The following is a 57,671-nucleotide window of genomic DNA, read 5'->3' as shown; positions in this document are numbered from 1 at the left end:
CAAAGTTTAAATATTGAAAAACGTTTAAAATTAAACAACCTACTCCCAAAAGTAGATTTACAATATAATTTCTTGTCGCAAACACCAGAAGTATCAAGATCATTTAGCACCTCTGCTTATAAAAGCGGTTTAAACATAAGCTTCCCTCTATTCTTAAGAAAAGAACGAAGCGATTTAAAATTAGCGAAACTTAAAATGCTACATACTCAGTTTGAAATGCAAAATACCAGAGTAAGTTTGAAAAATAAAATAAATGCCATTAATCAAGAATTAGAATCTTTTACTTTACAAAACGACTATACAAAAACTATAGTTGAAGATTACAAAAAAATGTTAATCGCAGAAGAACGTAAGTTTTTTTTGGGAGAAAGCTCCTTATTTGTTGTTAACTCAAGAGAATCTAAACTCATCGATGCTAAACTAAAAGCGATAACTCTTGAAAATATTTTTTTTAAAAGTAAAGCCAATTTATTTAATGTTTTAGCGCTATCTGATGTTGACCTAAATTAAAATACAGTATCTGTAAATAATTTGCAATTCATTTATTATTGCCTTAACTTTCGAGTAAATAAAAACCCAAAGAAAATGAAAAAAATAAGCGTCCTTTTAATTGCTTTAACCATAAGCATAACTTCTTGTAAAAAAGAAAAAAAAGAGACAGAAACTGATTCAGTTCCTAAAATTGAAGTAACTGATAAATTTGTTGTTAAACCAGAAGCAACGTCTGTAAAATGGACTGCTTATAAAACCACTGAAAAGAAACCTGTAGGCGGAGAATTTTCGGTTTTAAATTTTGAAAATAAAGAAGGGGCAACAGCTCAAGAGGCTTTAAATAACTTAAATTTCTCAATTCCTATTAGTAGTTTATTTACTAAAGATGATGGTAGAGATGCTAAATTAAAGGCTTCTTTCTTTGGAGCTATGTTAGATACCGAATTTTTAAAAGGCACTATTAAACACAATAATAATGAGTATATAGCTTCTATTACTATGAATGGAGTTACTCATGATTTGCCTTTAAAGGTTACAATAACTGAAGAAAGACGTGTGAGTATGACAGGAACAATGCAACTAAAAGATTGGAATGCTTTAGGTGCCTTAGAATCATTAAACAAGGTTTGTTTTGATTTACATAAAGGTGCAGATGGTGTTAGTAAAACTTGGGAAGATGTTGCAATCGAAATAAATACCTATCTTCGTAAAAATTAATTAAACTAAACTAAATATTTTATAAGAACCACCTTATTATAGGTGGTTTTTATTTTTAAGAGATATTATATTTCTTAAAAAAATAAATATGTCTACTTATTTAAGGATTGTATATAATGCACTCCCCTCAAAACCTTTGTATTTTTATTACAGCTTTATATGTTAAAGAAAATACTTATGCTTTTTATGATTTGATAAGGTAAATGCTTATGAATTGCTTATCTAAAGTATTACTTTTACATCATAACTGTTTAGTTTTATAAAACTATGAACCCATCAGCATCTGGTTGGATAAAAAAATTACTAAAAGAAGCATCTCAAAATAATTTTTTTTTAAAATATGAAGAAGAAACATTTTATGATGCTTTAAGAACTTGTGGATTTATTTATGGCAGTAATCTAGGTGTTGTTGCTCAAATAATTGAAAAAAATGATTTAACCGAAGATGAACTTTGTAAAACAAATTTGTGTGTCTCTTTTTTTTACACACATGCTAAATCTAATTCAAAAATTCCTTTTATCGAAAGTATCATAAACTTCTATACAGAAATTAATGAGCCTAAATCTTCTTTTTTTAAAAATCTTATTGGTGGAAAAAAATCTAATGAGGAGTTAGAAAATATTATCCATAAACGCATTCAAATTGATGCAAATATTATCACAAAAAACTTCAACTATTTTATTATTAATGCGCTTTTATTTGTTGATGTTCTAGCATACAAAAAATATATCGAAAACCAGAGTATTTCAATAGACTATTTAAAAAAGATGGAAGCATCAATTGCTTCAATTTCTTTAGATGTTTTAAATTCTAAAGCTATAAAAAATCAATACGATGATAGTTTAATTAAATTGTTTGAGTCTTCTTTACGATACCATAAAAACTCAAATCTTGGTTATAAAAAGGCTATAAATAATATTAAAACCAAACAAGAAAAATATTATATTTTAGATTTAGCTTGTATGGCTACTTGGAGTGATAGAGTTATTGACCTAGAAGAACAACAATTTTTACAACAATTAGGTCTAGATTTAAAACTAAACACACTTAGAATAGAGCAATCAATAAAAACAGTAAATCAATTTTACATAGTAAATAAAAATAACATTGCTCTTTTAAGTTCTAAAAATATTGTTCAGAGTTTTTATAACAATTCAAGTAAAATGGTTCATAAGCTAATTACTAGAAACAGTAAACGCTTATACCAAGAATTAATAGACAGCAAAGAACTAATGATTTTACTTTCGCAATCTACAATTAGAGATTTAAATAAAGATGAACAGAAAAAAGTACAAGAGCAATTACTTGATATTTTTAAATCTATTCCAAGCCTTGCCATTTTCTTACTTCCCGGAGGCGCCTTATTATTACCTTTAGTAATAAAATTCATACCAAAATTATTACCATCTGCCTTTGATGAAAATCGAATTGAAGAATAATTTATAATGAAATATCAATTACATACTTATTTAAATAGATATGCTACTTTCTCAAAAGAATAAATAGATCTATTTTTCAAGTATTTAAAACAAAAAAAATATAACAAAAAAGAATTTCTTCTTGAACAAGATAGTATATGTAATTTTAAATGCTTTATTATAACTGGACTTGTACGCGCTTTTGTAATAGATGAAAAGGGCAAAGAAAACATTATTCATTTTGGCATTGAAAATTGGTGGGTTAGCAATATGGAAAGTTTCATTTTGGAAAAACCTTCTCATTTATTCATTCAAGCATTAGAGGACACAACTGTGCTTTTAATTACTAAAGAAAATTTAGAATTAGCTTATGTGAATATTCCAAAACTAGAACGCGTTTTTAGAATTATAACCGAAAACATGCTTATTGCTATTGAACGTAAAAATGAATATTATATAAAAATGGGAAGTAAAGAAAGGTACACTAGTTTTATAAGTGAACTCAAAACATTTTCTCAACGTGTTCCTCAATACATGATAGCATCTTATCTTCAAATTACACCCGAATATTTAAGTGAACTTAGAAAAAATAAATAAATGTTTTATACCTCTTTATTTTTAATTGATATACTATCAAAGCAAATACTAAAACATTTCAATAATTCTTTTATTTTATATACTTACCAGCAATATTTTATAATAAACTCATCTTGACTTTTTCTATTTCCTAAAAAATATCTGAAATTCGCTCATATTTCATTACTTTTTTACACGTAGCAATACTATGTCTTTCAAAAAGTGTTTAATCTGAACAAATTTCAACTCATTTTTGGTTAAAAACAAAAAGTCAAGATGAGTTCAATAAAATATTTTTTGCTGAATATAAATATCACTTACAAAAACTCTTTTTTCTATTTTTTTTCCATTAGTTTTACGAATATCAATTAACTTATAATTTAATAAAATTGAAAACATCATATAGTATACAGGAAATTAGCGATCTTTTAAAAGGCGAATTAATAGGTAATACCACACAACAAATTGAAGGTCCCGAACAACTAGAAAGTGCTAAAAACAATCATATTACATTTATTGGAAGCACAAAATATATTAAATTTTGGGCAGAGTCAAAAGCTTGTGCTGCAATAGTAAATGACAATTTAACAGTAGAACCTGGTGACAACAGAGCTTTAATTAAAGTAAAAAATGCCGATTTAGCTATGGCTAAAATATTAGAGCTTTTTAACCCGCCAGCACCAGAATTTGAAACTGAGATCCACCCTACTGCTGTTATTCATGAAACTGCAACAATAGGTAATGGTTGTAAAATTGGAGCTAATTGCTATGTTGGTAAAAACGTTTCTATAGGTAGTGATGTTATTTTATACCCAAATGTTTGCGTTTTTGATGAAACTACTATTGGTGATAATACTATAGCTTGGTCGGGAACCGTAATTAGAGAACGTTGCATTATTGGTAGTCATTGTATTTTCCATACCAATGTTAGTATTGGAGCCGATGGATTTGGATATAGACCAAGTGATGATGGTAGAGGTCTAATAAAAATACCGCAAATTGGTAATGTAATAATTGGACATTATGTCGAAATAGGCGCTAACTCTTGTGTAGATAGAGCTAAATTTAGTTCTACTATTGTTGGCGATGGTTGTAAAATAGACAACTTAGTACAGGTGGCTCATAATAGTATTATGGGACGTTCATGTATTATGGCTGGACATAGTGGACTTGCAGGTTCTGTAACTTTAGGAGATGGTGTTATTATTGGGGGAAGTGCTTCTATTAAAGATCATACAACTATTCATTCTGGTGCAACTGTAGGTGCTGGCTCTGGAGTTATGAGTGATGTTTCTGCTGGTCAAACCGTTTTAGGTTATCCTGCTCAAGAAGCTAAAGCAATGTTAAAGCAATGGGTTGCAATGCGTAGATTAGTTAAGAAATAAACACTCGTCTTTTGTAAATAAATATTTTGAATTAATATAAAAAGCACCATATCACCTTAAAAGCGATATGGTTGCTTTTATAACACTTTCTTATTTAGTATAAGTTAAAAATCCAGAAAAATAATTTCCATTAACTTTTACAGTACTTATTTGTATACTTCCTCTCCATGTCCAAGCATTACTGTACCCGCAATTTGTTGATTGCTTATGGCAAAAAAGGCTAGTCCATTTAGTACCTATACTATTCAAGTTTTCTGTTAACCGGTTTCTAAAAGTTGTAGATGAGCTTCCATAATTAGTTGCTGCTGCTAAACATAGGTCATTCCATAATTCTGGAGTCAATCCTGTTGCTGCGATAGATTTAATTAATTCATCAGCATTTGTGCTTTTAATTGCTACTGTATGAACTTCTTTTTCTGTACTAGCATTTGACAAAACTTTTTCTTTTACTTGTGTCATGATTATTTAGTTTTAATTTATTAGTAAATAATTATTTAGTTGAAATATTTTACTTCTCAACATAACAAAATTAACACAAACACCTCATTTACAACATAGTAGAAATACTCATTTTACTAAATCAAGTAGAAACACGTAATCATGACCGTTACATTTACATTTACATTTATAAATTTAAGAGTATGGAAATTAAATTCTCGTAAAATAGTATTAATAACTCATGACCTGATATAAGAAAAAGAAAACACCTTATAATATTTAAGAGATAATATATTGATTCTAAAAGTTTTCACTAAAAACAGTGGGTTTAAAATATTTTAGCACTATAAATAAGATAATAATCTGTATTAAATTATAGAAACAAAATTTAAGGTTAAAAAAATTAACAGTATTAAAAAAAGGAGCTTAAAAGTCCAGTCTCATTGAAATTTCAATTTATAATATTCTAACTAAATTACAGCTCTTAATTATGTTAAAATTCATTATCACTATTAACAAATATTCATCAACAACTTCAATAGTATTAAAACCTGCCAAACAACCTAAAAATCTAATTGATTTACTTCAAGTAATTAATAAAAACTTTCCTATTTTGAGTTCTCAAAACACATGGTTTTTGGCAGACTATTATACTATTTAATGATATACATGTTAGATATAAAGGACGCTTCTATTTCTTGTGAACTATAAAAAATGAAAATACAAAATTATATAAGACTAGAAATATTAATATGAATCCAAACTATGTACTAGACAATGAAACAAAATTAAACCAATGGTTAACCTCTAATAAGGAAAACCAAATTCGTTTAAATAAAATTTCACCTAAAAACATAAGTAGTTTAAAAAATTGGTATAAAATTAAGTCCAAAACTAACAAAAAAACATCTATTTAACTGTATTTGATATAGTCAACAACAACTCATTACCTTTCTGTCTTACAGACGGTACTAAATTGGAGTATCCTTCGAAACCATTAAATTGAACTATATCATCTAAGTTAGGAACAAACAACGAATCTGTTGCTTTTATTAAAACTATCGTTATCTTTTTAAATTTTTCTGGTGCAAAATACTTCTTCGCATTAATTTCTATTTTTCCTTCAAAAATAGTTGCATTCACTACATTTAGTACTGGAGCAGTACCCGTAAAATCAGGAATATCAATAGAAAGTGTGCCTTCTGTTTGAGTATAAGTCTCGACATTCCATTCTCCTTTCTCTCCTAAATCAAACTTTCCACTGGTATTAGTTACAGCTGTCGCATTTCCTCCTGCATTTAAGCCATCTCCATCACCTGCATTAGATGCATATACACCTCCATCTATTAAGCTTAACTCTCCTACAATATTTACTCCCAACACTTGACCAGGAAGTTGAATATCATTTTTAACTCCAATAGCTTGAACACCTCCGGTTGTTATTAATGTTGCTCTAGGACTTCCATTAGTGGAAATAGAACATAACTCGGACACCCTAACAGATCCAACAATAAAATTCGATCTAGGCGATAAAACCATAAGTCCTTCATTAGATAAAGTCACATCATTTACTTGACCACCAGAACAACCAGACCCTAAATCATTTCCAACACCTAAAAAAGCACCATCTGCCGATATTGGTTGCACATTATTTAACACACCACAAACATTTGCACTACCCTCTATAGTACCAACGGTGAATGTACATACGGAAGGAACTGTAAAATTACCTCCGTTAAGAAGATGTGGAAGCGCACCTCCGTCCATTCCAATCAACGTAGTCCCTTTTCCTTCTTTATCATTAACATAGACTGTTCCTGTACCATCAATTACTATTGAGACAAACACTTCGGCACCATTACTAATAGTAAGAGCAGAATAACCTTTATCCAGAATGATACGATTATTTGAACTCATCAATGTCATATTTTCTGTTACAGTAACTGTATTAGCTGTTAAGGTTATATCTTTCTGTACATTTATTATTGAATCCCCTTGACCTTTATTTAAATTTATAATTGCTGTATTTAACTCTAATTCTGTTGTAACCGATACACTAGTAATTGTTTTTTCATCATCTAAAATTTCTTTTGTTTTCATACTTTTATTAGGTTTTGTTAGTTTATTCATTTTTAGATTACCTCTTCTAAGGAAATCTATTAGCTACTGCATTACAAACTGCAGACTTTATATTATTCACAACTTTAATTGGGAAGCTTTGTTCTTTTCTAATTGTCTCTATGACATAACACCTGTCGGTTGAGAAGCACCGAAATTACATTATTCGACTTAGTAAAATTTGTTTCATTAATTTCATACGATTTATACTCTTTTTCACAATTAATAGTATTTATTAATAAATATTCGTTTGAGTTTTTCAATTCATCAAAAAACGGATTATAAATATATTCCTATATTTTTACAATGTCAATACGTACAAATACCTAGTTTTGGTCAAATTTTTCTTAAAATTACACCACATATGTGTTTTTAGCCTAAAAAAATGATTCGAAATAGTAAATGAAAAAAATAAAATTATTATTAATATCCTTAAAAGAATCTTTTCTTAATTAAGAATAAAAGTAGTTATAGTAAAATTTTTGCTTTGTTTTGTTAGCTCTAAATATTAACATCTAGATTGATTAATCAATTAAAAATATGCTTTATGTTTTGAAATCTATTAGCTCATGGTTTTTAATTTAGAAGAAGAAATTTATTAGAATTCTAAAAGAAAAAGAATTTAAAAAATTGATAATAGTTTCTGTAATATACTTGCTAATTGCAATAATACAGATTGTCTTCTTTTTAGAGTTTATAATCCCAAAAAATATATTTTGCTCTTAGAAGATATATCTATAATTTAAACTGAGGCTCAAAAGAGTTTTTTAATTAAGCTTGTATCGTAATATTGAAACTAACTAGAAATTAGACTTAAAAACATATGCTCTACTCTAACCATGTTTTAAAATCTTTAACACGTTCGCGAGCGACAACAACCTCATCTTCTTTATAAGTTTTTAATTTTATTTGTAGTCGCGAATTAGTATAACTCACCATGTCTTTTATCGCATTAATATTTACAAAATATTTTCTATTAATGCGGAAAAAAGTTTGTGGTTCTAATTCTTTTTCTAAATGTTCTAGTGATGTATCTAAGAGGTAGTTTCGTCCTTCTGTAGTGTATACATAAGTTCCTTTATTTTTGCTATAAAAGCATTCTATTTCGTCTATACTGATAAGTTTTAAATGCTGTCCTACTTTTACTGAAAAGCGTTTTTTATATTCACGACCTATAGGGTTTACAAGTAATTTTTTAATATCGCTAAAATCTAGAGTTACCGCTTGTTTTTGTATAGTACGCTCTTTATATTTTTTTACAGCTGTTAGCAAGTCGTCTTCATCTATAGGTTTTAACAAATAATCAATACTATTTAATTTAAAGGCTTGTAATGCATACTCATCATAAGCTGTAGTAAAAATGATTACTGATTTTATTTCTACTGTTTCAAAAATTTCAAATGACAAACCATCGCTTAACTGAATGTCTAAGAAAATTAAATCTGGATGTATATTTTCACGAAACCAGTTTATAGATTCTTCTACAGAATGCAGCATGACATCTGCTTCCAAATCTATTTTTTTTAACATGCGCTGTAACCGCCTTGCTGATGGTTTTTCGTCTTCTATAATTATTACACTCATTAAATACGTTTTGTTTTCTGTTTCCTTGGAGGAGGAAATCTCATTATTATTCTGTTTTCTTTAGCGTTAGTGATTGCAGTGAAAATCCTTTTTTGAGGTACGAAAAAAAGATTGCAACGTAAAGCACGACCGCAGGGAACGCTCAAACTATTTTATTCCCAATACTTCTTATCTTTATCCATATATTCTTGAATTTTGCGTTCTTCCCATTTTTTACTAAAAATTAAGTTTTTTCCAAAAACACCTATAGCATGACAGCCTAGACCTATTCCCCAAAAAATGGCTGTTGAAAATGTTCCAAAATGCCAAAACACCTTATTGTTAACGCCTATAATGATAATTAAAAATATATTTACAACAACATACCAGAAGGCATGCCAATAAAAACCTTTTAATTCTTTCAATCTTTTTTCTGCCCTTATATAGCTTTCCTCCTTTTGAAATGGCTTATTTTTATAAGATTCAATTTTATAGTTTTTCATGATTTAAAATTTTAATTCCATTGTTCTTCTTCTTGTTGCATAAACTCTTCCATTTTCCGTTTCTCCCAGTTTCTCCCAAATGCTCCATTATTTACAAATACTCTAAAGGCTTGAATTACGATACCAATACCCCAACCAAACATGGGAAACCAAAACCATTGAAAATTCCAAGAGGTTTTATAATTTATAAAGATTAAGAACGGCATAACAAAAATATACGAAACTAAACTATAATAAAATCCTTTTAATTCGTCTACATGATTGCGCGCACGCACATAACTCTCGTCTATTTGTAATTGTGATTGTGTTCTCATAACCGACACTTGTTTTGTAAGCATTGGTATTGCTACTGCAAAACGGTTTGCCTCTTTATTTATATTTATTTTTTTGTTGCTTAACAGGGCATAGCGCTGTTTTATATTACTTAAGCCTACACCACTACTCTTTTTTACGATTTGCTTGGGTTGTAAATTATTCTCGACAATTAAAGTTCCTTCGTTTTCATAAATTTTTATATGCAAAGGTTTTTTTGAGGTTACCATATTGTGCTTTACTGCATTTTCTAACAGTAATTGTAATGATAGAGGCACAACTTTAGATTCTGAATTAGTTGCTTTCTCTGGCAGACTAAAAACAATACAATCTTCAAATCGCATTTTCAGTAAAGACATATAGGTTTTTGCAAATTGCAACTCCTCGTCGACTGTTACTAATTCTTTATTTTTTTGTTCTAAAACATATCTATATACTTTAGATAATGATGTAGTGAATTTTTGTGCTTTATCTGGATTTTCTTCAATTAAACTGGTTAAAACATTTAAACTATTGAATAAAAAATGTGGATCTAATTGATTTTTTAAAGCATCAAACTTTGCACTTGCTGTTCCTGCTATAACTTTCTGCTCCTTTATTCTGTTTTGTTGATACCGGTTATAAAAATAAACGATATGAAAAACAGCTATTATAGCTAGAGTTATCCACAATCCAAATTGATAATATTGAAATTTTTCTTTTGAAAGAAATTCCATAAATGATTTATCACTTAAAACCATAGAAGTTAATGTTCTTAGAATAAATAAGCACATTAGAGTGATTATAGTAGAACCTAGAATGCCTAGAATAATTCGTTTTATAGTATTTTTATTTTTCCATTGGCGTTGTTCCATGAAATCAAAAAAATACATGTTCGAATACCCCAATACGAAAGTGTAAAGCAGGCAAAACATAAAATCTGTTAAAAAATCATATTCACTTTTAAAATTAAAACCGTTAGATAATAGATTTCCTGTTACGAAAACTATACAGCTAATAATAAAAGTAATTATGATTTTTTTAACTGATTTCATTATAATGTATTTTTAATTACTAATGCTATTTCTTACAAGTGTCAAATATTTTTATAGCACGATTTTCGCCCCAATTAGGATGAAATGGTGTTTCTCGTTTAAAGTTAGCAAAAAGTTCTATGGCGTACTCCAAATCTTTACAAAATGAAGAGGTATCCTGTCCAAAAAACTTAGCTGCTCCCATATCCCACTCTGCCTTGCAATAGACTACTCTTGGATTTTTTGGGGCTAATTTTAATGCTTTTGTATATAATTCTACAACCTTTCCCGATAAAGTCATTCCATACGTAGCGCCATCAAAAGCCACCCAAGCTGTATGTAATAATGCTTGTAACACTAATATTTCTGGATTATCTTTTGATATTGTTAATGCTATATTAATTAAATCTTGGCCTTTTTTAAGTTTAGCTATTAATACTTCTTTATCTTTTTCGCCAAAACTACCAACTATATTAATCTGGGCTGCATAATAAGGCGGTAGCCAATTATCTGGTTCTGCTTTCGCTATACGTTCATACATATTTGATGCTTCTATTGTATTATTACTTTTCCACAACTCAAAAGCTTTCTGCATTCCTTTTTCATAATTAGTTTGAGAGTTTATCAATCCTGAAACTAAAAGTGTTGCTATTATAATTAAATGTTTCATATGTTTGTTTTTAAAATTTTATATGTTGAGTAATTAATTTATTTTCTATAGTAAATTTTACGCCTTCCCATTTTGGTGGTTCCATAAAACATTTTGCGCTATTTGAGCAACCAAAATCTTATTCTGGTATTCCAAAAAGGTTAGTATCCATTTTATTATTATCATTTTCGTCATGATACATCGATATGACATAAACAAATATCAAGTAGAAGTTTACTTTTTTAAAAACAAACTCACTCAATTGTTATTTTTAATTGATGAGTTGTTCTTTTTAATAAAACTTAAATACAAAAGACCACTAATTTATTTCCTAGAATTCTCTAGATTGACTCATAACCGATGAAGATTATAAAAAGAATACCCAACTTCAAGGAAATCAAAAAAAGGTTACAAGCTACACAATAGAAAAACTTTAATAACTTTTTATTTTTATTAAAATAAAACCTGTTTGTAGTAGTATAGATTACGAAATACAAACATCTATTAAAATCAACCTAACACTTCCCCATAGCACTTATAAATAAATAGAATCAACTCCATAATTACAAATAACAACTCCTTCTTTTTTGATTTAAAAAATGCCTCTTAAACAATACATTTAGCAGATAATCTGTACATTATAAAATTAACTTTAACATAACACAATATTATTGTTTTTATTAATTTGTTGTATATTCCTCTTTTAATTACATATATGTAATTTTTTTAACACATAAATTACAAACTAAACAAATAAAAAACTAAATTTTAAAACTATGACTCTATTAACTAAGCCTAAAAGGATGATCTACCTTTTGGTCATCTTATTTTCTTTAATTTCTAACAAAAGTCTATCACAAACAAAATTACCCTTTTCAGACCCCGATAATCAAGGAGGTTGGATTATAAACAACACAATAAGTGATGAGTTTAATGGAAACTCATTAGACACTAATAAATGGAACATACAAGGACAAGGTGGGGTGTTTCAAAATAATTTTGTAGGAAGAGCGCCTTCTCAGTTTTCTCCTGCTAATGTACAAGTTGAAAACAATCAACTTATTATTTACTCTAAATGGCAACCTGACTATAATTTTTCGAATAAACTTCATTTAGGGCGTAATAAATATGAAAAAGTAACTACAGGTGCTATCATTTCTAAGCAAGAATTTTTAAATGGCTATATGGAAATTAAGTGTAAAGCAGCAGACGGCCCTGTTTCTAGTTCATTTTGGTGTATTGGAAGACAAGGGGAAATTGATGTTTTTGAACATTTTGGTCAGCACCCTAAAGCACCTAAGGTTGACAGAACATACCACACCTCATTTTATAATTGGCAAACTCCTGGAGCCCCTAATTACGGAAAAAGAGTTTGGGATAATAAACATTTACTGCCTTATAGAGTTGCAGATGAAACACATGTTTATGGCTTAGAATGGAATAGTGAATACATAAAACTATATGTTGACGGCAGGTTAATACACTGCATAACAAAAGCTGAAGTAAATAGAAATAGACCTAATACATGGGTTCCTAATGCTCCTTGTAAAGTTTGGGTAGACTCTGAAACCTTTCCATTTTTTGTAAGCTCCTCACAATTAAGCGCTAGTGATTTCCCTGGGAATGGTAGAAAATTTATTGTAGACTATGTTAGAGTATGGAGCAAGAATAACGCTAATGATGGATGCGAAACTAGAACCAATTTAACTAGAAACAATTTAATTACTAATTCTGGATTCGAAGACGGAACTACTTCTTGGGTAAAATCTGGGAATGCTAAAATTATAACCAATAATTCAACAAGTTATTCTGGAAGCAAATTTATTTCAGTTTCTGCAGGTAGTAATGGAACAATCGAACAACAAGTAACTGTTAAGCCTAATACTACTTATGTTTTATCTGCCTATGTTAAATCACCCGGCACAAATGACACAAATATTTATCATGACGCTTGGATTGGAGTAAGAAATTACGGCGGAAGTTTTGAGACTATGAATTTCTTTCATAATTACTGGCATAGAAAAAGTATACAATTTAAAACTGGCCCTACAAACACAACTGCAAATATATTTTTCACAAATCAATGGTCCAAGGAACCTGCTGTTGTAGATTATTTTGAACTACATGAAGCCAGTAGCACTGCTGAACCTATTATTACTCCACCACCATCTACTAAAGAGAAATTTTATATTGTTAATAGACTTTCTAAAAAAAAGATACGCCCTGTGAATGATCTGTCTGGAGCCAAAATTATTCAAACCCCTCAAAACACAGTAAACTCGAATGCGCAATGGGAAAAAATTGACCTATCAAATGGTTGGTTTTACTTAAAAAATGTGCAATCTGGAATGTATTTTAGACCTCAAACAAAAAAAAATGGAAGCGCCTTAGTACTGGTTCCTACAACTTCTGCAAGTACAGATGCACAATGGAAGCAGGTTAACTCTAATGATGGATATTTTTATTTAGAGAATAGAGAAACAGGTAAATTCATTAAGCCTAGAAATAAAAACAACAATGTTAATGTAATACAATTACCTTCAACTTCTAGAGGTGATTGGACACAATGGAAGTTTGTTCCCATAAGTAATACTAATAAAAAGACCAATGCAAATAAAACTACGACTAAGGATTACACCAAAAATGTTTTAATGTACCCAAACCCAGCAACTAATTTTGTTAATATAGAAATTGACAACATTAAAAAAGACATTAAAACAAGTGTGTCATTATATAGTTTAGATGGTAAATTAATATTAAATCAAATCTTTAGAGGAGATAAAACCACTATTAGAACTAGCTCTTTAAATAAAGGGGTTTATATTTTAAAAGTAGACAATACAAAAAAGGCTACTATTAAAAAACTAATAATTAATTAACACAGTGACTAATTTTATTAAAAGACCATGAGGAGTTTTTATTTCTCATGGTTTTTTATAATTGAACTTATCTTGACTTTTTATTTTTAATCAAAAATGAGTAGAAATTTGTTCAGATAAAGTTATTTTTAAAAGGCATAGCATCGCTACACAAGAGAAAACAACTGAAATATAGACGAATTTTGGACATTTTTAGGGAATAGAAAAAATCAAGATGAGTTCAATATTAAATTTGTTTTTACTTACAAATAACATAACGATAAGACTTTCTTTTAAAATATAATTCCAGAACATAAAATCATAGATTTTTTTGACAAAAAACCTCTATTTCTAATATCTATTAACATTTCATTTTTATACTCTTACAAATATTTTATATATATTAGCTGACTATTTTTTATATAAAAATTATGAAAACGCCTATTTTTACAATTACTTTATTAATCGTAACATCTTTATTTAGTTCAAGTTGCGATAGCGACGACTCTCCTACTGATCCTAAAAACAATAACCAAAATGTAGATTTTAAAGAAGCCCTTCTTTTAAGTTTCCCTCTTTCTGAAATTGATATTACATTAAAAGCAGATGGTATTTCTATTGAACAACCAACAATGATTAATGGAGTTCCTCAAAATAAAGGGAAAATAACAATAGAATTAGAGTATAATGAAATATCTAAATTTAGCCTTAAACAAGTTGATTTTGATGATTCTAAGTTTAATATTTCTCCAAATGTTGGTGAAAAAGACATCATTCCTGGAGAGACAATTACCTATAGAATAACGTCTACTAAAGACACTAATATTTCTTTAGAATATGATGTACTAATCATTACAAAAGACATTGCGCCTGCTTTACAAAAACTAAATATTACTGGGCTTCACTTTTTAAAATCTGACAACCTTAATCTTAATGAAGATATTACTAGTATTGAAGTAAGAGAACATACTAACCAAAGCTACAATGGCACTATTATGGTTACTGTACCTAATGGTACAAATTTTTCCGACTTAACACCTAAATTAGACTTTGAAGGAAGCTCTATACACTACACATCGAGTCATTATGGAACTCATCCCAATTTTGAAGTTTACACCCAAGGCTCTTCAATCGACTTCAAATTCCCTAATATAATTGCTTTTAGAGTGTACAATAGTGATGAAACTAATTATCGTGAATATCGTGTACTTGTAGATGTAAAAAAACTTATCACTTTTGATGAGGAATCCGTTACTTTAAATAATGGCAATATTATTTCTCATATTCACACATTCGATAATGCTCTTGGATTTACATATCATGGAAATTACCCAATAAACTCCAAACTAACTTCTTCAAAAATAGAAGTCACAAAAACACCTGAAACACCAAGTAAAAACTATTACTTTGAAAATAGTATTAGATTAATGGAAAATAACCCTACAGATAGTAATAATGAAATCCAGACTGGAGAAAGAGGGAAACTCTATATTGAACTTAATTTCCCTGGTAATTTTGTTAGTAACACTACAAGTGGCATTTCAAGTTATATCGTTGATGTTATGTTTAACCCTATGCTTGAATCCTACGCAACACCTAGTGTAACTAAAACTTTAAACAATAATACAGGAGCCTTAAAAGACCTTAACTTTCTGCTATTGTACGATCCTATAAAAATAGAACTTAAGGCTAATGTATATACCACAGCATTATAATAACTAAGTAAAAAGATAATTTACGAAAACTAAAAAAGACCTTTTACCTAGATAAAAGGTCTTTTTTTATACGTTAAAGACTAAGTTTTTTTCTTTATATTTTTCATATTCTATATAATCATAATAACTTCTTTAAAAGAGCAAATCATCTCTACAAATTATCCAATTGATTATTCTTTTTATCCACACTAATCGTCCAAAAGAAACCAACAAAAAAGAATTGATCTGTAGCTAGTCGTAAAGCACGTTTATTAAAATTACCATATATATCAGGTGTATTTGCATATTGATATCCGTTAATATTTTTAAAACCTAAAACATTGTTTACAGAAGCATAAAGTATTTTTTGAGGGCTAATTAAATAAGCCCAATTCACGCTTAAACTATTAAAAGACTTTGTTTTATCATTTAAAAACCCAGATATATTAGGGTTTGTGTAACGCCTACCGGAAGCATAAGCATAACTAAAACCTATTTGACTACGCCATTTTTCAATCCAATATTTACCAACTACAGATAAGTTGTTAGTATTTGCAAAATTTGGCTGCGCTTTATTTGGGTAATTTTTATAATTACGTTCTGTATCTAAAAAGGAATAGCTTAACCAATAATCAAAGTTTTTAATACTATTACTATCTCTCCAAAAGAAATCAATGCCTTTTGCAAAACCATCCCCATTATTATTATAATTACTATTAAAAGTTGTAAACTCCGAATCATATTTTACTAAGCTACTATATCCTTTATAATACGCTTCAGCTCTAAACAATCTCTTATCTCCGTTATACTGATAATTAAAAATGTAATGAGATGTATGTTCCGCTTTTAAATCTTGATTAAACTTTAAAATATTACTTGATGGGTTTTGATAAAAATCACCATAAGCTAATAACACTTGACTTTTCGAAGATGTTTTATAAGCCAACGACAATCTAGGAGAGATCGTAAAATCGTTAAACAATTAGCTATACTCACTACGCACTCTCGTTTTAAAGGCTAAATTTTTAGATATAAAAATATCAGCCTCTGCAAACGCTGCCGCTATATTATTATCATAAACATAGGTTGATCCTTGAGAAGATGCATCATTATACTTTTCTTTAAAATTTGTAGCAAAACATTCTGCTCCAAAATATAATTTAAAACGATTGTTTATTCTATTTTTAAACTTAAGCTTAGTATGTAATGAATTTTCGGTGTCCTTAATAGTGCGATCTATAATATCCATATTATTTTTTGCATGAGTATAACTAAATCCTCCGTGCATAGACCAAGTATCATTTAAAATACCCCGATATGAACCATTTAAATACACATTATTATTATCAAGTTTAAAACGCACACCTTCTACATCGTTAATATCTCCTTGTATTAACTCAAAATTGGTTGTATCAAACGCTCCATAAAGTTTAAATAAGCCCAAATCTGTTTTTCTTCTATAGACCGTTTCTCCAGAAACCGTTTCATAAGGTTTAATCCAATCATTTCTACTAGAGAATATGGCATTATATGGAGCTAGTTTATATAAGATGCATTAACACTTAATGAACTCTTATTCCATTTTTGAGTACTACCAAGAGTAGCTCCAACACTCATAACACCAATATCTGTTTTTTCTTGGTCTGGTTCATCGATCGTATTCAATAACAAAACACTTGATAAAGCCTGTCCGTATTCTGCCGAATAACCTCCAGTAGAAAACATTATACCATCAAATAAAAACGGAGAGTAACGTTCACGTGTTGGCACATTATTAGTAGTTGCGGTATAAGGCGTAAACACGCGTATACCATCAATAAATATTTGTGTTTCTTCGGCTGTTCCGCCACGAACAAATAACCTCCCATCTTCTGCCACCGTTGTGGTTCCTGGCAACGTTTGTAATGCGCCAACAAAATCACCTAAAGCACTTGCCGTAGTTACCACATCTAATGGTTTTAACACATTAACCTTACTATTGTCTCCTGCCTAAAATGTTCCTGCAGATAACACTACTGCATCTAAAGCATTTATATCTTCTCGTAATTTGATTGTGATATCTTTCATATAAGACACATCACCTATCATAGTATATGTTTCATAAGACAAATTATAACCAATAAATAACTTAGAGAAAATTCTTTGTATTAAAAAAAAGAAAATTCTAAAATAGAAACTATTAATTTGATTTATTAAATGGGCGTATAATAAGTCGTGCAGCTTTATCAAAATTAATATAATTATAACCCCAATTAAAGAAAACGATTACTCTGTTTCTAAAACCAACCAGCGCCATAAGATGCACAAACATCCACACAAACCAAGCAAAAAAACCTGCAAATCTAAAATTCTTTAAATCTACAACGGCTTTGTTTCTTCCTACTGTAGCCATAGAACCCTTGTCCTTATATTTGAATTTTTTCAAAGGCTTCCCTTCTATCAATCTAACTAGATTTTTTCCTAAAAGTTCACCTTGTTGAATAGCGGGTTGAGCTACCTGAGGGTGCCCCTTTGGATACTCATCCGTCTGCATTAAACTAATATCTCCTAAAGCAAAAATATTATTATAACCTTCTATTTGATTGTACTCATTAACTTTATATCTATTAGCACGATCGACAAGTACTTCCGCTTGAAGTCCACCTACAGGGTTCCCAGTAACACCTGCCGCCCAAATTAAAGTTTCAGACTGTAATTCTAAACTTAAATTAGTTTCAACTTTCTTACCATCATAATTCTTAACAAATGTATTACAATGTACTAAAACTCCCAATTTAGAAAGAAATCGTGCTGCCTTTTTAGAAGCATGCTTACTCATAGTTGGTAAAACACGTGCACCTCCTTCTAACAAATATATTTGCATATCACCAGGAATTAAATCCCGATAATCTCTAGGTAAAATATGATTTTTAAGTTCAGCTATAGCTCCTGCTAACTCAACACCTGTCGGTCCTCCTCCAACAATAACAAAATTCAATAAAGCCTTACGTGTTTCTTTATCGTTAGTTATAGCTGCTTGCTCAAAATTTTGCAATATTAAACTACGAATATTTAAAGCTTGAGGTACTTTTTTCATAGGCATACAATGTGTTTCAATTGCTTTATTGCCAAAATAATTGGTTTTAGTACCTGTTGCTATTACCAAATAATCATAATTAAGATTACCTATACTTGTTATTAACTCATTCTTTTCTGAATTAATTGATTCAACTTCAGCCAGACGAAAGAATGTATTTTTATGATTCTTCAATATCTTACGAAGCGGATATGCAATAGAATCCGGCTCTAATCCTGCTGAAGATACTTGATACAATAAAGGCTGAAAAGTATGATAATTTCGTTTATCAATTAAAACAACTTGCACGTTTTTATTTGCTATTTTTCTAGCAAAACTAATTCCTGCAAAACCACCGCCTATAATAACGACTCTAGGGAAATTAGATTGGGGAATATTCATAGTAAAATAAAATAGAGCATAAAAATACTATAATACAGACACATTTTTAACCTTATAAAAATTTATTTTCACACATTTGTAACATTTTAAAATTTTAACCTACTTATATATTATAACCAAGCCATCACATTGAATAAAGAATTAGAACATAGTTTTGTTGAATTGCTCGAAAAGCATCAAAATATTGTACATAAGGTATGCCGTTTATATACTAACAACTATGATGCTCACAACGATTTATTTCAAGAAATAACTATTCAACTATGGCGTGCCTACCCTAAGTTTAGAGGTGATGCGAAGTTTAGTACCTGGATGTATAGAGTAGGCTTAAATACCGCTATTACTTTATACAGAAAATCTAAGCGCACCATTAAAACTCAAGAATTTGAAGGTGTTGCGTTTAAAATGAAAGCTGAATATTATGATGATACTGAAGAAGAACAATTAAAAGTACTCTACAAAGCAGTACACCAATTAAATGACATTGAAAAAGCTCTTGTGTTTTTATATTTAGAAGATAAAGACTATAGAGAAATTAGTGAAACCTTGGGAATTAGTGAAGTGAATGCTCGTGTGAAAATGAACAGAATTAAAACGAAACTTAAAACCATACTTAATCCGTAAAATATGGATGAATTAGATTTATTAAAAAAAGATTGGAATAAACAGACGGAACATAAAACACTTTCTGTTAAGGACATCTACCCCATGCTACATAAAAAATCGTCTTCAATTGTTAAGATGCTATTCTATATTAGTATAGCAGAACTTATATTTTGGATTTTAATAAGCACCATTCCTTATTATACTTCAGATGAATTTAGAACAAAATTAGATAAGGTTTATACAAACGATTATATACTTAATGGACTTAATATATTTAGTTTTAGCATTATAGCTGTTTTTATATATTTACTCTACAAGTCTTACAAATCTATATCTGTTACAGATAGTGCTAAAAAGTTAATGGAGAGTATTTTAAAAACAAGAAAGATTATAAAATACTATGTGCTATATAATTTAATAATGGTAGGACTCTCTTTAATAATTGGACTTTATTATGGCTTAAGTAATGACCCTAAAATATCAAATATAGCAAATCTTAACACTGCAAAAATTTTTATCATTTCCATAGTTGTTATTGTTTTTATAGCTATTGTTATCCTGCTAATTTGGTTATTCTATAGACTTCTTTATGGTTTATTATTAAAACGATTAAATCGTAATTATAACGAACTAAAAAAACTAGAGGTTTAGAACTATTAGTCATTACGAAAGAGACACGACTAAAATAATCTTTAAAATAGAATCTTTACGCCTTAAAAAAGTCGCTTTCTATTAATGTTTAGAAATAATAACCAGATTACTTTGTACCTCCTCAAAAACGTAAATAATCAACTCTAATGGTCATTATGATAATGTATGGAATTCGTCAACCTCAACAACATCTCCAACTTGCATTGCATTTAATTGGATGCTTCCTACCCTAACTCTTACCAAACGTAGCGTAGGGTAACCAACTGCCGATGTCATTTTACGAACCTGCCTAAACTTACCCTCTTTTAAGGTTATAGAAACCCATGTGGTTGGTCCATGTCTTGCATCACGGATTTTCTTAGAACGTTCTGGTAAATCTGGTTCAGTATCTAGTTTAAATGCTTTACAAGGTTTTGTTTGATACTTTTTACCATCAAAACCAATTTCAACACCCGTTTTTAATTGTGTTATCGCTTCCGCAGAAATATTACCATCTACTAGTGCATAATACTCTTTTTCTACCTTTTGACTATTTACATAATCACTCATCTTTCCATCTGTGGTTAAAAGCAATAAACCTTCAGATTTTTCATCTAAACGCCCAATTGCCATAATACCTTCTGGAAAGTCTTGAAGTAAACCTAAAAACCTTTTATTTCTCTGTTTAACTGCATTGGTTGTAAACTGACTTAAGTAGCCATAAGGTTTATAAATTACAAAATGTCTGTGATCCTTTTTATATACTTCCATTCAAGATACTATGCACCAAATCCTTGGTTGGCTTTTGTCCATTCATTTTACCTCTAACTTCATCAAAAGTTACTTTAAAATCACATCCTGCTTTATAACCACTACAACCATAGGCCGTTTTACCTTTTATAACGATCCCTTTTTTACATTTAGGACATAATAATTCATCAGGTTTCGCTTTCGCGGAAGTTTTCTTAGGTTCTAACTTTAATTGGAAACTATCATCAAAACGCAACAAGCCTTCAACGGTTCCTGCATCTGTTTTGAAGCCTTTTAAATTAACAGTAGATCCTTTTTGTAATAATCTTATAAATTGTTTTTCTGATATTTTTTTACCATTAAAACTAAAAGGCAATACAAAATCGCACCCCGATTTAAATCCACTACATCCATAAGCTGTTTTTCCTTTTAAAAGCTTTCCGTTTTTACATTTAGGGCAAGACTCTGTTGTAATGCCTGCTGTCTTTTTTACTGCTGCTTTAGTTTCGCGTTTTTTAACAGTAGTGGCATGAGATATATTGGCACGCTTGGTTTCGCTACGCACTTCGTATACTAAAGCATCTACCATACGTTTCATATTTTTAATAAATGCGCCTGCACTATACTCGCCTTTTTCAATATCTTTTAATTGTTTTTCCCAAGAGCCTGTTAATTCTGCCGATTTTAATAAATCATTTTGAATAGTATCAATTAACTGAATACCTGTAACTGTTGGCAACACCTGCTTTTTGTTTCGTTTTATATATTTTCTTTTAAAAAGCGTTTCTATAATATTGGCTCGGGTTGACGGACGTCCAATACCATTTTCCTTCATTAAATCTCTTAGTTCCTCGTCGTCTACCTGTTTACCAGCCGTTTCCATTGCTCTCAATAATGTTGCTTCTGTGTATTGATTTGGTGGTTTGGTTTCTTTTTCTAAAAACAATGGTTCGTGTGGGCCTTTTTCTCCTTTTTCAAATGTTGGTAAAATACCCGACTCTCTTTCTTTTGCTTTAGGGTTTTCAAAAACAATACGCCATCCTTTATCTAAAATTTCTTTTCCTGTAGTTTTAAAAGACACCTTTGCTGCACTACCAATAACTGTTGTATTTGCAACAATACATTCTTCATAAAATACGGCTATAAAACGTTTTACAATAATATCGTATACTTGTTGCTGATTGTATTGTAAATTAATTTGAATACCTGTTGGTATAATAGCGTGGTGATCGGTTACTTTTTTATCATTAAAGACTTTAGTAGATTTTTTTATTTTCTTTCCTAAAAGTGGCTGTGTTAAATTAGAATAATTTGTTAATTTCTGCAGAATCCCTGCTACTTTAGGATAGACATCATTAGGTAAAAAAGTCGTATCAACTCTAGGATATGTCACTACTTTTTGTTCATACAATTTCTGAACAATTTTTAGTGTTTCATCTGCCGAAAACCCAAACTTGGTATTACAATACACTTGTAATCCTGTTAAATCAAAAAGCTTAGGTGCATATTCCTTACCCTTCTTTTTAGTTATAGATTCTATTTCAAAATCACTTTCTTTAACTTTATTTGCTAAAGTTTCTCCGTCTTCTTTTTTAAAAAAACGTCCTTCTTCATAACTAAAAAGTGTTTCTCTATATAATGTTTGTAATTCCCAATATGGTTGCGGTTTAAAATTTTCAATCTCTTTAAACCTATTAACAACCATTGCTAATGTTGGTGTTTGCACACGTCCAACAGATAATACTTGCTTATAACCACCATGTTTTACAGTATATAGCCTAGTAGCGTTCATCCCTAACAACCAATCGCCTATAGCTCTTGAGAAACCTGCATAATATAAGTTATCATAATCACTTGAAGCTTTTAAGTTATCAAAGCCTTCTTTTATAGCTTCGGTAGTTAATGATGATATCCATAAACGTTGTACCTCGCCTTTATAATTAGCTTCGTTCAACACCCAACGCTGAATCAACTCTCCTTCTTGACCAGCATCACCGCAATTTATAACTACATCTGCTTTATCAAATAAACCTTTTACTATTTTAAATTGTTTTTGTATACCCGAATTAGAAACAACTTTGGTTTCAAATTTCTCTGGCAACATAGGTAAGTTATTTAAATCCCAACTTTTCCAATATGGTTTATAATCGTTTGGCTCTTTTAATGTACATAAATGCCCAAAGGTATAAGTTACTGCATAGCCATTACCCTCATAATATCCATCACGTTTAGAATTAGCTCCTAAAACGGTAGCTATTTCTCTGGCAACACTTGGTTTTTCGGCTATACAAACTTTCACTTACGATTTTTTAAATATAAGCTGCAAATTAAGAATTTTGATGTAGTTTTTTTAGGAGAATTGTTAGGAGTTATTAACTATAATTAGCGTTTTAATGTGAAACTCTACTTTTTGCTTTCATTTAAAATTGACATTTACAAGAAATCACTTAACATTCTATGTATTAATTCTTAACTATTATCCTCTTAATACTTATTTGGGTAATCTTAGCGTTTTCTGGTATTTTGCTCTTATCTAACTTATAAGTATTACATTGGATAATCTAATTGCAACTTTAAATTTCCATGAGTAACATGAGTTTTATTTCTATTTTAGAACCGTGTACTTCTAAATTATTAAGTATAGAATCTATTTCTTGAAATGTTGTTCCTATATAAAAACCTTCTTTTGTTATTGCTTTAGGTGTAATTACCACAATACATACCTACAATTAAAGATTGATTAAAAGGGTTTGAATGAAAATAGCCTATTTTTTCATTATCATAAGATAATATATTATACACATCAAAATAACCTTCTCCATTTACAGTTGTAGCTTTTTTAATTTTATTGCTTGATAAAACTACTATTTCTGTACCTACTGTAATACCATAAAACGAATCCTCTAACATTAAATATATTAGACTTTTTTTGTAACAGATTTAATAGCTTCTTTTTTAACCTCATTCTCTATTTGAGCTTTAGTTTCTATTTTTTGTTCTGTATCTTTCTTCTTATTCTGACATCCAAATAAAGCTGTTACAAGAAAAATAAATGATTTAAGAAGTTAATACACTTATGATTCCAAATTTAAACCTTAACAACTAGGATTCCTACAACAAATCTATTAGGAATTAACTTTATTATTATTTTTTCGTTGGTTAAATTATGCTTCTTTATCAATAATACTAAGTGCTAAACGAATTTTAAAATAATCCATTTCCGTTTCAAAATAATCAAAGTAAGTTTTTAAAGCTTTAGGGGATTCTAATTCTTTTTTCGCTTTTTTAACTGCTTCGACTTCACTTTTAGACACAAAATCAAATATATTAATGTCTTTACCATCACTATAAAGTTTAGCTATATGTGAATATATAGTTGGAGATTTTAGTTTTCGCTGTAATGATATTTCATCTATAGATAAGCCCGATTTATAAAGTTTATAAGTTACTAAATGGGTATCTGTTTTTTTAGGTTTATTTATTTTAGACCCCATAAAATCAACAATTTCAGCTATAAACTCATCTCCATACACTTCTAGTTTTCGTTGACCAACGCCACTAATGTTTAAAAAGTCGGCTTCGCTCATTGGACGTTCTCTCTCTATTTCTTTTAACGTGGCATCATTAAACACTAAATAAGCAGGAATATTTTCTTCTTGAGCTATTTTGTATCGTAATTGACGTAAACGCTCATACAAGTTACTGTTTCTAATGCTTTTAGTTTTCTTTTTTGTTTCCGAAGTTTTTACTTGAACCACATCAACAGGTTTTGTTAAAGATACTTTCGCATTTTTAAACAATACTTTATTTGAAAATTCGGTAAGTTGCAGCACATTATTCTTGTGGAATGCTATTTCACAAAATCCTTGATTTATAAGCTGAATAATATATTGTTGCCAATCTTTCCATGCCAAATCTTTCCCTATGCCAAAGGTTTTTACATTGGTGTATCCTTTCTCTAAAACCGCTGCGTTATTTGCACCTCGTAATACATCGATAACCATTCCCGTTGCTTCTGCTTGATTTAGTCTATAAATAGTTGATAAGATTTTTTGAGCAATTACGGTTCCATCAAAAAATTTGGGTGGGTTTTTACATATGTCACAATTCCCACAGTTATCTGCCAATAACTCTCCAAAATAACTTAATAGAATTTTTCGTCTACACGTTGTTGCTTCACTAAATTGTTTCATACGATCTAACTTCGCAATCTGAAATTCTTCATTAGAAGCTCCACTAGCAAAATTTCGTAGTTGAATAACATCTGCATAGCTATGAAACAACAAGGCTTTTGCATTTAGGCCATCTCGCCCTGAACGTCCAATTTCTTGATAATAACCTTCTATATTCTTAGGCATATTATAATGAATAACCCAACGTACATTAGATTTATCGATACCCATTCCAAATGCGACTGTTGCACAAACAATTTGTGTTCTATCAAAAACAAAATCTTCTTGTACTTTGCTTCGCTCATTAAAATTTAAACCTGCATGATATGCTTTAGCTTTAATACCATTAGTTTTCAGCTTTGATGCTAATTGTTCGGTCGTTTTTCGACTTAAACAGTAAATGATCCCTGATTGATTAGGATTTTTATTTATAAAACTAACAACTTGATTTATTCTATTATTCGCAGGACGTACCTCTAATTCAATATTTTTTCTATCAAAAGAAGATAAAAATTCGGTAGCCTGTGTTATTCGTAATTGAGCTGCAATATCTTCTCGTGTTGCCTTATCTGCCGTTGCTGTTAAAGCTACAATAGGAATATTAGGCAAGGTTGCTTTTAAAAAGCCTAATTGTTGGTATGAAGGTCTAAAATCATGTCCCCAAGACGATATACAATGCGCTTCATCTATAGCGATGCAACTCACATAAGTTTCATTTAAAATATTTTGTATACCTGATAAACTTTCGGGAGCAACATAAAGCAATTTTAGCTCTGCTTTAATGACTTTATTAATAATATCCTCTTGCTCTATAGTGCTTTGGCTACTATTAAAAAAAGACGCAGCAATACCGTTAGCATTTAAGCCATCTACCTGATCTTTCATTAAGGCTATGAGTGGAGATATTACTATCGTTACACCTTTAAATAGAAGTGCTGGCAACTGAAAACAAATGGATTTCCCGCCTCCTGTTGGCATAATAACCAAACAATCTTTTTTATCGAGAATAGCTTCAACAATATCTTGTTGATGCTTTCTAAACGCATCATAACCAAAATATGTTTTTAATGTTGGATATAATCTTTTTTGGTAATCTACTTTTAACATAAAGAAGGCATTAGAATCTCTGATTAGGTAAAGAAGTGGTTTTTGTGTTAGGGATTATAGTGAAAATCCTTTTTAAAAAAGACAAACTATACACTATGTTTTTAAATTAAACTTTTACAGATTGCCATATCGCTCACTCTAAAAATGACGTTTTTTAAAAAGATTGAAACGCAAAGCCCGACCCGACAGGGTAACACCCAAATTCTATAAATTTACCACTCACGTTTTTTATTAAGTGCTTCTTGTGCTTCTAATTCTTTTCTAGAAATTACTTTTAAGAATGATGGATGTTGCTCAATAGCGTATTCTATTTTTTTAACAATATCATCTGTAGAATCATTATCATAATCAATATCTAGAGGTTCTTTTATTTCAAAACTCTGTAAGATATTTTTCTTTTTTATACGCAATCCTTTCTTATCAAAAGACCTTCTAAATCCATCTATAACAATAGGTACTACTATGGGTTTATATCTCTTAATAATATGAGCTGTTCCTTTTCTAATTGGCTTAAAAGGTGTAGTAGTTCCTTGCGGAAAAGTAATTACCCAACCATCGTCTAAAGCTTTTCCTATACTAGAAATGTCGCTCATTTTTACTTGTCGGTTTATATCCTTTCCTTCAGATCTCCATGTACGCTCTATACTTATAGAACCTATGTAAGCTAAAATTTTTGGCAACAAACCCGCTTTCATAGTTTCTTTAGCTGCTACATAATATATATTAAGCTTAGGATTCCATATGTAGCCTACGTTTTTTATAGAATCTACACGACCACTCAAACTTGCATTAAATACGTGAAACATAGATACTACATCTGCAAAATATGTCTGATGATTAGAAATAAATAATACATTAGTATCTGGTAAATCTTTTATTATGTTTGAGCCTTCAATTTGTAACTCATTGAATCCTCTAAATCGCCTATGAGAAAGTATCCCAAAGATTCTTATCAACCATTTTTTTACAAATAGTATATGTCCAAATGGATTCTTTTTTAACAACCCCATAAAATCAAACGTCAAATTAGTTAATTAGTATACTTAATATAATATAGATTTTTTGAATTTTATCCTCTATTTCTACTTTATTAAAACAAAAAGAGTTTATTAAATGCTTCAAAATATATTATCTCTATAAGTATGCAAATGTAATAAATCTAGTAGATTAGACTATTTGTTTTATCAAGTCTTTAATTTCACTTAGCATCATTGCTGTTGCTCCCCAAACAGCATGACCATTAAATTTAAAAGCAGGAACCTCAACTTCAACACTATACGATGTAGATACTTTTTTAGTTATTACCGATTTATCACCTAAAAAATCTTCTAAAGCAACCTCTATTACAGCTTCAACTTCATCTTCTTGTTTTATAAAACTTGGTGTAGTTTTGGTTATTGCTATAAAAGGATACACATAAAAATTACTTGGTGGTATATAGACTTGCGACAACTCTTTAACAACTTCTATAGCATTTATTGGTACACCTACTTCTTCAAAAGTTTCCCTTATAGCTGTTTCTTTAATTGACGTATCTTGATCTTCTAACTTACCTCCAGGGAAAGCCACTTGTGCAGAATGCACGCCTTTATAGGTATTTCTTAAAATTAAGACAAATCTAGTTCTATGATGAATATCTGGATAAAACAAGGCTAACACGCCTGCTTTTTTAGCTTTTTTAATAGCTTCTTTTTGTTTTTTTAGAAACTCTTGACGGAATGGTGGCACCATTTTAAAATGTGATACTTCTCCTGGAAGCTGTCTGTTTTTTATTTTTGATAGTGATTTTAAAAATTCATCAAAATTCATTTATTCATATGTTACTCATTAATATAACCTAAATAAACGGCTTTTTTTATTAACTCCGCTGCATTATTTACTTGTAATTTTAAATATATATTCTTCTTATGGGTCTCTATGATATATCTACTTAAAAATAATTGTCCTGTAATTTCAGTTGTTAATTCTTTTACTATTAAACAAACAATATCTTTTTCTATAAGAAAAAGGATAGTATTGTGAAAATCTAATACATTATTTTCTTTTTATAATCTTTATAAAAATATTTTTCATCACGAACTACTATTTTTTCTATGGCTAATAAAGTTTCTCTTAACTTGTATCTTTTAGTAAATATCCATTAATACTAACCCTTCCTAAAATATTTACACACAAAACCACAAGTACATGTACAAAACTAGATCACGAGAAAAATCACTGTAAATTAATTCACATAACTTATAATATACCAACAGAATACATAATTTTACATACGTAAATATAAGTTTCTTGAATTTTGATAATATTAAAAAAACAAAGTCCCATTTACAAAAAAAGTAAATGAAATTTATTTTTTTTGTAAGTAAAAAACTATAAATCGACTTATTAACATATATTTAATCAAATATAAATAACAAGATGACTTTATTTATTAAAAAAGCTAAAGAGAAAATGGTATATCAAAAAGATTTACAAATAAATAACCTAGGGGAAAAACCATTAAAAATGAAAAAAACTTTAAGAAGCTTCATATTATAATCCATCAAAGTCAAAAACAAGAACAATCCCAAATCACCTAATCAAAGACCATATTTTGAAGAGTTTACTTATCGAAATAAAAGGAAACATTTGGCAAAATATAATTATGAAAATAATACAGCAGCACCCCCATTATTCAAAAACAAATAATCAAACTACTAATACTGACTTAGAAGTATTACTTGAATTTGAAGAAGATTTACGCAACCTTATTTTAGCCAATGCATCAAAAAAATCATATTCTATAGGGGAAGTGATAGTATCCCAAGGCATCCTTAGTAACCACACAGGAATAATTCTTTCAGGTCTCTTAAAAGTTCATTTAGAGGGTAATAATTCGCTTCTTTTACATCACATATATCCTAATTTTAATACAGTTATTAATTTAATGAATATGATTAATAAGATACCTGCTCATTTTTCTATTACAACTTTAGAGAAAAGCACCTTACTATGGGTTCCTAATTCAAAAATATTGGAATTAGCAGATCGATTTACGTCATTAAAAAAAGCTATGATTAGATCTGGTGAGCGTAACATTGAAAACTTAATAATAATATTCAGAGATTTAATCTTAAATACAACAGAAGAACGATTATTAAACTACCTAAAAGTAAAAGCAATGATTTATAAAAACAAAAAAATAAGTATCTCAAGAAGTGAAATGGCATTAGATCTTAATTTATCCATATCAACTATAACAAGAACTATTAAACAATTAGATTTTAATAAAAAAATTATTAGAAAGTCAAATTCTATCATATTAACAGATTGAATTTATAATAATAACATAAATATCCAATATGCATCCGATTTTAAAAAAAAGACAGTCCACAAAAGAGTTTGAGGCTTTTTTTAAAAAACACAGCAAAACTATAACAATTACAAAAGAAGATACGTCTAACAGTTTTTCTTTCGATTTAGAAAACAATTCATACTACTTCTTATCTGGTTTAGTGAAAGTATATATTCAACATGCAGATAAAAAAATATTTCTTTTTCATTTACCAAATGAAAAGGCTTTTTTTTCAAGTTTACTTAATGAATATAACTTAAAATTTCAAATAGAAATTTTAAAAGACACTGTAATTTTAGTAAACTCAAATAAAAACATCTTGAAATGGAGTCAATCATCTAAAATTCTAAAAAACTACATAATAAACTGTTATCAAGATAGCTACTCCGCTATGTTAAGAAATATACAAGAACTTTTACATGCAACTCTTGAGGATCGTCTATTCAATTATTTAAAGTTAACATCAACTCTTCTTGAAGAATCAGAAATCGTTATATCTATTAAAGAACTAGCAACAGATCTCAATTATTCTAGAGAAGCAATATCCAGAGGTCTTCAGAAATTAGAACTCGATTATAAAATCGTACGTAAAAGTAGGTCTATCTTACTTTTAGGTAATTGACTCCTTGATACCCGAAGAGCAAAAAAACCATTATTTTTGATGGTGGTTTATTATAAATTAATAAATCCGTTTTTAGAACACTAACCAATTCTAGTAATAGAATTAATACAGTTATTCATTTTCAATATTTTCCTTAGAAGTCTTTAATAGTTCAGAAATTATTTTTCTGTTACCTACTAAAAAAAAAGTCAATTTACCTTGTCCTAATATATCGAATTTTTCCGCAATATTCTTTCTATGCGTTTCAATTGTTCGTGGGCTATTATTTAAAATTAAAGCAATTTCTTTACTCGTTTTCCCTTTTATTATCAGTTCTGTTACTTCAACTTCTTTTTTCGTAAGAATACTTAAACTCCTTTTTATAAATCCATTAACATTTTGATCTTTCTTTTTCTCTAACTCGGAACTTATATATACTTGTTTATTTTGTACTCTTTTAATACAATTCACAATATCAATTCCTTTTGAATTAATGTGTAAAAACCCTAGTACTCCTTTAAAAAAAAATACATCTAAAATAAATTCAGGCATAAAATTAGATAATAATATTGTTTTTAATTTTTTATGATTATTCTTGATATAATCTATAACTTTATCAATAACCCCTTTTTGAATGGTATCAAAATTAATTATTAGTATATCTGGTTTATGATAATCAATTGCCTCATTCATTCTATCATCAATATTATTCCATAAGACTGTAATAAATTGAGCAGCAGAATAATTCTTTAAAATTTGTTGAAAACCTATTTTGATCATATGACAATTGTCAAAAAATAATATTTTATCGGGCATCTATAGAAAATTTTATAATTAATCACGATTTCTTTTTCATAAACTCCCTAATATTATTTCATAAAATATACTCGATAACACGAGAGCCATTCTTTTATAAATTTCCTACAAATAAATAGATTTTACTTACATATAAATCACAAATCATCATGGATCACATTTTTTAATTTAACAAAAAAAATCACCCTATACAAGGTGAAGATTTAATAAAACAAATAGCTGTAGTAACTACTATTTAATTAAAATTAGCTACCATATAGTATAATTTTTCCATACTTGAAACAAGGTTTAATTGTCATTTTTTTTTGTTTTATTTAACATTTAATGTTAAATATTTGTTAACTATTAAGTTGGTTTTTGAACACCCTGATTACGAATAGTTTTGAAAAGATCTTTTTGGAGAAGAAATAGATTATTAATCATTTGTGTTCTATAAAACGTTTTAAAACGGGATGGAGGAAACCAGTTACAGTTGAAATAAAATCTTTCTTATTTTTGTTTTTTATAGAACATGATTTTATATTAAAATACATATAATCAGCATCTTACAATAGGTTTTCAGTATATTTCCGACTAATAAACAAGACATTATATCTGCATTTAAAATGCAGAGAATTACTTATATCAAATCTAGTGCATACTTAATTATAGAAGTTAATATATAACACTAATTATAAGTAAAAAACAAACTATAGGGATAATGTTGTTATATTTTTTAACTTAAAAACAGAAATTCTATATCACAGTAAATTTAAAAACTAAAGAGAAACTAAAACAGCTATATTTAAACACATTAAAATTTGATGTAATCGCAAAAAACTACATTCATTCTTAGGTTACAAAACCCATATCAAATAGAATTAGAATTTCACAAATCTTAAAATATCGTCCTAATTTGTCTATAAAAAGACTCTTAGAAAAGTTAGATAGTCAAATTTTAGATTATCAATATATTTGGGCAAGAAATTCGTATTCCACAAGACTTTTTCACTACTTAGTTGAGTTAATTTTTTTAAGAAATTGCTCGATTTTATTAAGAGAATCAATATTAGCTTTATCGTTATTTTCTTTAGTTCCTCCTAAGTTAAATTGTCCATCTAATAAATGTCCTGCGTTTTCATAATTGTAATGGGTACATATTACTTTTCCTTGATGTAGATTGTTTATTTCTTCACAAATAGTTCTAGCCATCATTTCTGCTGGCCATATAATATCAAGACTTCCACTAAAAAGTAGTAAAGGAATCTTTATTCTCTCATAATTAATTGTATGACTAATAGGTTGAGTCATGTTTTTTAAGGATTGCTTATATATATCAGTAATACTTTTAGAAAAGCTTGCTTGCCCCTTATAAGGAATAAAAGGGATAGGTTCTTTACTTATACTCCAACTAGATAACGCTTTTCTTGACCAATCTTTTATAACTCCAGGCCATACAACCGAGCTTGGCGCTATTGCAACAAATCCTTTATAATCATTATCTCGGGATGCTAATACTAATCCAAGTTCTGCCCCTTTAGACCAACCTACAATTAATAAACCATCTTGTTTAATTCCCTTTTTTTTTAGGAGCCATTTTTTTGCTTTATCAAAATATTCAAGAGGGATCATTTCAAGCTCTTTAGGTAAATGATCTCCTTCATTAAAATAAGCCAATGAAAGCACAGTATAACCTAATGAAGCTATTTTCTCTGCAAGATGTCTAGGTCTTCCTCCTTCGGATCCTCCAAGCACAATTATACCATAGTTTCCTTTTAAAATAGATTCATAATAATCTGCAACAAATCCAACTTTTTCAAAATCATCAATTGATATCTTTTTAATAGGGTACTTTAATATATTTTGATCTTTGTTCGTCATTTTTATTTTGTAGATTTAATAAACTTTAGATTTTTTTTTCTAAAATGATATTTATTTTTAACATCTTGAACAAATACTCTGATTATTAGAAATAAGGCTATTGAAACGAAAAAAGCTGATAAAAGAAAAGGGGCTCCAGGGAAATATAGTATTGATGTATTTTTCGTGAAAAAAGAAAATATTTGGGTCATTAGTAAAGGTCCTATAATCATAGAAACACCATTACTAGAGCTTATTGCCCCCATTAGTTCTCCTTGTTGATTAAGAGGCAATTTACCAGACATAATGCTTTGCAAAGAGGGCATAATTAATCCTCCTAGTCCGCCAAAAATTGCAATAACGTAAATCATCCAACCATGGTTTGCAAAGGCATAAGCTAAAAAAGAGGAGATCATAACTCCCCCGCCTAATATAATTGATTTACATTCTCCAAGCTTAGGAATTAAGAAGCGACTTAATCCCCCTTGAACAATTACATTTACCCCTCCTACCATCATTAAAGACAAGCCAATATCCGAAAAACTCCAATTAAATTTGGATATCGTAAAGTAAGTCCAAGTCGCTGTAAAAGAATGAAAAGCAAGCTGTATGAAGAAAAAAGCATAAAATAACTGAATTGGCATTGATGATACTTTTAATATTTTTAAAACTCCAAAAGGTGTTAGATTGCTCCATATTATTTTCTTTTTCACCTTCTTTTTTAGAGTTTCTGTCAAAAAAAAGTAACCCAATAATAAATTAATACCCGATAATCCTGAAGCAAAAAACAGAGGCGCTCTGGTACCAAAATAATCTCCAATTAGACCTCCTATTGAAGGCCCTATCATTAAACCGAATCCTAATGCAGAGCTAATAACACTAAAATTAACTGCTCTTTTTTCTTTACTAGAAATATCCGTCACACAGAGATTAATAGTTGCAAAAGTAGCTCCAAAAATTCCCGAAAATATTCTAGCAATAAAAAGCATTTCGATATTTTGAGCGACTCCCATTATTAAGAAATCGATACCACTAGCTGCTATAGTTAATAATAGTATTGACCTCCTTCCATAAACCCCAGATAATGAAGCCAACATGGGACCAAATAGGAATCTTGCTAAAGCATATCCAAGCATGATATATCCAGCCCAACTAGCTGTATTAGCTAAAGTTTCACCTGTAATATCCATAATAAGTTGTGGTTTTACAGGAATAATAATCCCAAAACCTAACGTATTAATTAATAATGTTATGAATAAAAAAAGTAGTACAGTTTTATGATTATGTTCTTTTTTAAGACTCATACATACTTCTTTTACTAATTTTCATTTTTTTGTTCCCATTTTTTCCACCATGAAACAAAAGATCTTGTTCGATATTCATCTGCTTGAAAAGGACCAGGTGTATAATGAATTGAACTTACACCGCTTTGAGTTTCTTCTATTAATTTTATATCCTGTTTAATAGTAGTATCCCATAACCAAGTTAATTCATCTTCTGAAGCACTAAAATCTGCAGAGGTAAGCCATATTAATTCGACTTCTGTATTGTCTGCAGATTTTGGTTTAAGGGTAACAAGTAATATATAATCTACATAAGCTAAATAAAACAAAAAGGGTCCCATGCAACCAAATATAGCTCCACCTTCCAGTCCTTCTGCATTTCCTAAGGTAGCCCCCATTCTTTTACCATCTTTACTGGCGGTTAATGTATCTCCTCCTAATGGCATATTCACATTAAAATGAAAAAGATCTTTATCTGCATTAAAATCTTCTTCGATAGGTTTTTTCCATTTTTTCTTTTCTGCTTTTGAGGCCCAATTAATACTATCTTGTATGTACAGATCTTCTCTACCTCCTTCGAACTGATCTATAAACCCCTTAACCGTTCTTAATTCAGGATGGCTCGAAGCGCAATGCCAACATTCTAAAAAATTCTCTGTCCAAAGCTTCCAATTTGCTTTAACATCATACGTTTTTCTTGCACCAACTTTAGCTTCTTTGAGATTAAGAGACCCTAAAGTCTGTTCCAAATTTTTTACGCGCTCATATTGCTCATGATGTCCATGGTAAAATACTAATCCTGCAGATTCTTGTACTTGTAATTTTCGTAAACAAAGATGTTTAAAAGCTGAATTAGACTCATCTCCACGAGCTTTAAGTAATTTACCATTTAAGTCGTAGCTCCATGCGTGATAAGGACAAACAATAGACTTAAATCCTTTCTGAGGCTCCATCAAATCTGTTTTATTATCTACTAATCGTTTTCCGCGATGGCGACAAGTATTAGCCATTGCCTTAATTTCTTCTTTATCATTTCTTGTGACAATCACACTATCTTCAGCAATATCTATTACCACATAATTTCCAATATTAGGAAGTAAACAAACAGGAGTAGCCATTACTGGTATATAACGAAATAAATCGTAACGTTCTCTTTTAAAAATTTCGGGATCAGTATATGCATTACTTGGTAATGATTTGATTTGCTCGAGATTGACAGTTTCAGCATCTATATCATTAAAATTTTCCATTTTTTATTTTTTTAAATTTATAAGGAACTATAAAATAAATCTTGAATGTTCTTCTATTAGCATATTTACTGCCTTTTCATAAGAAGGGATAGATTTTACCATTTTTAATTTTTCCGTCCACTCTGATTGTGAAATCAGATAATAATCTATTCTTATTTGCGCCCTAGCACAAGCAACAATAATTTGTGGTTGTTCAGGATATTTTAAAAGAAGTTCTTTAAAGGCATTACTAGCCTGTGTTCCAATGGTTCTTAATTCAATTGCATGCCCTGCATTACGTAATTTAAAAACATATTTGTAAGCCTGAATTAAATCTAATGTTTCATTGTGGTCGTTATTACTTTTAGATTCGAACCAATTCATAGCAACTAATGCTTCAGTTCTATAAGGCAACCCTTTTATAGGTTCTTTTCTATTGTTACCAAGTACAATTAATATTTTAATCAAAGCTATTAATGCCTCCACACTTTCATATGCTTTTATTCTAGCTGTAGGTAGCCAAAGTTTTGCTTCTTCCATATCTTCTTCAGCTAGGATTTTTGAGGCAACTCCAATTATTGAATTATTAGATGGTGGATGAAATGAAAGCGTTGTATTATTAATAATCTCTGCATCTAACTGCCATAAATCAATGGAAAAAAGTTCTTTAATGACTGTTGGACTTCGACCTTCTCGCAATTGCGGTTTTAGTTGTTGAAACACCTTTACTAAATCGGTTACAGAGTTTTTTCTAATCATGAGATCAACTATAGTAGCAGCTAAAAAATGTACCCTTAAATCGTTTTTTAGTGGATCGGAAGCATGTTTATTAGTAGGTAAAATATTTGAAAAGTATGGATCATTACTCCAATCCATTTCTATAAGAGCTGCAAGACTTGGGCGATCCCAATACTTTGGCTCTATCAATAGTTTTTCATCACTTACTTGGTCTTGAAAAAGAGTCGCCAATCCTTCGTCCAAAAATAAAGAACGTGACATTAAAGTGCAGTGTGTGATTTCATGAACCATTAAAGATTTATTTACTAAGTCTGATCTACTTGCAGAAATAAAACCAAATCCATTAATTCCTGTAATTGCATGAATAGGACTCCCTTGTAGCGAAACATCTATAATTAAAGTAGCAGGCTCTTGTTTAAGTTTATCTGATACCCAATAAGAAGCTTCCTCTATAATATTTTTTTCTTCTAATGTTAATGCTTGATTATTTAACACAAAAAGCTCACTGGATATTTGTCTTATTTTTCTCAACCCATCGGCTAAATCAAAAGCTAAATCTAACCATAATCCTGAAGCACCTCTGTTTGTTAGTTCTTCTGCTACTTCTCGGGCTTTAAACCATAATCCTTGTGCCGAAAACACACAAATAGACTTAAATATTTGTCTTGGACTTTGTTTTATAAAGGTTTTCATATATATTTGAATTTTTATTAAATTTCTAATCTATTTTCCCTACTAGTAAACAGTTTAGCATTGTTTCATCTACTCCATTTACCTCAATTAATTCATTGATTTTATCATCATTAGCTCCTCCCCAAACGATCGATCCTAATCCTAGTCCTGCTGATGCCAGTCCAAGTTGTTGTAACATCCCTCCTGCCTCGGTTAATGCAAAACGATACCCCAATGAACCATATTTATGTACACTGCGTTCAAATATCCCTGTCAAAACAATAATTGCCCCAATCTCTTGGGTTGACTCACTAGTACCTATATTTTGGTATAAATCTTCTGGATTTATGGAAGGTGATATTAATGACAATTCATGCTTTTTTAAAGAATAGTAATAACTCTGCCAATTTGTATATTGCTCATTAGGTCTAAATACGTAGATTTCTACAGGATATAATCCACCAGCAGAGGCATAGGTTCGAAGGCATAATTTAGCCTTACTATTTACACTAGATATACTTTCTCTTGTAACTCTTAGACTTGTTAATAAATCAGATAATTCTTGATCTGACAGAGGGCCTGCTTTATAATTTCGATGAGAACTTCTTTGACTAGAAATTTCATGAAGTGTCTTTTCTATAGTATTCGCAGGTGGCAACTTTAATGAAGGCTTAAAAACATAATTTTTATGATTTAAAGAATCTGCTAGTATTTGATTTTCATCATAAAGATGTTTCAATATAGAATTTAAAAATAAAGGCTTTAGAGCTTCAGATTGCTTCGTGTTTTCATGAAAAATTTCTACCATATTTTTCATTTCCTCTCTATAAACCTGCTCAACAGATGTATTGTTCTTATTTAAATAATGATCTAAAGTTTTTGGTTCCATAAAATGTGTTTATTAAAAAATATTTTCTCTATTTAATGTTTTAAAAATAATGGTTTATGGAAATGGATGAATTTCTTCATTAATAGCTATATTTAAGTCTTTTCCTTTATACTTTAAAAATTGTTCAAAACGCCTTCTATCAAGTGGAACTCTACCATACCCACACCACATAGGTTGGAGACTAGGTACTACAGCTTTAGTAACATGTAAACCTAGATTAGCAATATCATTGGGAGTAATATCAATAAGGTATGAATGATGACCAAGTTTCTCTAATTTCGAGACTAGGATTTCTAATTGTTGTGCGTGATCTAAAGTACTTAAAGGTGATGTTGAAGATAATCCATCTAGCAATTCAGACCGTTCTGTTGTCTTCCAAAAAAAATCAGCAAATTGTTCTTGCTCTTCATTTTCCATATAGTATCGCACATGATCCAGAAACATTAAAATTTCTTCTTTTTTGATTTTTTCATCCTTTGACTCCGTAATTAAACACCAATTGAAAGTATGAAAAGATTCTACTATCGCTTTCTTTAAAGCGGTTTTAATGCATAAATTACTAGAGGCTCCAAGGGCAATACCTGGCTTATTAGGAATTTTAGAAATAGCCATGATTGTAGGCACTCCAATATCATTTGTTATATCACAAAGAAATAACTCGATCCCCTTACGCTTTACATCTATTAGTAATTTTTTTAATTCCGGATCTGCACAATCTATCGCCTGTTCTATCTCAATTTTCTTTGGAGATTGTTTTGCAGCCCAATGTAATGAATAAGCATCCCTTTCTATTACCTCATAAAGACCAGAACAAGCAGCCCATTCTTTAGTGGGACCACAGGCTAATCCAGTACTATAAGAATCTGTTAAATATTCACTTTTATCTTTATATTCATATGCAAAAAATGCTAAAGAAGCTGGAAAATATACTTTTTTTTGATCACTTAATCTTTTTGCAGTAGTCCAACCAATAGGTATATTCGGGTTATGACGTGTATACTTTATATTAGGATTATCATATTGATCTTTACTAAACAAAATAAAATCATTTGGATGCACAAAATTATCTGCTTGTAAATCTTTTGATGCTGCCCATGTAATACTATCAGGATCGTATACTGCTCCTCCAAACCTTTCTATACCTTCACCTATAGCCGACCAGATAGATGATTCTCTATCCAAAGATGCTCCAGCAGACTGTCTATCCATTCTAAATTTTCTATCTTCCCCTCTTGGTGACACAATAAAGGGATCTTGAAATTCTGCCACCGTTATAAAAATATCTGGTTCTTCGGGCATTAAAGGAAGTTCCTTTATATAACGTATAATTCCATAATCAGGATCCAAAGTACGATCCAATAGTACAGCTAATTTATTGTCCATTATTCTATTTTTTTCTTGAGTAAGCTTTTAAATAATTCTAAAGTTATGAAAGGAATTGACCTCTGATAACTCTTTGAGGTTTGTTTTCAGAATTCCCACAAACATTACAACGAGGAAGACGCAATATTGGAGCATATTTAACCTCTAAAGTTACAGGGTTAATTCGCACAAGACTTGAAGGTCCAGCTAAATCAAAATTACCCTCTAAAATAGTCATAACATGTCTTGTTATTAATGCAGAAGCTAATTCATCTAATACAAAACCTCCTTCATAGTTAGGCATATTTGTAACATTATCTGTCCTATAAGCTTTTAGCTCATCAGGAAAAAGACTTGAGCCTAGTTCTCTTTTATAAGCACATTCTAAACAAGCTGTCTGCTTTGGTATCACAAATGGGCCTATTACAAACCTGCGTTGTGCCCAGCGAAAAAATAATATAGGATGATTATTTTTCACTGCCATAGTATTTGCCTCACGAAAGAATTCATAATCATCTTGATCACTAATAGCAATTAGCAAAGATGTATCTGTACCTTCTTCGGTAATTTGAATTCCTGCATTATTAAGGGATTTTCTGGCTAACGAAGCTAATTTTCCTTTTCCTAAAAATGATATTGTAGTAGGAAGAGATTCTGAAGCTTTTTTTGCCGCTGGTGTCCCATGTAAATCCATTAATCTCTGAAATTGAGAAGTCGAAGAATAATTTTCATTAACAAGTAACCCTTTTGAATTTAACAATTCTTTTAATTGTGTCATGATATTAATATCTACAGAAATAACATTATTCTCCGAAGGGGAACGAAGCACCGTAAGCGCATTGTTTATATCTGTAGCATGTTGATCAAAAGTAATATGTGTCCCATCTGGCTGACGGAGTTGTACTCGATCGTTATCTGTTTTTACCCAATGTGCATCAGGATGTAGTATTAAATTTTGTTGATCCATGTTTTGTGTTTCTTACTAAAAGTGATTGTCCTTTTTTATTTAACATAAGCTCTGTTTTTAGTAGAGTTGCATCACCTTTTCTAGATGAAAAGATGACACAACTATTACTACTAACAAAAACTAAGGTTAATCTTAAACCATAGAAGTACCACAACTACTACAAGTAGAAGAACAAGCACCAGCGGTTAAAGCTGTACCGAACTCATCTTCGATTTCTTGATTTGAGGAATAATGGTTAATTGTCTTTTCTTCCATACTTACCCCACAAGAACTAGAACATGTACTACATGCTCCAGCTGTTAAAGCTGTACCGAATTCTGCATTTGACACTTCTTGTTGAGAAGCATAAAAACTAATTGATTTTTCATTTTTCATTTTTAAAAAATTTTATATTAATAATTGATTCAAAGAAAAAACCTTTTATAAAACATATTCTAAGTGTATACACGTATTATATAATTTAACCCTACAGAGATATAAAATAATGTATTGAAAATCAACAACTTAGTTTTGATTAAAATTTTATAATATTAATAAGAAAACAATAAAATAATTGAAAATTAACAACGAACTATAAACAAAAAACGAAACAAAACCATTAAAAAACATCATTTTAATGCCAAATCATCAATTTCAATAAAGTATAATTTTTGTCCTGTTCATATTGTCATGACATTGATAAAAACTTAAAAACAGTCATAAACAAGTATTTAATTTACAGTTACTTAAAAAAATACTCCATTTACACGTAGTAGCATTCTTTCTATAAATACAATTTAAGTAATAAAGATTAGCTATTATTTACCATATTTATCTCCTGATAGTATGTTCTGTAAAGTTGATCCATCTAATTTCCTCTACATTACTTTCTCATAGCAAACTAAAGTGACTGTATAAGTTAAAACTATGTGTTTTAGTACATTTCACTTTAGCATCTAAAAACACTTACTTCCCTTTGTTTTTTTATCTGAACAAAGATCAAGTGGGCATAGTATTACTCGGTTGACTATTTATATAGTTTGGAATACAAAATATCGTTATCCTATTTAAAAAAGAGATATGCAGATTCGTTGTTCCCACTTTTACTACAAATATGTGATGCTCAAGATCGGTAAATATTAAAAAGCAGAATACATAAGAAAAATTCAACAATAATTTCCTTCCTTAAAAGAAATATTGGACTGTTATTTTTTGGGCGTTAGCTTTGGTTACTTGGGGGAGACTGGAAATATTACTGGTAAAATAGTTAATGAATATTTGGAGCATCATTGAAGACAAAACAATGGTAATGTAAAAAATTATAATTGAGTAATGATTAAAGAGGTGACTTTAAGTCCAAAGGAGTTCAGTTAACCTGAGTTCTGTTTAAGTAGAGTTGCATCATCCTTTATAGATAAAAAGATAGCAACACTAACTAAGGCTCATTCTTAAACCTCAATAGAACTGCTACTACAGCAAGTAGAAATAAACAACCAGCTGCTGCTGTTATTCCTTTATTGCTGTACCGAATTCTTCGTTAGGTGCTTCTTGCGAAGAAATATAAAACTAATTGGTTTTGAATTTTTCATTTTTTTTAATTTTATATTAATAATTTACCCAAAGAAAAAAACTATCAAAAACATATAATTTTTAATACAAACCTAGTTCTATGATGAATATCTGGATAAAACAAGACTAACACGCCTACTTTTTTAATAGCTTCTTTTTGTTTTTTAGAAACTCTTGACGGAATGGTGGCACCATTCTAAAATGTGATACTTCGGCAGGAAGCTCTATATTTTTTATTTTTGATAGCGATTTTAAAAATTCATTTATTCATATGTTACTCATTAATATAGCCTAAATAAACGGCTTTTTTTATTAGCCCCGCTGCATTATTTACTTGTAATTTTAAATATATATTCTTCTTATGGGTCTCTATGGTATATCTACTTAAAAATAACTGTCCCGCAATTTCATCGGTTGTTAATTCTTTTGCCATTAAACAGACAATATCCTTTTCTCTTGCAGAAAGTATAGCATTATGAAAATTTAATACATTATTTCCTTTTTCGTAGTCTTTATAAAAGTACTTTTCGTCATGAATCACTATTCTATCAATGGCTAATAATAATTGTTCACTACTTGTTTCTTTTAACAAATACCCGTTTATGCCTTCAAATGTTTGTATTTGTTTAAACATACTTATTACTAAAATTTTTAAATCTGGATACTTTTCATTCACCATCTTTACAAACTCTAATCCATTAATTTCTGGCATAGAAATATCAGTTATTAATAAATCTGGCATATGGGTATCTAATATATTTAAAGCATCTTTTGCATTATTATAAACCCCTATAATATTTATATTTTCCTCTTTAGAAAGTACTGCGGATATACCATCTAAAAACATGCTGTGATCGTCTACTACTACCAAATTAATCTTCATGAAGTTTATTTTTATCTATTGGATTTTCTATAATTACAGATGTCCCTTTACCTATAGTGCTATCTATAGTAAATGTCGCATTAATACTTTCTAAACGTTGTTTAATATTTTTAATTCCAATACCATTTTTTTGCTTATCGACATCGAACCCCTTACCATCGTCTTCTAATATCATAACTAATACATTATCATGTTTATTAAATGATAACTGCACTAACTGCGCTTTTGCATGCTTAGCTATATTGGCTAAAAGCTCCTGTATAATACGGTATAAATTATGTTTTGCATGTGCATTTAATTCTTGTAAACATTCTTGTGGAAAAACCGAAATTTCCATAGTAAACAATTTACTTTGTTCATATTTTTGTTTTAACTCTCCCAATAAATGATTGAACGATTTATCTTTATGATAGTTAGAACTTAAATCGTGTGATAATGCACGTAATTCTCTAAACGTCTTTTTTAATGAATGATTAACTTCTGTTATCGATTCGTTATTTAAATCTAGATTTAAATGAGACAAGCTTAAATTAATGCTTGCTAATTCGCCTCCTATTCCATCATGAAGTTCTTTTGCTATACGGTCTCGTTCCTTATCCTGCCCTTCTATTAAAGCTTGTGTTGCTTTTAATTTTTGTTCTTGCTCTAAACGTTCTTTTTCTTTTTCATGAAGTTTATGCTCTTGTAATCTAATTGTTTTTTGCGTTTTCGCCCGATGCCTGTAAAACAAAAACAAGCCTAATAATGGTATAGCGAGTAAAATAGCACTAACAATAATCCAATTTCGACGTGTTCTGGCTAGTTCACCTTCTTTTTCTAATAGTACAATTTGGTTATCCTTTTTTTCTACTTCGTATTGGGTTTGTAGCGTCTGAAATTCTTTTTCTTTTTCAGTATTAAAAATACTATCGTTCAAAAAAATATACTTTTCTTGATAATAAAAGGCTTCTCCTAATTCATCATTATTCCACAAAGCTCCAGATAGTAACCAGTACACTCTTCTTCTTTGAAAATCATTTAATAACGTTTTATAATCACTTAACACCTTTTCATAACATTTAATAGCCTCAGAAAACTGCCCTGTAGACTCGTTATATATAGCTTGAGACATATTTACATAATAAAGTGTCGTCTTATTTCCTATAGTTTTCGAAATATGTTCTGCTTGTTCTAAATAAACAATAGCTTTATTATAATTTTCAATATTCAGATATAAATCTCCAATATTAGATAGTAAAATTCCTTCTAAATACTTATCATTGTTTTGTCTTGCAATTTTAAGCCCTTTATTATAATAAAAGATTGTACTATCCTTATGCGTATCATAAAACAAAAGTCCTTTTATATTATAACTTTCGGATAAGCCTTTTTGATATTTATTTAATAAAGCTATATCTATAGCTTTCTCTAATGATTTAAAAGCTTTACCAATTTCTAACCTATTTCTATATAATAATGCATAACTATTATTAATATCTACTTCTAACTGGGCTAAATCATGGGACTTTGCTATGCTCAATGCCTTTTTATGAAAGCTCAAAGATCCTTTGAAATCACTATTTGCTCTAGCCAATTTCCCTTTTCTATTATACAACATAGATTCTTTTTCAGGAAAATGTAACTTAGTAGCATATGTTAATGCTTTATTACAATAGAATAATGAAGAATCTAGTGATTTAAATTGTAAATATATTTTACTTAAATGATCATACGATTCTAATAACAAAGTATCATTTAACACCTTTTCACTTTCCGAAACCGCCTGTAATGCTATACTTTTGGCTTCATTAAAATTAGTATAAATTACTTCTTCAAAAGAACGGTTTAACGCTTTAATATTTTCAACACCTTGAGCATTAACAATGTTAATAAATAGTATAGAGCAACCTAATACTCTTAAGGTTTTAATCAAAAGTATAATATTTAAAAATTAGGCTTAAAAATACCATAAATATGGTATTTCCTTATTTAATTAACACATATAAATTTGTCATTATTATGAAAAACAAACTTTCAATCAAACCAATACTCAGCTTTATTTTACTAATAAGCCTTTATTTGACGCTCAGTTTCAAAAACTATGTAAAATTGTTTACCATAGAATGTGGAACTTATTTTCATGGGATAGGAGAAATCATCAAAGACTGCTCTGAAGATATTACAATAACATCTCTTCCAGAAGACGGCTCTAAAGGCTCCATAATTACCGCTGATATTCGTTCTGACGGGAAAATACGTATAACACCAGGAACATCCTCTGTAAGAATAGTCCCTGGAATAGATAGAACACTAAGTAAAACTATACATAATAAAAAACGACCATTACTTCGCAAAACTAAAATAGGTGGTAATGGAGGTGATAGTAGAAAAAATATTAAAACCCTAAAATCTAGTTATAATTCTAACATACAAAGTTTAACAATAGAAGAGCTAAGTTCTCCTATTATACACTATAGTATTTTTGATATGCTTGGAACTTTAATCACAGAAGTAAAAAACGTAGTACTTACAAATAATGAAATACCATTAACCCATTTAGAAAACGACATTTATATACTAAAAGTCCAAATAGAAAATGGAGACATATTTACAAAAACAATAGTCAAACAATAAAACATTCATCAATAAATAACTCTTAAAATAAATATTATCATGAAAAAATTACATTTAAACTGCTTGACGCTTTTTATTCTTTTTGTTGTAACTGCAAATGCTCAAAACAATACGTTTCCTGTTACAGGTAAAGTAGGTATAGGAACTACAAATCCAATTGCAAAATTAGATGTAGTTGACAATAGCAGCAAAGACCTAATAGCCTTAAGATTAACTAATTCAACATGGACTTCCAACATGTCTACATCATTAGAATTTAAGACAGGCCATGGCAAGTCTGTAGCAACTTCAAAAATTTCTTCAATAATGAATGGTCATGGTAATGCGGGAGATAGACTTGGTTTTTTTGTGCAAAAAAATGGCACAAATCCCAACAATAACCCTTTAGTTGAAAAATTATCATTATTACCTGATGGCAATGTCGGAATTGGAACAACAAACCCAACAGCTAAATTACATGTTAATGGTAATATCCGTTGTAATTCTCAAGTTGTCATAACAGGTATTGGATCATTGAATAAAGATATAGATGACAATATGAAATTATGGTCTGTTGGAAAGCTCATTTTAGGTTCAGGTGATTCATCAAAAGAGCATATGGCTATTTCATCTAATGGAAACGTAGGCATAGGCCTTACAAACCCAAGCGAAAAATTAACTGTAGACGGAAAAATACTTTGTGAAGAAGTAGAAGTTGTTTTAAACGCTGCTGCTCCAGATTACGTTTTTGAAAAATATTACACAGGTGCTTCTAACTTAAAATCGAACTATGTAATGCCAACTCTTGAAGAGGTTGAAACATACACAAAAAACAACCATCACTTACCAGAAGTACCTAGTGCTGCAACATTAAAAGAAGATGGATTACAACTTAAAGAAATGAGCGTTATACTTTTACAAAAAATAGAAGAATTAACACTTTATACCATCGAACAAGAAAAGCGTATTAAAGCTTTAGAGACTCAAATAGCAAAATAGAGTAAATACTCTACCTACATCCTTAATATAAGGCTGATTAATACTAATTAGTCAGCCTTATTTATTTCTAAATATTAATTATAGAAAACCATATAACTTATGCAAAAATGCATGAAGTGGGATTCTATTGTTTTAAATGAAATCAATACTACATACCTTAAAAAGTATAATAATTCAAATGAATTATGAAAAACAAATTAAAATACAATCGCTTCATTTTTAAATATACGCTATTATGAAAAACATAAAAAAGATAATAACAACTACACTTTTCATATTTTATGTTGTTTGCATACAAGCAAATAACATTACTTTCTCACCTACTACACAAAATGTAAATGTTAATTCTGGTGAAGAACTAGAAGTCTCTATTAGACTAAACTGTTATGGTTCAAGCCCTGGAGCAAGCTCATATTTTATAAACCCTAATCTAATTCCAGATAATGGGTACCTTAATCTTCACCCTGGTACTGGAGCTATGTATGTTGGAGATGTTGTTACTGTAAAATTCAGGTTTAAAAGAACTGTATCTACAACTACAACAACCAACTATACGTTTAGACATGACTGGAACGACGAAATAGGCAATTTTCATACCGGTTTATTAAATATTAATGTTACTTATATTAATAATGATCCTGTTCCAGACACAGATGGAGATGGCACTCCAGATTCTATAGATGACTGTCCTAATCAATCTGGACCTGCTTCTAATAATGGATGTCCTGTAATAAGAACATGCTCTTTAGCAGCTCCTACTAATCGTACTACTACAAATATTACATCTACTAGTGCTACAATTAATTGGAATACTGTATCTGGTAATAATGGTTATTATTCACAATATAAAAAAAGCACTTCTAGTTCATGGACTAACATAAACACAAATAGCTCAAGTACAACTCAAACAATTTCTGGATTAACCCCAAATACAACATATAATTGGAGGGTTGGAACACGTTGCAGCAATGGTATTACTAATTTTGCTAATTCTTCTAATATTAATTTTATTACATTAAGTTCATGCTTACCTGAATTAATAATCGACAAAGAAGTACCTGAAAATCAAATTGATATTCAAGATGCAGAAGATACTATAAAAGCAAGTAATATCATTAATACAAATGCTAATGCAGCATATGATGCAGGTAATTCGATAAAACTATTATTAGGCTTTCATGCCAAATCTGGTTCTAGTTTCAGAGCTTATATAGATGGTTGCGATAACTCATCAAGTTTGATCGAATCACAACAGACAAAAACAATTACTCAACAACAAATTGAAGACATCATAAAACTCCACCCAAACCCAACAACAAGCATCGTTAATATCGCTAGTACAGAAAATATAGAATCTTGGGAATTAAGTAATCAATTTGGAAGAACTTATATAAAAAACCATGCTAAATCTTCAAGTCTCAAAGAATTTTCTTTAGACTTAAGCAGCTATCCAACGGGTATTTATATTCTTAGAACAACTCTTAAAAATGGGGAATTGGTTATTAAAAGGATTATTAAAAATTAATTAGTAATTGTAAACTATTTATTCAAAAACGTCTAGAACCCCATCTAGACGTTTTTTTTATCTTTGAACATAAAACTAACACATGCGCTTACTTAGTATTTTATGTTTATTATTAGTTCTATTTAGTTGTGAAGACAAACAAACTAAAAAGAAGTTTACTCCAAAAATAGAAACGGCAAAACCTAATAAAAAAGAAACTAACAAAACTATTAGTAAAGTACCAGAAAGAACTTACCCAAGATTAGATTCTAAAAGCTCCTTAGCTTTTTTCCTAGAATACGATAAGCAGCACAAAGAAAATAAAGTCCGAATTACTACCGATTTTGGAACTATTGATATTTTACTATTCAACGAAACCAAATTTCACCGTTCTAATTTTATTTTCTTAACCAAACAGAAATATTTTAATGGCACTCAATTCTATCGTATTATTAATAATTTTATGATTCAAGCGGGGAATGGAGATGATGCTAAAACAATTAAAAAGCGCACTCATATTGGCAGATATTTACTCCCTAAGGATACTAAACGCGGTTTTAAACACGACAGAGGTGTTATATCTATGCCTAGCAGTGAAATTGCTAACCCTTACAAACTAGCATCTCCTTATGAGTTTTTTATTGTACAACAAAAAGGTGGCGCACATCACTTAGATGGCGACTACACTATTTTTGGACGTGTTATAAAAGGCATGCATGTTGTAGATAAAATTGCTGCTGTAAAAACAGATGATTCCGATTGGCCAATACAAAGCGTATTTATTAGAAATGTTGAGATTATTGAATAGTTGATGATTGATGGTTGATGGTTGATGGTTGATGTAAGTTAAAAAATTAATTTTTATTATGAGAATAAATTGTTGGTAACGCTATCTTAAACTTGACTGCTAATAACCTTGTAACTATCACAACAATTCCTGCAATTATAAAAACCAAATTACTCTTTATTGGTAATTTTATTAATAAAAAATAAGTAACACCACCAAGTATACAAGCTGTTGCATAAATTTCTTTTCTAAAGACAACTGGTATTTCATTACATAAAATATCTCGAATAACACCTCCAAAACTGGCTGTTATAGTGCCTAAAGCTATACAAATAATGGGATGCAAACCTGCATTTAAACCTTTTTCTATGCCTATTAAGGTGTACAAACCTATACCAATAGTATCAAATAAAAACAGTGATGTTCTTAAATAATTAATTTTACTTCTTAAGAGAATAGCCAAAACTGTAGATGCAATAATAACATAGGTGAATGTTATATCTTTCATCCAACTTACTGGTGTTTCTCCTATTAATATGTCCCGCAGAGTGCCGCCTCCAACAGCTGTTACAAAAGCAATAATTAGTATACCAAATAAATCCATTTTTTTATCAATGGCTACTAATACTCCTGAAATAGCAAATGCTATGGTTCCTAAAATATCTATTGTATAAAACATAGGCTTTTATTCAATTTTAAAAGTTAATATTTATAACTGTAAGTTGCGTTAGGGATTGAGGTATTGTTGGAGCTCCTCGCAGAGAGCGACTACCGAAAGCCCGACCTGATAAGGTAACGCCCCAAATAATTACCCCCTTTTAAATACTACTATAAGTAAGCGATTTACACACTTTTGTCAAAAATAAAAAGTGGTTATATTCTTATATGTCTTGAGTATAATAGTTGTAGTCTTTTAAGATCACATCTATAAAATCCATATCTGTTTTTTCCAACATCTCTTTTATTCCTGTTACTTCAACAATTTTAGTTCTTAATTTTATTAATGTTTGGTAATCTTTTGCTGCTCGTGCATTAATAAATGTATCTTTTATAATACGGGCATCATTATCGGATAACTTAATAACATTAGGATACGTTGGTTTATAATTATCTTTTAAATTTTCTAAAATAGTATGATTAATATTTACATGGTTCTTTAAGCCTATAACGGCTGTCCCTGAAGCCATATCTCCAAAACGTTGATTTTTATTATTAAACAGCATGACGAAAAAACCTATTCCAAAAATATAAATATCTACAATTCTAAAAAACCAACGTACTACATAATCTGAAAAAGAGGCTTGATAACCATCAATTTTAACAACTCGTATTTTAACAGCCCGTTTCCCTAGTGTTTGCCCTTGTAAAAAAGATTCTAAAACCAAAGTATAAAACATTACAGGAAAACTTAAAACGGTATTAATCCCAATTTGAGACCATTCGTCCATACCTTCAAAAACTCCAAAAACGTTATTTAAAACAAGATAATACCCTATCTTTATGGCTCCATCTATAATAAATGCTAATAATCTTTCCCCTACTCCTGCGGCATTGAACATTATTTTCACATTTTGGGTCGTGTTAATTTGTAACTCTGACATTTTATATTTTAATTTATCGAATATATGAGGGAAGTTGCATTTATCAAGCAAAATAAGGAAAAATGGTTGAGTTTTGAAAAAGCGGTCATTAATAATGACTTTAAAGATCCGGACGAACTCGCCTCTCAATATGTACATTTAATTAATGATTTAGCGTATGCGCAAACGTACTACCCTAAAAGTAAGGTTATTAAATACCTTAATCAACTGTCTGCTCAAGCGTTTCAAAAAATATATAAAACTAAACGAGAGGATACTAACAGGATTTTATCTTTTTGGAAAACAGAAATTCCTCTAATTTGCTATCAATACCGCAAATTTATCTACATTGCTTTCATCATTTTTTTTGCATTTACTTTTATTGGTGTTATTTCTGCTGCTAACGATGGGGAATTTGTTCGCTCTGTATTAGGCGATAGTTATGTAAACATGTCTATAGAGAATATTGAAGCCGGAGACCCTGTTGCTGTTTATAAAAGCGGAAGTAATTGGGGTAGTTTTATTGGTATTACCATCAATAATTTACGTGTTGGTATTATTGCTTTTGTTTTAGGCATTTTTTTAGGTATTGGTACATTATATATTATGTTTAAAAACTGTATCATGCTAGGTTCTTTTCAATATTTCTTTTATGAAAAAGAAGTGTTTTGGGAAAGTGTTCGTGGTATTTGGATTCATGGTTCTATGGAAATTTTTGCTATAGTTATTGAAGCTGCTGCGGGTTTAATTCTTGGTGCTAGTATTTTATTTCCTGCAACGCATTCTAGATACACATCATTTAAAATAGGCGCTAAAACGGGTATTAAAATTCTAATTAGTACATTTCCGTTTACATTTGCCGCTGGGTTTTTAGAAGGTTTTATTACTAGATATTCTAATGTTATGCCACATGTATTATCTGTAGCCATCATACTAATTACTTTAGGTGTTATTAGCTATTATTATTTAATATATCCCTTTAAAGTTTATAAAGAAAGCACCCAATTAACATCTTTAAGCCCTACTTCTATTTGAAATTAAACAAACTACATATTATTTGTTTTATGTTTTTGATGGTTTTTAGCTATCAAACAACTTTTGGTATAAATATATTTCAAGAGCCTGAACAACTTAGAGAATTTGATGAAAATTTTAAGACTCGTTACTCTAGTGACAAATATAATTACGAGGGAAAAAAAATAGTTTCCAAAACTCAAGTAGGGTCTGGTAACTATGAAGATTATAAAAACAAAAAAGCGAAACGGAAAGAACGAGATAATTCTGAATCTATAAGTATAAATTTAGGTCTTTTAGGATGGTTATTTTATCTAGCCATAGCCATTGCGGTAGTTTATTTAGTTTATATTTTACTTAACGAAGGTGGATCTGGCTTGTTCTCATCAAAACAAAGCAAAAAACTTAATAGTGATTTTGAAGAAATAACTTCAGAAAATATTGAAAATGCAGACATTCAAGCTCTTATAAAACGTGCTGAAAATGATAACAATTACCGTTTAGCTATTAGATATTATTATTTATTGGTTTTAAAAACATTAAGCTTAAAAAACTATATAAAATTTGAAGACGATAAAACCAATAGTCAATATTTAAATGAAATAAGCAACACTCCATTTAGCAATAAATTCTCTTACTCCTCTTATTTGTATAACTATATTTGGTATGGAGAGTTCCCTTTAAATATGGAGAAATATACGCAAGCCAAACGTCATTTTACAACTCTTTTAAAACAGGTTAAATAATGAAACGAATTTTACCTGTACTCATAATTATTGTTGGTTTAGTAGTAGTTGCCTCTGTAGCTTTAAGTGTAAAAAAAACAAAAACTGTAGATTGGGAAGAGTCTTTTGATGAAAAAAGTAATAAACCCTATGGACTTAGTATATTCTATAAAGAATTACCTAGTTTATTTAAAAACCAAAAGCTTAGAACTGTTTACCATCAACCAAATAGTTATTTAAGAGCAAATTCTGAAGGTGGTTATGGTGAACATGTTGCAAAAGGCAGTTATATTATAATTGGTAATTCGGATTATCTGTATGAGGATTCTGTTAATGAATTATTAAACTTTGTAGATGTTGGTAATACACTATTCCTTTCAGATTATTATTTCTCTCAAAAAATTCATGATACATTACGTATTGATATTGACTATATTTTAAATGAAAAAGATAGTATCTCTTACCAGTCGCTTAAACATGTTAATACTAAAGACATTACTCTTGATAAAAACCCAGGTGACAGCTATTTTTCTAAATTTGACACGATAAATTATAACATATTAGGTTACTCTAAAATTGATTATAAACATGTTAATTTTATTGAAATTCCTTTTGGTAAAGGCCATATTTTTTTACACCTAGAACCAAAAGCTTTTACGAATTATCACTTATTAAAAGAAGAACGGTATAAATACATAGAGGGCGTGATTTCTTATTTACCTGAAAATGATGTGTATTTTGACTCTTATGGAAAAATACAAACTGGTTATGATGGCGATGTAGAAAAAGAGTCTAACTTAAGCTGGTTCTTGGAACAATTATCCTTTCGTTGGGCATGGTTTACGGCCATTATTTTTGGTATCTTATTCATGATTTTTAACGCTAAACGAAGACAACGTATTATAAGAATAATAAAACCTTTACAGAACACCACAGTTGCTTTTGTGAAAACAGTATCTAATTTATATTTTGATACGCAAGACCATAAAAATTTAATAGACAAAAAAATAACGTACTTTTTAGAAAAAATACGAGCTGATTTCAACTTAGACACCTCTGTCTTAAATGAAGATTTTATTACAAATCTAGCATCAAAAGCAGGAAGAAAAAAAGAAGACATAAAAAAATTAATCGATTATATAAATTGGTTAAAATCTAAGAATGAGTTTTTTGAAGAAAATCTCATCAAATTAAATAAGCATATTGAAGCTTTTTATTCAAAATAATTATGGACGAAAATAAAGAACCACAAAATCACCAAGATTACCTACCAAAATCTGATGTTGTATCGTCAATTGATAGTAGTGTTTTAAAAGACTCTAATGATTTACAATTTAAAAGTCGATTAGATTTATCTGAACTTCAACAAAGCGTTCAAAAAATTAAAGACGAGGTAGGCAAAGTTATTGTTGGTCAAAAAGATATGGTAGATATGCTTATCGCATCACTTTTAGCCAAAGGACATTCGCTTATAGAAGGGGTTCCTGGAGTAGCAAAAACAGTTACAGCTAAGCTTCTTGCAAAATCATTAAGTGTTGGGTTTAGTCGAATTCAATTTACACCAGATTTAATGCCTAGTGATATTTTAGGAACTTCTGTTTTCAATCTTAAAACGTCTGAATTCGAGTTTAAAAAAGGTCCAATCTTTTCTAATATGATTCTTATTGATGAGATTAATAGAGCTCCTGCAAAAACGCAAGCTGCTTTGTTTGAAGTTATGGAAGAACAACAAATTACTATTGACGGTAACAAGTTTCTACTAGACTCTCCTTTTATAGTTTTAGCCACACAAAATCCTGTAGAACAAGAAGGCACCTACAGATTACCTGAAGCACAATTAGACCGTTTTTTATTTAAAATTGATGTAGAATACCCTAACCTTGAAGAAGAAATAGAAATCCTTTCTAGGGAACACGAACTTAAAGACAAACAAAAAACTGCAGAAATAACATCGTTTCTTTCTGCCGAACAAATCATTAAATACCAAAAACTTGTTAGCCAAATAATTATTGAAAAGCATCTCCTTAAATATATTGCAGAACTTATCGTATCTACAAGAAGCAATCAGTTTTTATATTTAGGCGCATCTCCAAGAGCTTCAATAGCTATATTAAAAGCCAGTAAAGCTTTTGCTGCTATGAGCGGACGCGATTTTGTAACTCCAGAAGATATAAAACGTGCAGCAATTCCTGTACTTCAACATAGAGTTATTGTAACTCCAGAGCGTGAAATGGAAGGTGTTTCAAGTAAACAAATTATTAAACAAATTATTGAAACTGTTGAGATACCAAGGTAACATTCAGTTGGCAGTGTTCAGTAAATAGCAAGCAATTATTAGAATAAAAATTATGTTCAAAAATATTTTATCATATAAAGGAAGAATTAGAAGAACCGAATACGGCCTTTCCTATTTAGGATATATACTAATAGTTAATGGTTTAAGTCTATTCACTGAGCTTTCTAATATACCTTTCTCAGAATATATACAAATAGTAATTGTAATTCCTTTAATATATATTATTGTAGTTCAGGGTGCAAAACGTTGTCACGATAGAGGTAACAGTGGTTGGTATCAACTTATTCCTTTCTATCAACTTTGGATGTTTTTTGCCAATGGAGATCATGGACCAAATCATTACGGGAATAACCCAAAAGGTATTGGTAATTATGATGATATAAATGAAATAGGAAAAAGTATTGAAAACTAATAATCTATAATCATTGCGAACATAGAGAGAAATCACATCTCGCTTTTAACAACTAATAACTAACAAAATTTGAAGTTCCTTAAACCTTTTTACATACAACCTCGTTTTTTCTATGCTGGAATTGGCATTGTCGTGTTATTTGCTTTAAGTTATTTCATTCCTTTTTTATTTAATATTGCTCAACTTACTATATTAATACTTATACTTTTATTCTTTTTAGACCTTCTAATCGTATTTATTGGTAAAAATAAAATAGAGGCTATTAGAGTTTTACCTGATAAGTTTTCTAATGGTGACAAAAATTTAATTGAATTAAATATTAGCAACAACTACCCAATTACCATTCATCTAGAAATTATAGATGAAATCCCTGAGCAATTTCAAGTTCGAGATTTTAAAATAAAGGATACTATTTCTTCTCGTAAAACAAAAACTGTACAATACATATTAAAGCCCACAGAACGTGGCGAATATCATTTTGGTAGCTTAAATGTATATGCTTCATCTATTTTAAACTTTGTAGCAAAACGATTTATGTTCGAAAAAGGAGTAATGGTACCAACCTACCCTAGCTTTAAACAATTAAAAAAATTCGAACTTTTAAATATTAATCAGAATTCATTAGAATACGGCCTTAAAAAAGTACGACGTTTAGGCCATTCTATGGAATTTGAACAAATAAAAGACTATGTTTTAGGCGACGATTTACGTACCATTAATTGGAAGGCTACTGCGAAGAGAAATCAATTAATGGTCAATCAATTTCAAGACGAAAAATCTCAACCTGTATATTCTATAATAGACAAAGGTCGCATCATGAAAATGCCTTTTAACGGTTTAAGCCTTTTAGATTATGCCATAAACGCAACACTTGTTATTAGTAATGTTGTATTGAAAAAACATGACAAAGCAGGCATGTTTTCATTTTCTAAACGTATTGAAAACATTGTTGTTGCCGAAAAAAGAAGTTCACAAATGCAACTTATTTTAGAATCACTTTATAATGTTAAAACAGATTTTTTTGAAAGTGATTTTGGAAGATTATATGGTAATATAAAGAGACACATTACGCATAGAAGTCTTATTTTTATGTATACTAATTTTGAAACTTTAGATAGTCTAGAAAGACAGTTACCTTATTTAAAAGCGATATCCAAAAGCCATTTATTAGTTGTCATTTTTTTTAAAAACACAGAGTTAACTAATTTAATTAAAAACAATGCCGAAACAGTACAACAAGTATACGATAAAGTTATTGCAGAAAAGTTTGCTTTTGAAAAACGTTTAATTGTTAATGAATTAAAAAAATATGGCATCTACTCCATTCTCACAACTCCTGAGAATCTTACCATAGATACCATTAATAAATACCTAGAAATTAAAGCTAGAGGATTATTATAATATATCTATTTCCTAATAATTAATCCCCTTTTATAGTAAACTAAACTGTTTCATTTAACCAAGCTTTCATCACCCAAACCGTTTTCTCTTGTTCTGCAATAAAATCACTCACCATAGAATTAGTACCTTCATCATTAGCTTCTCCTGATTTATCTAAAATCTGCCTTTCAATTTTTAAAAGTTTGGTTAATGACTCTACAATTAATCTAACCGCTTTATCATCTTGCGAAATATTTTTCCAATAGGAACTTGTGCATTTTCAATATAATCTATAAAAGTATGAAATGGTGTTTCTCCTAAAGTTAAAATACGTTCTGCAATTAAATCTACCTTAATATTCACATCTGTATATAATTCTTCAAACTTTACATGTAGATCAAAAAAAAACGTTTTCCTTTAATATCCCAATGAATCCCTCTTAAATTCTGATAATATATTTGAAAATTTGCTAATAAGTGGTTCAAATCACCTGTTATAGCTTTTGCCTTTTTTATTTCTAATCCTAAACTATTAAGTATCATATCTTTTTCATTTACTACAAATTTAATTTATAATTAATAGGTCTTTCTATAAGTTTTATTGATAGTTTTTATATTTTTATAGCCTAAACTGATTATTATGACAATTACTCAATTATATTATGTTTTGGCTGTAGCCGAAAATCAAAATTTCACTAAAGCTGCTGAGAAATGTTTTGTTACCCAACCTACGTTGAGTATGCAAATACAAAAACTCGAAGATCAGTTAGATGTTCTTATTTTTGATAGAAGTAAAAAACCTATTGAACTTACAGAAGTTGGTAAAAAAATTGTTAATCAAGCCAGAAATATAGTTAATGAATCTTATAGAATTCAAGATATAGTAGACCAGCAAAAAGGTTTTATTGGTGGTGAGTTTAAATTAGGTATTATACCTACGGTAATGCCTACACTGCTTCCAATGTTTTTAAAAAGCTTTATAAAAAAGCATCCAAAAGTAAAACTTAAAATAGAAGAATTAACAACCGAAGAAATTATTCTTAGAATTAAAGACGGTAATTTAGATGCTGCTATAGCTGCAACACCTCTTGAAGATGAGAATATAAAAGAACGTGTACTTTATTTTGAACCATTTGTAAATTACATACCAAAGGGACATAGATTACATACTAACGAAAAAATAGACGTTTCAGACTTAGATATTAATGATATGCTACTTCTTGAAGATGGACATTGCTTTCGCGACGGTGTTATTAACTTATGTAAAGCTTTTAAAAATCATTCCGACGATCAATTTCAATTAGAAAGCGGTAGTATTGAGACACTTATAAAATTATCTAACGAAGGCTTAGGTATGACACTCTTACCCTATTTGCATACTTTAGAACTTAATGAGAGAGAAAAAGAAAACCTGCATCCCTTTAATGCACCTTCCCCTGCTAGAGAAGTTAGTATTATTTATCATAAAAGTGAATTAAAAATGCAAATTGTAGAAGCATTACAAGATGTTATTTCGGGTATCATAAGAGGTGCCATTACTTTTCAAAATGTTAAAATAATTAGTCCCTTACCCAAATAAGAATCAATAAAAAAAGCGGCTAATTAGCAGTCATGGTCGGAATTTCTTCCGACCATTTTTTAAGTCTCAAAATGGTTTAAGTTTCCATCACAATCTACAACAATCATAGCAATAGCTAAATTTCTGAGTTCCATTTTAAATCTTCTTTTAGCAGTTTTATAACCTATTTGGTTGGCTTTTTTAT

The 57,671-nt window shown here is 29.6% G+C and carries 54 protein-coding genes and 1 pseudogene (1 of these 55 running past the window's edge); 23 read left to right on the top strand and 32 right to left on the bottom strand.

The features are described from left to right. The 5 genes from A8C32_RS12135 to lpxD all read left to right on the top strand — a co-directional run. A protein-coding gene (locus A8C32_RS12135; RefSeq protein ID WP_083253337.1) for a TolC family protein crosses the window boundary here: on the top strand, window positions 1–510 show its end. It extends 894 nt beyond the left edge of the window; 510 of the gene's 1,404 nt are visible here — the last part of the coding sequence; its start codon lies beyond the left edge, outside the window; the stop codon is at window positions 508–510. A gap of 75 nt (window positions 511–585) precedes the next feature. Continuing rightward, window positions 586–1,209 (top strand): YceI family protein, encoded by a 624-nt coding sequence (locus A8C32_RS12130; protein ID WP_069830694.1) that lies wholly within the window; start codon window positions 586–588, stop codon window positions 1,207–1,209. Window positions 1,210–1,476: 267 nt separating this feature from the next. Next, window positions 1,477–2,649, top strand: a complete 1,173-nt coding sequence (locus A8C32_RS12125) for an LETM1-related biofilm-associated protein (protein ID WP_069830693.1) — start codon at window positions 1,477–1,479, stop codon at window positions 2,647–2,649. Between the two features lie 63 nt (window positions 2,650–2,712). Further along, window positions 2,713–3,225, top strand: a complete 513-nt coding sequence (locus A8C32_RS19980; RefSeq protein WP_083253336.1) for a Crp/Fnr family transcriptional regulator — start codon at window positions 2,713–2,715, stop codon at window positions 3,223–3,225. A gap of 368 nt (window positions 3,226–3,593) precedes the next feature. Further along, window positions 3,594–4,589 carry a UDP-3-O-(3-hydroxymyristoyl)glucosamine N-acyltransferase gene (lpxD, locus tag A8C32_RS12115; RefSeq protein ID WP_069830691.1) on the top strand — a complete coding sequence of 332 codons (996 nt, stop codon included), beginning with the start codon at window positions 3,594–3,596 and terminating at the stop codon, window positions 4,587–4,589. Window positions 4,590–4,679: 90 nt separating this feature from the next. Here the strand turns inward: lpxD and A8C32_RS12110 are convergent, their stop codons facing one another. Next, entirely contained in the window at window positions 4,680–5,048 is a 369-nt protein-coding gene (locus A8C32_RS12110; protein WP_069830690.1) for a hypothetical protein, read from the bottom strand. Between the two features lie 469 nt (window positions 5,049–5,517). Between A8C32_RS12110 and A8C32_RS20680 the strand changes: the two genes are divergently transcribed. Next, window positions 5,518–5,688: a hypothetical protein gene (locus A8C32_RS20680; protein ID WP_165605837.1), complete on the top strand. Its 171-nt coding sequence runs from the start codon at window positions 5,518–5,520 to the stop codon at window positions 5,686–5,688. A gap of 248 nt (window positions 5,689–5,936) precedes the next feature. Here A8C32_RS20680 and A8C32_RS12105 read toward each other — a convergent pair whose 3' ends face one another. From A8C32_RS12105 to A8C32_RS21500, 6 genes are all read right to left on the bottom strand, one after another. Continuing rightward, on the bottom strand, window positions 5,937–7,157 hold the full coding sequence (locus A8C32_RS12105; protein WP_069830689.1) for a hypothetical protein: 1,221 nt from the start codon (window positions 7,155–7,157) through the stop codon (window positions 5,937–5,939). A gap of 816 nt (window positions 7,158–7,973) precedes the next feature. Next, window positions 7,974–8,729 carry a LytR/AlgR family response regulator transcription factor gene (locus tag A8C32_RS12100; RefSeq protein WP_069830688.1) on the bottom strand — a complete coding sequence of 252 codons (756 nt, stop codon included), beginning with the start codon at window positions 8,727–8,729 and terminating at the stop codon, window positions 7,974–7,976. Between the two features lie 152 nt (window positions 8,730–8,881). After that, complete coding sequence (locus A8C32_RS12095; RefSeq protein ID WP_069830687.1) at window positions 8,882–9,211, bottom strand: 2TM domain-containing protein; 330 nt, start codon at window positions 9,209–9,211, stop codon at window positions 8,882–8,884. Window positions 9,212–9,222: 11 nt separating this feature from the next. After that, the gene (locus A8C32_RS12090) at window positions 9,223–10,560 is read right to left on the bottom strand and encodes a histidine kinase (protein WP_069830686.1); all 1,338 of its coding nucleotides are present in this window, start codon (window positions 10,558–10,560) and stop codon (window positions 9,223–9,225) included. A 22-nt stretch (window positions 10,561–10,582) separates the two neighbouring features. Continuing rightward, the gene (locus A8C32_RS12085; RefSeq protein ID WP_069830685.1) at window positions 10,583–11,206 is read right to left on the bottom strand and encodes a hypothetical protein; all 624 of its coding nucleotides are present in this window, start codon (window positions 11,204–11,206) and stop codon (window positions 10,583–10,585) included. A gap of 118 nt (window positions 11,207–11,324) precedes the next feature. Further along, complete coding sequence (locus A8C32_RS21500) at window positions 11,325–11,411, bottom strand: DUF2141 domain-containing protein (RefSeq protein ID WP_432416497.1); 87 nt, start codon at window positions 11,409–11,411, stop codon at window positions 11,325–11,327. Window positions 11,412–11,961: 550 nt separating this feature from the next. Here A8C32_RS21500 and A8C32_RS12080 point away from each other — a divergent pair. After that, window positions 11,962–14,064, top strand: coding sequence for a T9SS type A sorting domain-containing protein (locus tag A8C32_RS12080; protein ID WP_083253333.1), 2,103 nt, complete (start codon window positions 11,962–11,964; stop codon window positions 14,062–14,064). A gap of 410 nt (window positions 14,065–14,474) precedes the next feature. Further along, the gene (locus tag A8C32_RS12075; protein ID WP_069830683.1) at window positions 14,475–15,758 is read left to right on the top strand and encodes a hypothetical protein; all 1,284 of its coding nucleotides are present in this window, start codon (window positions 14,475–14,477) and stop codon (window positions 15,756–15,758) included. Window positions 15,759–15,909: 151 nt separating this feature from the next. Here A8C32_RS12075 and A8C32_RS21385 read toward each other — a convergent pair whose 3' ends face one another. From A8C32_RS21385 to A8C32_RS12055, 4 genes are all read right to left on the bottom strand, one after another. Beyond that, complete coding sequence (locus A8C32_RS21385; protein WP_349267247.1) at window positions 15,910–16,719, bottom strand: TonB-dependent receptor domain-containing protein; 810 nt, start codon at window positions 16,717–16,719, stop codon at window positions 15,910–15,912. Further along, window positions 16,720–17,181 carry a hypothetical protein gene (locus A8C32_RS21380; protein ID WP_069830681.1) on the bottom strand — a complete coding sequence of 154 codons (462 nt, stop codon included), beginning with the start codon at window positions 17,179–17,181 and terminating at the stop codon, window positions 16,720–16,722. Window positions 17,182–17,273: 92 nt separating this feature from the next. Beyond that, window positions 17,274–17,702, bottom strand: a complete 429-nt coding sequence (locus A8C32_RS21375) for a TonB-dependent receptor plug domain-containing protein (RefSeq protein ID WP_069830680.1) — start codon at window positions 17,700–17,702, stop codon at window positions 17,274–17,276. Window positions 17,703–17,916: 214 nt separating this feature from the next. Then, window positions 17,917–19,194, bottom strand: coding sequence for an NAD(P)/FAD-dependent oxidoreductase (locus tag A8C32_RS12055; RefSeq protein ID WP_069830679.1), 1,278 nt, complete (start codon window positions 19,192–19,194; stop codon window positions 17,917–17,919). A gap of 129 nt (window positions 19,195–19,323) precedes the next feature. Between A8C32_RS12055 and A8C32_RS12050 the strand changes: the two genes are divergently transcribed. Both A8C32_RS12050 and A8C32_RS12045 read left to right on the top strand, forming a co-directional pair. Continuing rightward, window positions 19,324–19,818, top strand: a complete 495-nt coding sequence (locus A8C32_RS12050; protein ID WP_069830678.1) for an RNA polymerase sigma factor — start codon at window positions 19,324–19,326, stop codon at window positions 19,816–19,818. 3 nt (window positions 19,819–19,821) lie between these two features. Next, the gene (locus A8C32_RS12045; protein WP_069830677.1) at window positions 19,822–20,451 is read left to right on the top strand and encodes a DUF8845 family protein; all 630 of its coding nucleotides are present in this window, start codon (window positions 19,822–19,824) and stop codon (window positions 20,449–20,451) included. A gap of 153 nt (window positions 20,452–20,604) precedes the next feature. Here the strand turns inward: A8C32_RS12045 and A8C32_RS12040 are convergent, their stop codons facing one another. From A8C32_RS12040 to A8C32_RS21495, 7 genes are all read right to left on the bottom strand, one after another. Further along, window positions 20,605–21,201: a pseudouridine synthase gene (locus tag A8C32_RS12040; protein ID WP_069830676.1), complete on the bottom strand. Its 597-nt coding sequence runs from the start codon at window positions 21,199–21,201 to the stop codon at window positions 20,605–20,607. Continuing rightward, window positions 21,188–23,479, bottom strand: a complete 2,292-nt coding sequence (locus A8C32_RS12035; RefSeq protein ID WP_069830675.1) for a type IA DNA topoisomerase — start codon at window positions 23,477–23,479, stop codon at window positions 21,188–21,190. Before A8C32_RS12035 ends, A8C32_RS12040 begins: the two co-directional genes overlap by 14 nt. A gap of 398 nt (window positions 23,480–23,877) precedes the next feature. Continuing rightward, window positions 23,878–24,090 carry a hypothetical protein gene (locus tag A8C32_RS12030; RefSeq protein ID WP_069830674.1) on the bottom strand — a complete coding sequence of 71 codons (213 nt, stop codon included), beginning with the start codon at window positions 24,088–24,090 and terminating at the stop codon, window positions 23,878–23,880. 254 nt (window positions 24,091–24,344) lie between these two features. Beyond that, window positions 24,345–26,459, bottom strand: coding sequence for a DNA helicase RecQ (recQ, locus tag A8C32_RS12025; protein WP_069830673.1), 2,115 nt, complete (start codon window positions 26,457–26,459; stop codon window positions 24,345–24,347). Between the two features lie 212 nt (window positions 26,460–26,671). Continuing rightward, a complete protein-coding gene (locus A8C32_RS12020; RefSeq protein ID WP_069830672.1) occupies window positions 26,672–27,469 on the bottom strand; it encodes a lysophospholipid acyltransferase family protein in 798 nt (265 codons plus the stop codon). Between the two features lie 157 nt (window positions 27,470–27,626). Next, a complete protein-coding gene (locus A8C32_RS12015; RefSeq protein WP_069830671.1) occupies window positions 27,627–28,268 on the bottom strand; it encodes an NUDIX hydrolase in 642 nt (213 codons plus the stop codon). A gap of 11 nt (window positions 28,269–28,279) precedes the next feature. Beyond that, the gene (locus A8C32_RS21495; protein ID WP_432416496.1) at window positions 28,280–28,411 is read right to left on the bottom strand and encodes a helix-turn-helix transcriptional regulator; all 132 of its coding nucleotides are present in this window, start codon (window positions 28,409–28,411) and stop codon (window positions 28,280–28,282) included. Between the two features lie 692 nt (window positions 28,412–29,103). Between A8C32_RS21495 and A8C32_RS12010 the strand changes: the two genes are divergently transcribed. Further along, on the top strand, window positions 29,104–29,772 hold the full coding sequence (locus tag A8C32_RS12010) for a Crp/Fnr family transcriptional regulator (RefSeq protein WP_069830670.1): 669 nt from the start codon (window positions 29,104–29,106) through the stop codon (window positions 29,770–29,772). 28 nt (window positions 29,773–29,800) lie between these two features. Next, on the top strand, window positions 29,801–30,415 hold the full coding sequence (locus A8C32_RS12005; protein WP_069830669.1) for a Crp/Fnr family transcriptional regulator: 615 nt from the start codon (window positions 29,801–29,803) through the stop codon (window positions 30,413–30,415). Between the two features lie 111 nt (window positions 30,416–30,526). Here A8C32_RS12005 and A8C32_RS12000 read toward each other — a convergent pair whose 3' ends face one another. The 11 genes from A8C32_RS12000 to A8C32_RS11950 all read right to left on the bottom strand — a co-directional run bounded on the left by A8C32_RS12000 (window position 30,527) and on the right by A8C32_RS11950 (window position 44,532). Further along, complete coding sequence (locus tag A8C32_RS12000; RefSeq protein ID WP_069830668.1) at window positions 30,527–31,210, bottom strand: LuxR C-terminal-related transcriptional regulator; 684 nt, start codon at window positions 31,208–31,210, stop codon at window positions 30,527–30,529. 990 nt (window positions 31,211–32,200) lie between these two features. Further along, window positions 32,201–33,070, bottom strand: coding sequence for an acyl-CoA thioester hydrolase/BAAT C-terminal domain-containing protein (locus A8C32_RS11995; protein WP_069830667.1), 870 nt, complete (start codon window positions 33,068–33,070; stop codon window positions 32,201–32,203). A gap of 2 nt (window positions 33,071–33,072) precedes the next feature. Next, window positions 33,073–34,353, bottom strand: a complete 1,281-nt coding sequence (locus A8C32_RS11990; RefSeq protein WP_069830666.1) for an MFS transporter — start codon at window positions 34,351–34,353, stop codon at window positions 33,073–33,075. A 14-nt stretch (window positions 34,354–34,367) separates the two neighbouring features. Next, entirely contained in the window at window positions 34,368–35,582 is a 1,215-nt protein-coding gene (locus A8C32_RS11985) for an aromatic ring-hydroxylating oxygenase subunit alpha (RefSeq protein ID WP_069830665.1), read from the bottom strand. Between the two features lie 27 nt (window positions 35,583–35,609). Next, window positions 35,610–36,992, bottom strand: a complete 1,383-nt coding sequence (locus A8C32_RS11980) for a hypothetical protein (RefSeq protein WP_069830664.1) — start codon at window positions 36,990–36,992, stop codon at window positions 35,610–35,612. Window positions 36,993–37,017: 25 nt separating this feature from the next. Beyond that, on the bottom strand, window positions 37,018–37,860 hold the full coding sequence (locus A8C32_RS11975) for a SagB/ThcOx family dehydrogenase (RefSeq protein WP_069830663.1): 843 nt from the start codon (window positions 37,858–37,860) through the stop codon (window positions 37,018–37,020). A 54-nt stretch (window positions 37,861–37,914) separates the two neighbouring features. Next, a complete protein-coding gene (locus A8C32_RS11970; RefSeq protein ID WP_069830662.1) occupies window positions 37,915–39,243 on the bottom strand; it encodes a YcaO-like family protein in 1,329 nt (442 codons plus the stop codon). Between the two features lie 43 nt (window positions 39,244–39,286). Then, complete coding sequence (locus A8C32_RS11965) at window positions 39,287–40,189, bottom strand: TOMM precursor leader peptide-binding protein (protein WP_069830661.1); 903 nt, start codon at window positions 40,187–40,189, stop codon at window positions 39,287–39,289. A gap of 132 nt (window positions 40,190–40,321) precedes the next feature. Beyond that, window positions 40,322–40,564, bottom strand: a complete 243-nt coding sequence (locus tag A8C32_RS11960) for a hypothetical protein (protein ID WP_069830660.1) — start codon at window positions 40,562–40,564, stop codon at window positions 40,322–40,324. 1,447 nt (window positions 40,565–42,011) lie between these two features. After that, entirely contained in the window at window positions 42,012–42,620 is a 609-nt protein-coding gene (locus A8C32_RS11955) for a response regulator transcription factor (RefSeq protein ID WP_069830659.1), read from the bottom strand. Continuing rightward, window positions 42,610–44,532 carry a tetratricopeptide repeat-containing sensor histidine kinase gene (locus A8C32_RS11950; protein WP_069830658.1) on the bottom strand — a complete coding sequence of 641 codons (1,923 nt, stop codon included), beginning with the start codon at window positions 44,530–44,532 and terminating at the stop codon, window positions 42,610–42,612. The genes A8C32_RS11955 and A8C32_RS11950 overlap by 11 nt, the downstream gene beginning before the upstream one ends. Window positions 44,533–44,708: 176 nt before the next feature. Here A8C32_RS11950 and A8C32_RS11945 point away from each other — a divergent pair, with 176 nt between their 5' ends. From A8C32_RS11945 to A8C32_RS11930, 4 genes are all read left to right on the top strand, one after another. Further along, window positions 44,709–45,233: a T9SS type A sorting domain-containing protein gene (locus A8C32_RS11945; RefSeq protein ID WP_069830657.1), complete on the top strand. Its 525-nt coding sequence runs from the start codon at window positions 44,709–44,711 to the stop codon at window positions 45,231–45,233. A 39-nt stretch (window positions 45,234–45,272) separates the two neighbouring features. Continuing rightward, window positions 45,273–46,211: a hypothetical protein gene (locus tag A8C32_RS11940; RefSeq protein WP_069830656.1), complete on the top strand. Its 939-nt coding sequence runs from the start codon at window positions 45,273–45,275 to the stop codon at window positions 46,209–46,211. A 235-nt stretch (window positions 46,212–46,446) separates the two neighbouring features. Then, a complete protein-coding gene (locus A8C32_RS11935; RefSeq protein WP_069830655.1) occupies window positions 46,447–47,736 on the top strand; it encodes a 3-coathanger stack domain-containing protein in 1,290 nt (429 codons plus the stop codon). Between the two features lie 82 nt (window positions 47,737–47,818). Beyond that, window positions 47,819–48,523: a peptidylprolyl isomerase gene (locus tag A8C32_RS11930; protein ID WP_069830654.1), complete on the top strand. Its 705-nt coding sequence runs from the start codon at window positions 47,819–47,821 to the stop codon at window positions 48,521–48,523. Window positions 48,524–48,569: 46 nt separating this feature from the next. On the opposite strand, the gene A8C32_RS11925 is transcribed toward A8C32_RS11930, so the two are convergent. Both A8C32_RS11925 and A8C32_RS11920 read right to left on the bottom strand, forming a co-directional pair. Then, the gene (locus A8C32_RS11925; RefSeq protein WP_069830653.1) at window positions 48,570–49,181 is read right to left on the bottom strand and encodes a trimeric intracellular cation channel family protein; all 612 of its coding nucleotides are present in this window, start codon (window positions 49,179–49,181) and stop codon (window positions 48,570–48,572) included. A gap of 202 nt (window positions 49,182–49,383) precedes the next feature. Beyond that, complete coding sequence (locus A8C32_RS11920) at window positions 49,384–50,103, bottom strand: RDD family protein (RefSeq protein ID WP_069830652.1); 720 nt, start codon at window positions 50,101–50,103, stop codon at window positions 49,384–49,386. A 24-nt stretch (window positions 50,104–50,127) separates the two neighbouring features. Here A8C32_RS11920 and A8C32_RS11915 point away from each other — a divergent pair, with 24 nt between their 5' ends. From A8C32_RS11915 to A8C32_RS11890, 6 genes are all read left to right on the top strand, one after another. Continuing rightward, complete coding sequence (locus A8C32_RS11915; protein WP_069830651.1) at window positions 50,128–51,117, top strand: stage II sporulation protein M; 990 nt, start codon at window positions 50,128–50,130, stop codon at window positions 51,115–51,117. Next, on the top strand, window positions 51,114–51,842 hold the full coding sequence (locus tag A8C32_RS11910; protein ID WP_123803419.1) for a hypothetical protein: 729 nt from the start codon (window positions 51,114–51,116) through the stop codon (window positions 51,840–51,842). Before A8C32_RS11915 ends, A8C32_RS11910 begins: the two co-directional genes overlap by 4 nt. Further along, complete coding sequence (locus A8C32_RS11905) at window positions 51,842–53,047, top strand: DUF4350 domain-containing protein (RefSeq protein ID WP_069830649.1); 1,206 nt, start codon at window positions 51,842–51,844, stop codon at window positions 53,045–53,047. Before A8C32_RS11910 ends, A8C32_RS11905 begins: the two co-directional genes overlap by 1 nt. Window positions 53,048–53,049: 2 nt before the next feature. After that, on the top strand, window positions 53,050–54,117 hold the full coding sequence (locus tag A8C32_RS11900) for an AAA family ATPase (RefSeq protein WP_083253331.1): 1,068 nt from the start codon (window positions 53,050–53,052) through the stop codon (window positions 54,115–54,117). Window positions 54,118–54,169: 52 nt separating this feature from the next. After that, complete coding sequence (locus tag A8C32_RS11895; protein WP_069830648.1) at window positions 54,170–54,529, top strand: DUF805 domain-containing protein; 360 nt, start codon at window positions 54,170–54,172, stop codon at window positions 54,527–54,529. A gap of 69 nt (window positions 54,530–54,598) precedes the next feature. Then, window positions 54,599–55,930, top strand: coding sequence for a DUF58 domain-containing protein (locus tag A8C32_RS11890; protein ID WP_069830647.1), 1,332 nt, complete (start codon window positions 54,599–54,601; stop codon window positions 55,928–55,930). A 40-nt stretch (window positions 55,931–55,970) separates the two neighbouring features. On the opposite strand, the pseudogene A8C32_RS11885 reads toward A8C32_RS11890, so the two are convergent. Next, window positions 55,971–56,451, bottom strand: a pseudogene (locus tag A8C32_RS11885) (Dps family protein). A gap of 97 nt (window positions 56,452–56,548) precedes the next feature. Here A8C32_RS11885 and A8C32_RS11880 point away from each other — a divergent pair. After that, window positions 56,549–57,487: a hydrogen peroxide-inducible genes activator gene (locus A8C32_RS11880; protein ID WP_069830646.1), complete on the top strand. Its 939-nt coding sequence runs from the start codon at window positions 56,549–56,551 to the stop codon at window positions 57,485–57,487. Window positions 57,488–57,671 lie beyond the last annotated feature (184 nt).

Origin of the sequence: Flavivirga aquatica (assembly GCF_001747085.1) — a bacterium.
Taxonomy (GTDB): Bacteria; Bacteroidota; Bacteroidia; order Flavobacteriales; family Flavobacteriaceae; genus Algibacter_C; species Algibacter_C aquatica.
Note: the sequence above shows the minus strand (reverse complement) of the source record. Positions and strands in the feature narration are given on the sequence as shown.

What these genes read in the sequence shown, in the direction of transcription:
- A8C32_RS12130 (WP_069830694.1), top strand. Translation starts at nt 586, where the DNA reads ATGAAAAAAATAAGCGTCCTTTTAATTGCTTTAACCATAAGCATAACT.
- A8C32_RS12125 (WP_069830693.1), top strand. Translation starts at nt 1,477, where the DNA reads ATGAACCCATCAGCATCTGGTTGGATAAAAAAATTACTAAAAGAAGCA.
- A8C32_RS11905 (WP_069830649.1), top strand. Translation starts at nt 51,842, where the DNA reads ATGAAACGAATTTTACCTGTACTCATAATTATTGTTGGTTTAGTAGTA.
- A8C32_RS11915 (WP_069830651.1), top strand. Translation starts at nt 50,128, where the DNA reads ATGAGGGAAGTTGCATTTATCAAGCAAAATAAGGAAAAATGGTTGAGT.
- A8C32_RS11980 (WP_069830664.1), bottom strand. Translation starts at nt 36,992, where the DNA reads ATGAAAACCTTTATAAAACAAAGTCCAAGACAAATATTTAAGTCTATT.
- recQ (WP_069830673.1), bottom strand. Translation starts at nt 26,459, where the DNA reads ATGTTAAAAGTAGATTACCAAAAAAGATTATATCCAACATTAAAAACA.
- A8C32_RS11900 (WP_083253331.1), top strand. Translation starts at nt 53,050, where the DNA reads ATGGACGAAAATAAAGAACCACAAAATCACCAAGATTACCTACCAAAA.
- A8C32_RS11880 (WP_069830646.1), top strand. Translation starts at nt 56,549, where the DNA reads ATGACAATTACTCAATTATATTATGTTTTGGCTGTAGCCGAAAATCAA.
- A8C32_RS12010 (WP_069830670.1), top strand. Translation starts at nt 29,104, where the DNA reads ATGAAAATAATACAGCAGCACCCCCATTATTCAAAAACAAATAATCAA.
- A8C32_RS12075 (WP_069830683.1), top strand. Translation starts at nt 14,475, where the DNA reads ATGAAAACGCCTATTTTTACAATTACTTTATTAATCGTAACATCTTTA.
- A8C32_RS12110 (WP_069830690.1), bottom strand. Translation starts at nt 5,048, where the DNA reads ATGACACAAGTAAAAGAAAAAGTTTTGTCAAATGCTAGTACAGAAAAA.
- A8C32_RS11920 (WP_069830652.1), bottom strand. Translation starts at nt 50,103, where the DNA reads ATGTCAGAGTTACAAATTAACACGACCCAAAATGTGAAAATAATGTTC.
- A8C32_RS11935 (WP_069830655.1), top strand. Translation starts at nt 46,447, where the DNA reads ATGAAAAACATAAAAAAGATAATAACAACTACACTTTTCATATTTTAT.
- A8C32_RS12005 (WP_069830669.1), top strand. Translation starts at nt 29,801, where the DNA reads ATGCATCCGATTTTAAAAAAAAGACAGTCCACAAAAGAGTTTGAGGCT.
- A8C32_RS11985 (WP_069830665.1), bottom strand. Translation starts at nt 35,582, where the DNA reads ATGGAAAATTTTAATGATATAGATGCTGAAACTGTCAATCTCGAGCAA.
- A8C32_RS11975 (WP_069830663.1), bottom strand. Translation starts at nt 37,860, where the DNA reads ATGGAACCAAAAACTTTAGATCATTATTTAAATAAGAACAATACATCT.
- A8C32_RS11995 (WP_069830667.1), bottom strand. Translation starts at nt 33,070, where the DNA reads ATGACGAACAAAGATCAAAATATATTAAAGTACCCTATTAAAAAGATA.
- A8C32_RS12085 (WP_069830685.1), bottom strand. Translation starts at nt 11,206, where the DNA reads ATGAAACATTTAATTATAATAGCAACACTTTTAGTTTCAGGATTGATA.
- A8C32_RS12045 (WP_069830677.1), top strand. Translation starts at nt 19,822, where the DNA reads ATGGATGAATTAGATTTATTAAAAAAAGATTGGAATAAACAGACGGAA.
- A8C32_RS12000 (WP_069830668.1), bottom strand. Translation starts at nt 31,210, where the DNA reads ATGCCCGATAAAATATTATTTTTTGACAATTGTCATATGATCAAAATA.
- A8C32_RS12040 (WP_069830676.1), bottom strand. Translation starts at nt 21,201, where the DNA reads ATGGAAGTATATAAAAAGGATCACAGACATTTTGTAATTTATAAACCT.
- A8C32_RS11970 (WP_069830662.1), bottom strand. Translation starts at nt 39,243, where the DNA reads ATGGACAATAAATTAGCTGTACTATTGGATCGTACTTTGGATCCTGAT.
- A8C32_RS12020 (WP_069830672.1), bottom strand. Translation starts at nt 27,469, where the DNA reads ATGGGGTTGTTAAAAAAGAATCCATTTGGACATATACTATTTGTAAAA.
- A8C32_RS11955 (WP_069830659.1), bottom strand. Translation starts at nt 42,620, where the DNA reads ATGAAGATTAATTTGGTAGTAGTAGACGATCACAGCATGTTTTTAGAT.
- A8C32_RS11965 (WP_069830661.1), bottom strand. Translation starts at nt 40,189, where the DNA reads ATGGATCAACAAAATTTAATACTACATCCTGATGCACATTGGGTAAAA.
- A8C32_RS12015 (WP_069830671.1), bottom strand. Translation starts at nt 28,268, where the DNA reads ATGAATTTTGATGAATTTTTAAAATCACTATCAAAAATAAAAAACAGA.
- A8C32_RS20680 (WP_165605837.1), top strand. Translation starts at nt 5,518, where the DNA reads ATGTTAAAATTCATTATCACTATTAACAAATATTCATCAACAACTTCA.
- A8C32_RS12030 (WP_069830674.1), bottom strand. Translation starts at nt 24,090, where the DNA reads ATGTTAGAGGATTCGTTTTATGGTATTACAGTAGGTACAGAAATAGTA.
- A8C32_RS11960 (WP_069830660.1), bottom strand. Translation starts at nt 40,564, where the DNA reads ATGAAAAATGAAAAATCAATTAGTTTTTATGCTTCTCAACAAGAAGTG.
- A8C32_RS11930 (WP_069830654.1), top strand. Translation starts at nt 47,819, where the DNA reads ATGCGCTTACTTAGTATTTTATGTTTATTATTAGTTCTATTTAGTTGT.
- A8C32_RS11925 (WP_069830653.1), bottom strand. Translation starts at nt 49,181, where the DNA reads ATGTTTTATACAATAGATATTTTAGGAACCATAGCATTTGCTATTTCA.
- A8C32_RS12105 (WP_069830689.1), bottom strand. Translation starts at nt 7,157, where the DNA reads ATGAATAAACTAACAAAACCTAATAAAAGTATGAAAACAAAAGAAATT.
- A8C32_RS12095 (WP_069830687.1), bottom strand. Translation starts at nt 9,211, where the DNA reads ATGAAAAACTATAAAATTGAATCTTATAAAAATAAGCCATTTCAAAAG.
- A8C32_RS11895 (WP_069830648.1), top strand. Translation starts at nt 54,170, where the DNA reads ATGTTCAAAAATATTTTATCATATAAAGGAAGAATTAGAAGAACCGAA.
- A8C32_RS12100 (WP_069830688.1), bottom strand. Translation starts at nt 8,729, where the DNA reads ATGAGTGTAATAATTATAGAAGACGAAAAACCATCAGCAAGGCGGTTA.
- A8C32_RS12080 (WP_083253333.1), top strand. Translation starts at nt 11,962, where the DNA reads ATGACTCTATTAACTAAGCCTAAAAGGATGATCTACCTTTTGGTCATC.
- A8C32_RS12055 (WP_069830679.1), bottom strand. Translation starts at nt 19,194, where the DNA reads ATGAATATTCCCCAATCTAATTTCCCTAGAGTCGTTATTATAGGCGGT.
- A8C32_RS11990 (WP_069830666.1), bottom strand. Translation starts at nt 34,353, where the DNA reads ATGAGTCTTAAAAAAGAACATAATCATAAAACTGTACTACTTTTTTTA.
- A8C32_RS11940 (WP_069830656.1), top strand. Translation starts at nt 45,273, where the DNA reads ATGAAAAAATTACATTTAAACTGCTTGACGCTTTTTATTCTTTTTGTT.